At 70.8% G+C, this 55,762-nt stretch carries 53 protein-coding genes (2 of these 53 running past the window's edge); 35 read left to right on the forward strand and 18 right to left on the reverse strand.

Annotation, left to right across the window (positions count from 1 at the left end; all coding sequences use genetic code 11):
* From A4W93_RS30695 to A4W93_RS12085, 5 genes are all read left to right on the forward strand, one after another.
* Positions 1-1,509 carry the 3' portion of a methyl-accepting chemotaxis protein gene (locus A4W93_RS30695; protein ID WP_085750835.1) on the forward strand. It extends 63 nt beyond the left edge of the window, so 1,509 of the gene's 1,572 nt are visible here — the last part of the coding sequence; its start codon lies off the left edge, out of view; it ends in the stop codon at positions 1,507-1,509.
* 48 nt (positions 1,510-1,557) lie between these two features.
* Positions 1,558-2,127: a tRNA-uridine aminocarboxypropyltransferase gene (locus A4W93_RS12070; RefSeq protein ID WP_085750836.1), complete on the forward strand. Its 570-nt coding sequence runs from the start codon at positions 1,558-1,560 to the stop codon at positions 2,125-2,127.
* 148 nt (positions 2,128-2,275) lie between these two features.
* Positions 2,276-3,409: a TRAP transporter substrate-binding protein gene (locus tag A4W93_RS12075; protein WP_085750837.1), complete on the forward strand. Its 1,134-nt coding sequence runs from the start codon at positions 2,276-2,278 to the stop codon at positions 3,407-3,409.
* A 58-nt stretch (positions 3,410-3,467) separates the two neighbouring features.
* The gene (locus tag A4W93_RS12080) at positions 3,468-4,085 is read left to right on the forward strand and encodes a TRAP transporter small permease subunit (protein ID WP_085750838.1); all 618 of its coding nucleotides are present in this window, start codon (positions 3,468-3,470) and stop codon (positions 4,083-4,085) included.
* Positions 4,085-6,034 (forward strand): TRAP transporter large permease, encoded by a 1,950-nt coding sequence (locus A4W93_RS12085; protein WP_085754142.1) that lies wholly within the window; start codon positions 4,085-4,087, stop codon positions 6,032-6,034. Before A4W93_RS12080 ends, A4W93_RS12085 begins: the two co-directional genes overlap by 1 nt.
* On the opposite strand, the gene A4W93_RS12090 is transcribed toward A4W93_RS12085, so the two are convergent.
* Positions 6,025-7,230 carry an MFS transporter gene (locus A4W93_RS12090; protein WP_085750839.1) on the reverse strand — a complete coding sequence of 402 codons (1,206 nt, stop codon included), beginning with the start codon at positions 7,228-7,230 and terminating at the stop codon, positions 6,025-6,027. The genes A4W93_RS12085 and A4W93_RS12090 overlap by 10 nt on opposite strands.
* Before the next feature lie 92 nt (positions 7,231-7,322).
* Between A4W93_RS12090 and A4W93_RS12095 the strand changes: the two genes are divergently transcribed.
* Genes A4W93_RS12095 through A4W93_RS12110 form a run of 4 tightly spaced genes read left to right on the forward strand, consistent with a single transcriptional unit; the run spans position 7,323 to position 17,073 of the window.
* The gene (locus tag A4W93_RS12095) at positions 7,323-8,234 is read left to right on the forward strand and encodes a LysR family transcriptional regulator (RefSeq protein WP_085750840.1); all 912 of its coding nucleotides are present in this window, start codon (positions 7,323-7,325) and stop codon (positions 8,232-8,234) included.
* 37 nt (positions 8,235-8,271) lie between these two features.
* The gene (locus A4W93_RS12100; protein ID WP_099959897.1) at positions 8,272-9,501 is read left to right on the forward strand and encodes a M48 family metalloprotease; all 1,230 of its coding nucleotides are present in this window, start codon (positions 8,272-8,274) and stop codon (positions 9,499-9,501) included.
* Positions 9,494-14,974, forward strand: a complete 5,481-nt coding sequence (locus tag A4W93_RS12105; RefSeq protein ID WP_085750842.1) for a WGR domain-containing protein — start codon at positions 9,494-9,496, stop codon at positions 14,972-14,974. Before A4W93_RS12100 ends, A4W93_RS12105 begins: the two co-directional genes overlap by 8 nt.
* Positions 14,975-14,982: 8 nt before the next feature.
* On the forward strand, positions 14,983-17,073 hold the full coding sequence (locus A4W93_RS12110; protein ID WP_085750843.1) for an FUSC family protein: 2,091 nt from the start codon (positions 14,983-14,985) through the stop codon (positions 17,071-17,073).
* Here the strand turns inward: A4W93_RS12110 and A4W93_RS12115 are convergent.
* The gene (locus A4W93_RS12115; protein WP_085750844.1) at positions 17,070-17,645 is read right to left on the reverse strand and encodes a TetR/AcrR family transcriptional regulator; all 576 of its coding nucleotides are present in this window, start codon (positions 17,643-17,645) and stop codon (positions 17,070-17,072) included. The genes A4W93_RS12110 and A4W93_RS12115 overlap by 4 nt on opposite strands.
* Before the next feature lie 83 nt (positions 17,646-17,728).
* Between A4W93_RS12115 and A4W93_RS12120 the strand changes: the two genes are divergently transcribed.
* Both A4W93_RS12120 and A4W93_RS12125 read left to right on the forward strand, forming a co-directional pair.
* On the forward strand, positions 17,729-18,940 hold the full coding sequence (locus A4W93_RS12120) for an MFS transporter (protein WP_085750845.1): 1,212 nt from the start codon (positions 17,729-17,731) through the stop codon (positions 18,938-18,940).
* Between the two features lie 18 nt (positions 18,941-18,958).
* Positions 18,959-19,177: a SlyX family protein gene (locus tag A4W93_RS12125; protein ID WP_085750846.1), complete on the forward strand. Its 219-nt coding sequence runs from the start codon at positions 18,959-18,961 to the stop codon at positions 19,175-19,177.
* On the opposite strand, the gene A4W93_RS12130 is transcribed toward A4W93_RS12125, so the two are convergent.
* Positions 19,171-20,043 (reverse strand): pyridoxamine 5'-phosphate oxidase family protein, encoded by an 873-nt coding sequence (locus tag A4W93_RS12130; protein WP_085750847.1) that lies wholly within the window; start codon positions 20,041-20,043, stop codon positions 19,171-19,173. The two genes, A4W93_RS12125 and A4W93_RS12130, sit on opposite strands and share 7 nt — an antisense overlap.
* Positions 20,044-20,045: 2 nt before the next feature.
* Complete coding sequence (locus A4W93_RS12135) at positions 20,046-20,669, reverse strand: glutathione S-transferase family protein (protein ID WP_085750848.1); 624 nt, start codon at positions 20,667-20,669, stop codon at positions 20,046-20,048.
* A 109-nt stretch (positions 20,670-20,778) separates the two neighbouring features.
* On the opposite strand from A4W93_RS12135, the gene A4W93_RS12140 reads away from it, so the two are divergent.
* The 4 genes from A4W93_RS12140 to A4W93_RS12155 all read left to right on the forward strand — a co-directional run bounded on the left by A4W93_RS12140 (position 20,779) and on the right by A4W93_RS12155 (position 24,354).
* Positions 20,779-21,675, forward strand: a complete 897-nt coding sequence (locus A4W93_RS12140) for a LysR family transcriptional regulator (RefSeq protein ID WP_085750849.1) — start codon at positions 20,779-20,781, stop codon at positions 21,673-21,675.
* Between the two features lie 56 nt (positions 21,676-21,731).
* The gene (locus A4W93_RS12145) at positions 21,732-22,670 is read left to right on the forward strand and encodes a GGDEF domain-containing protein (protein WP_085750850.1); all 939 of its coding nucleotides are present in this window, start codon (positions 21,732-21,734) and stop codon (positions 22,668-22,670) included.
* A gap of 78 nt (positions 22,671-22,748) precedes the next feature.
* The gene (locus A4W93_RS12150) at positions 22,749-23,003 is read left to right on the forward strand and encodes a helix-turn-helix domain-containing protein (RefSeq protein WP_085750851.1); all 255 of its coding nucleotides are present in this window, start codon (positions 22,749-22,751) and stop codon (positions 23,001-23,003) included.
* A gap of 10 nt (positions 23,004-23,013) precedes the next feature.
* Positions 23,014-24,354, forward strand: a complete 1,341-nt coding sequence (locus tag A4W93_RS12155; protein WP_085750852.1) for a type II toxin-antitoxin system HipA family toxin — start codon at positions 23,014-23,016, stop codon at positions 24,352-24,354.
* 6 nt (positions 24,355-24,360) lie between these two features.
* Here A4W93_RS12155 and A4W93_RS12160 read toward each other — a convergent pair whose 3' ends face one another.
* Entirely contained in the window at positions 24,361-25,827 is a 1,467-nt protein-coding gene (locus A4W93_RS12160) for an NAD-dependent succinate-semialdehyde dehydrogenase (RefSeq protein WP_085750853.1), read from the reverse strand.
* 131 nt (positions 25,828-25,958) lie between these two features.
* Here A4W93_RS12160 and alaS point away from each other — a divergent pair, with 131 nt between their 5' ends.
* The 8 genes from alaS to A4W93_RS12200 all read left to right on the forward strand — a co-directional run bounded on the left by alaS (position 25,959) and on the right by A4W93_RS12200 (position 33,635).
* Positions 25,959-28,586 carry an alanine--tRNA ligase gene (gene alaS, locus A4W93_RS12165; RefSeq protein ID WP_085750854.1) on the forward strand — a complete coding sequence of 876 codons (2,628 nt, stop codon included), beginning with the start codon at positions 25,959-25,961 and terminating at the stop codon, positions 28,584-28,586.
* Positions 28,587-28,596: 10 nt separating this feature from the next.
* Complete coding sequence (locus A4W93_RS12170) at positions 28,597-29,193, forward strand: hypothetical protein (RefSeq protein ID WP_157131642.1); 597 nt, start codon at positions 28,597-28,599, stop codon at positions 29,191-29,193.
* Between the two features lie 25 nt (positions 29,194-29,218).
* On the forward strand, positions 29,219-29,929 hold the full coding sequence (locus A4W93_RS12175) for a hypothetical protein (RefSeq protein WP_085750856.1): 711 nt from the start codon (positions 29,219-29,221) through the stop codon (positions 29,927-29,929).
* Positions 29,907-30,569: an NMCC_0638 family (lipo)protein gene (locus tag A4W93_RS12180; RefSeq protein WP_085750857.1), complete on the forward strand. Its 663-nt coding sequence runs from the start codon at positions 29,907-29,909 to the stop codon at positions 30,567-30,569. Before A4W93_RS12175 ends, A4W93_RS12180 begins: the two co-directional genes overlap by 23 nt.
* 69 nt (positions 30,570-30,638) lie before the next feature.
* A complete protein-coding gene (gene lepB, locus A4W93_RS12185) occupies positions 30,639-31,436 on the forward strand; it encodes a signal peptidase I (protein WP_085750858.1) in 798 nt (265 codons plus the stop codon).
* Positions 31,437-31,438: 2 nt separating this feature from the next.
* Entirely contained in the window at positions 31,439-32,650 is a 1,212-nt protein-coding gene (gene coaBC / locus A4W93_RS12190; protein WP_085750859.1) for a bifunctional phosphopantothenoylcysteine decarboxylase/phosphopantothenate--cysteine ligase CoaBC, read from the forward strand.
* A 9-nt stretch (positions 32,651-32,659) separates the two neighbouring features.
* Positions 32,660-33,109: a dUTP diphosphatase gene (dut, locus tag A4W93_RS12195; RefSeq protein ID WP_085750860.1), complete on the forward strand. Its 450-nt coding sequence runs from the start codon at positions 32,660-32,662 to the stop codon at positions 33,107-33,109.
* A gap of 61 nt (positions 33,110-33,170) precedes the next feature.
* Complete coding sequence (locus A4W93_RS12200) at positions 33,171-33,635, forward strand: hypothetical protein (protein ID WP_085750861.1); 465 nt, start codon at positions 33,171-33,173, stop codon at positions 33,633-33,635.
* Positions 33,636-33,651: 16 nt separating this feature from the next.
* Here the strand turns inward: A4W93_RS12200 and A4W93_RS12205 are convergent, their stop codons facing one another.
* Positions 33,652-34,173 (reverse strand): FKBP-type peptidyl-prolyl cis-trans isomerase, encoded by a 522-nt coding sequence (locus A4W93_RS12205; protein ID WP_085750862.1) that lies wholly within the window; start codon positions 34,171-34,173, stop codon positions 33,652-33,654.
* Between the two features lie 35 nt (positions 34,174-34,208).
* Here A4W93_RS12205 and A4W93_RS12210 point away from each other — a divergent pair, with 35 nt between their 5' ends.
* From A4W93_RS12210 to A4W93_RS12225, 4 genes are all read left to right on the forward strand, one after another.
* Positions 34,209-35,330 carry a JmjC domain-containing protein gene (locus A4W93_RS12210; RefSeq protein ID WP_085750863.1) on the forward strand — a complete coding sequence of 374 codons (1,122 nt, stop codon included), beginning with the start codon at positions 34,209-34,211 and terminating at the stop codon, positions 35,328-35,330.
* A gap of 44 nt (positions 35,331-35,374) precedes the next feature.
* Complete coding sequence (locus A4W93_RS12215) at positions 35,375-35,866, forward strand: DUF7931 domain-containing protein (protein WP_085750864.1); 492 nt, start codon at positions 35,375-35,377, stop codon at positions 35,864-35,866.
* Between the two features lie 162 nt (positions 35,867-36,028).
* Positions 36,029-36,277 carry a hypothetical protein gene (locus A4W93_RS12220; protein WP_085750865.1) on the forward strand — a complete coding sequence of 83 codons (249 nt, stop codon included), beginning with the start codon at positions 36,029-36,031 and terminating at the stop codon, positions 36,275-36,277.
* 180 nt (positions 36,278-36,457) lie between these two features.
* Entirely contained in the window at positions 36,458-36,832 is a 375-nt protein-coding gene (locus tag A4W93_RS12225) for a hypothetical protein (RefSeq protein ID WP_085750866.1), read from the forward strand.
* Between the two features lie 50 nt (positions 36,833-36,882).
* Here the strand turns inward: A4W93_RS12225 and A4W93_RS12230 are convergent, their stop codons facing one another.
* The 7 genes from A4W93_RS12230 to A4W93_RS12255 form a co-directional block, all read right to left on the reverse strand.
* A complete protein-coding gene (locus A4W93_RS12230; RefSeq protein WP_099959898.1) occupies positions 36,883-37,659 on the reverse strand; it encodes an MBL fold metallo-hydrolase in 777 nt (258 codons plus the stop codon).
* A 34-nt stretch (positions 37,660-37,693) separates the two neighbouring features.
* Positions 37,694-38,878, reverse strand: coding sequence for an NlpB/DapX family lipoprotein (gene bamC, locus A4W93_RS12235; protein WP_237357768.1), 1,185 nt, complete (start codon positions 38,876-38,878; stop codon positions 37,694-37,696).
* A gap of 105 nt (positions 38,879-38,983) precedes the next feature.
* Positions 38,984-39,865 (reverse strand): 4-hydroxy-tetrahydrodipicolinate synthase, encoded by an 882-nt coding sequence (gene dapA / locus A4W93_RS12240; protein WP_085750869.1) that lies wholly within the window; start codon positions 39,863-39,865, stop codon positions 38,984-38,986.
* Between the two features lie 27 nt (positions 39,866-39,892).
* Entirely contained in the window at positions 39,893-40,462 is a 570-nt protein-coding gene (locus tag A4W93_RS12245; RefSeq protein WP_085750870.1) for a class I SAM-dependent methyltransferase, read from the reverse strand.
* Between the two features lie 5 nt (positions 40,463-40,467).
* Complete coding sequence (locus A4W93_RS30610; RefSeq protein WP_257790074.1) at positions 40,468-40,599, reverse strand: hypothetical protein; 132 nt, start codon at positions 40,597-40,599, stop codon at positions 40,468-40,470.
* Positions 40,596-41,816, reverse strand: a complete 1,221-nt coding sequence (locus A4W93_RS12250) for an MFS transporter (RefSeq protein WP_085750871.1) — start codon at positions 41,814-41,816, stop codon at positions 40,596-40,598. The genes A4W93_RS30610 and A4W93_RS12250 overlap by 4 nt, the downstream gene beginning before the upstream one ends.
* Before the next feature lie 57 nt (positions 41,817-41,873).
* Positions 41,874-42,602 (reverse strand): hypothetical protein, encoded by a 729-nt coding sequence (locus tag A4W93_RS12255; protein ID WP_085750872.1) that lies wholly within the window; start codon positions 42,600-42,602, stop codon positions 41,874-41,876.
* A gap of 83 nt (positions 42,603-42,685) precedes the next feature.
* Here A4W93_RS12255 and A4W93_RS12260 point away from each other — a divergent pair, with 83 nt between their 5' ends.
* The 7 genes from A4W93_RS12260 to A4W93_RS12290 all read left to right on the forward strand — a co-directional run bounded on the left by A4W93_RS12260 (position 42,686) and on the right by A4W93_RS12290 (position 52,618).
* Positions 42,686-44,662, forward strand: coding sequence for a DNA topoisomerase IV subunit B (locus A4W93_RS12260; protein ID WP_085750873.1), 1,977 nt, complete (start codon positions 42,686-42,688; stop codon positions 44,660-44,662).
* Between the two features lie 7 nt (positions 44,663-44,669).
* A complete protein-coding gene (locus A4W93_RS12265; RefSeq protein WP_085750874.1) occupies positions 44,670-45,314 on the forward strand; it encodes a hypothetical protein in 645 nt (214 codons plus the stop codon).
* On the forward strand, positions 45,299-45,970 hold the full coding sequence (locus A4W93_RS12270) for a lytic transglycosylase domain-containing protein (protein ID WP_237357769.1): 672 nt from the start codon (positions 45,299-45,301) through the stop codon (positions 45,968-45,970). Before A4W93_RS12265 ends, A4W93_RS12270 begins: the two co-directional genes overlap by 16 nt.
* Positions 45,967-48,261: a DNA topoisomerase IV subunit A gene (parC, locus tag A4W93_RS12275; protein ID WP_085750875.1), complete on the forward strand. Its 2,295-nt coding sequence runs from the start codon at positions 45,967-45,969 to the stop codon at positions 48,259-48,261. The genes A4W93_RS12270 and parC overlap by 4 nt, the downstream gene beginning before the upstream one ends.
* 186 nt (positions 48,262-48,447) lie before the next feature.
* Positions 48,448-50,022, forward strand: a complete 1,575-nt coding sequence (locus tag A4W93_RS12280; protein ID WP_085750876.1) for an MFS transporter — start codon at positions 48,448-48,450, stop codon at positions 50,020-50,022.
* An 8-nt stretch (positions 50,023-50,030) separates the two neighbouring features.
* Positions 50,031-51,170, forward strand: coding sequence for an MFS transporter (locus A4W93_RS12285; RefSeq protein ID WP_085754144.1), 1,140 nt, complete (start codon positions 50,031-50,033; stop codon positions 51,168-51,170).
* 146 nt (positions 51,171-51,316) lie between these two features.
* Positions 51,317-52,618 carry a UDP-N-acetylglucosamine 1-carboxyvinyltransferase gene (locus A4W93_RS12290; protein WP_085754145.1) on the forward strand — a complete coding sequence of 434 codons (1,302 nt, stop codon included), beginning with the start codon at positions 51,317-51,319 and terminating at the stop codon, positions 52,616-52,618.
* Positions 52,619-52,636: 18 nt separating this feature from the next.
* On the opposite strand, the gene A4W93_RS12295 is transcribed toward A4W93_RS12290, so the two are convergent.
* Positions 52,637-53,008 carry a hypothetical protein gene (locus tag A4W93_RS12295; RefSeq protein WP_085750877.1) on the reverse strand — a complete coding sequence of 124 codons (372 nt, stop codon included), beginning with the start codon at positions 53,006-53,008 and terminating at the stop codon, positions 52,637-52,639.
* A 395-nt stretch (positions 53,009-53,403) separates the two neighbouring features.
* Positions 53,404-54,309 (reverse strand): YihY/virulence factor BrkB family protein, encoded by a 906-nt coding sequence (locus tag A4W93_RS12300; protein ID WP_237357771.1) that lies wholly within the window; start codon positions 54,307-54,309, stop codon positions 53,404-53,406.
* 161 nt (positions 54,310-54,470) lie between these two features.
* On the opposite strand from A4W93_RS12300, the gene A4W93_RS12305 reads away from it, so the two are divergent.
* Positions 54,471-54,734 (forward strand): hypothetical protein, encoded by a 264-nt coding sequence (locus A4W93_RS12305; RefSeq protein WP_085750879.1) that lies wholly within the window; start codon positions 54,471-54,473, stop codon positions 54,732-54,734.
* A gap of 23 nt (positions 54,735-54,757) precedes the next feature.
* Here the strand turns inward: A4W93_RS12305 and A4W93_RS12310 are convergent, their stop codons facing one another.
* The 3 genes from A4W93_RS12310 to A4W93_RS12320 form a co-directional block, all read right to left on the reverse strand.
* Positions 54,758-55,108, reverse strand: a complete 351-nt coding sequence (locus tag A4W93_RS12310) for a hypothetical protein (RefSeq protein ID WP_085750880.1) — start codon at positions 55,106-55,108, stop codon at positions 54,758-54,760.
* Positions 55,109-55,197: 89 nt separating this feature from the next.
* A complete protein-coding gene (locus A4W93_RS12315) occupies positions 55,198-55,692 on the reverse strand; it encodes a disulfide bond formation protein B (RefSeq protein WP_085750881.1) in 495 nt (164 codons plus the stop codon).
* A 2-nt stretch (positions 55,693-55,694) separates the two neighbouring features.
* On the reverse strand, positions 55,695-55,762 hold the 3' portion of the coding sequence (locus A4W93_RS12320; protein WP_085750882.1) for a RidA family protein. The gene runs 388 nt beyond the window's last position; only the last 68 of its 456 coding nucleotides appear in the window; the start codon falls outside the window, past its right edge; its stop codon occupies positions 55,695-55,697.

The raw sequence follows: 55,762 nt of genomic DNA on the forward strand, positions 1-55,762 counted from the left end.
ACGCTGCTCGCGGTGCTGAGTGTCGTGACGATCCTGCTGCTGACGCTGTCGGGCGGGCAGGGCATGCGTGTCGCGACCCGGCAGCTGTCCGACGTCTACCAGAACCACGCCGTGCCGATGGGCACGTTCGGCACCGCGCTGGACCAGCTGCACCGCAGCCGCATGAGCCTCGTGCTCGCGATGGAGACGTCGTACGCCCGCCAGGCGCAGGAGCACATCGACCGGGGTGCCGCCATCGAGAAGGCCGCTCTCGAATCGCTCGAACCGGTGTTCGCGGCGTTGACCCGCGAGGACGACCGGGGCCACGCCGAGAAGTTCAAGGGCGCGTGGGCCGAGTACCGCAAGGTGCGCGACCGCGTCGCGCAGCTGATGAACGAGGGCGACCGTGCCACCGCGATCTCCGAGTTCCGCGCGAACCTCGCGCCCCCGTTCGACCTGGCGAGCGCCGAGCTCGGTGCACTGCTGGCCTCGCAGGTCAAGGGTGCGGCCGACACGTACCACGAGGCCGAGGTGGCGAGCCGCCAGCTCACGATGGTGATCGCGGCGGCGGGCGCCTTCGGCCTCGTCACCGCTATCGGCCTGTGCGGCTGGCTGGCCCGCTCGATCCTGCGGCCGCTGCGCGAGGTGTCGGCCCAGGCCGGCACGATCGCCCGCGGCGACCTCACCGAGGCGCTGTCGGTCACCGAAAGCGGCGAGGCCGGCGAGCTGCAGCAGTCGCTCGTGCACATGCAGCAGTCGCTGCAGACCATGGTGGCGCAGGTGCGCGCCGCCACCGAAAACATCACCACCGCGTCGGGCGAGATCGCCACCGGCAACCTCGACATGTCGCACCGCACCGAGCAGGCGGCCTCGAACCTGCAGCAGACCGCGGCCTCGATGGAACAGCTGACGGGCACGGTGCGGCAGTCGGCCGAGTCGGCGCGTTTGGCCAACCAGCTCGCCTCGTCGGCGACCGGTGTCGCGGCCAAGGGCGGCGAAGTGGTGGCGCGTGTGGTGAGCACGATGGACGACATCAACGCCAGCTCGCGCAAGATCTCCGACATCATCGGTGTCATCGACGGCATCGCCTTCCAGACCAACATCCTCGCCCTCAACGCCGCGGTGGAAGCGGCGCGCGCGGGCGAGCAGGGCCGCGGCTTTGCGGTGGTGGCGAGCGAGGTGCGCAGCCTCGCGCAGCGCAGCGCGCAGGCGGCCAAGGAGATCAAGTCGCTGATCGGCGCCTCGGTCGAGAAGGTGGAGTCGGGCGCACGCCTCGTGAAGGACGCGGGGTCGACGATGGGCGAGATCGTCATGTCGGTGCAACGCGTGAGCGACATCATCCAGGAGATCACCGTCGCCACCGGCGAACAGAGCACGGGACTTGGCCAGATCAACACGGCCGTCACCGAACTCGACCACATGACGCAGCAGAATGCGGCGCTCGTCGAGCAGTCCGCGGCCGCGGCCGAAAGCCTGAAGGACCAGGCCGGCCGCCTCGCCATGGCCGTCGGGGCATTCAAGATCTCGTGAGGAGGAGCAGCGGCGGAGACCGGCACACGGGGCGGACAATGGCAGGGCATGCAAGAAGAACAACGCCCCGCCGTCCGCCCCCGTTGCGAGGCCTGCCGACGCCCGCTGGCCACGTGCCTCTGCGCGCGCGTGGTCCCGGTCGAGCACACCACGCCGGTGCTGATCCTGCAACACCCGCTGGAGGCCGATCACGCGAAGGGCACCGCCCGCCTGCTGCACCAGAGCCTGCGTGACAGCCGGCTCGAAGTGGGTGAGGCGTTCGACGACGGTGCACTGCAGCAGTGGCTGGGCGATGACGCGGTGCTGCTGTACCCGGGTGAGTCCGACGCGACGGCGCCGCCACGCCCCGGACGCCTCGTGGTGCTCGACGCCACGTGGCGCAAGAGCCGCCGGATGCTCCATGCGAACCCGCGGCTGCGGGCCTTGCCGCGCGTCGCGTTGATCGCACCACCCGCTTCACGCTACGCCTCGCGGCGTGCCCACGCGCCCGAACAGCGCTCGACGCTCGAGGCGACGTTGCTCATGCTGGCGCTGCTCGACGGTGGCCATCCTTCGCACGAGCAACTGCTCGAGCGCCTCGACGCGGAACAGCGTGCCTGGGCCGCCAGAAGTTCCTAGAGTCGAACCCTGTACGTGTTATTGCGGACGGGTTGGACCTAGTTGAAAGTTCGGGGTAGGGAGGAGGACATTCGATGTCCGGACCGCTCACATTCGCCGTCGCGGGGATGTGCAGGTGGCCAGATCCGATTCCTCCAAGGAGTTCACGATGACCGAGAAAACTTCCGCCCCTCGTCGCCGGTTCCTGAAGAAGACGGCCGCGGCCGCCGGCACGGCCGGTGCCCTCGCGGCCCCGATGATCGCCACGGCGCAGACGACGACCACCCTCAAGTTCCAGAGCACCTGGCCCGCGAAGGACATCTTCCACGAGTACGCCCTCGACTTCGCGAAGAAGGTGAACGACATGGCCAGCGGCCGCCTCAAGATCGAGGTGCTGCCGGCGGGTTCCGTGGTGCCGGCGTTCCAACTGCTCGACGCCGTCAGCAAGGGCACCCTCGATGGCGGCCACGGCGTGATCGCCTACTGGTACGGCAAGAACTCCGCGCTCGCGCTGTGGGGCTCGGGCCCCGGCTTCGGCATGGACGCGAACATGGTGCTCGCGTGGCACAACTACGGGGGCGGCAAGGCGCTCGTCGAGGAGGTCTACAAGAGCCTGAACCTCGACGTGGTGTCGTACCTCTACGGCCCGATGCCCACGCAGCCGCTCGGCTGGTTCAAGAAGCCGGTGGCCAAGCCCGAGGACATGAAGGGCCTGAAGTTCCGCACCGTGGGCCTCGCGGTGGACGTGTTCACCGAGATGGGCGCGGCCGTGAACCCGCTGCCCGGCGGCGAGATCGTGCCCGCGCTCGACCGCGGGCTGATCGACGCGGCCGAGTTCAACAACGCCTCGAGCGACCGCGTGCTGGGCTTCCCCGACGTCGCGAAGAACTGCATGCTGCAGAGCTTCCACCAGTCGGGCGAGCAGTTCGAGATCCTCTTCAACCGCACGAAGCTGCAGGCGCTGCCGGCCGAGCTGAAGTCCATCATCGACTACGCCGTGCAGGCGGCGTCGGCCGACATGAGCTGGAAGGCCATCGAGCGCAACTCGCAGGACTACCAGGCGCTGCAGCAGCAGGGCATCAAGTTCTACAAGACGCCCGACGCCGTGCTGCGCGCCCAACTGGCCGCGTGGGACAAGACCATCGCGAAGAAGGCCGAGGAGAACCCGCTCTTCAAGAAGGTGCTCGAGTCGCAGCGCGCCTTCGCGGCGCGTGCGGTGAAGTGGCAGAACGACTACTCCGTCGACTTCAAGATGGCCTACAACCACTACTTCGGCCGCCAGGCCCCTGCGAAGAAGGCGTGATCGTCCCCGGGGGCGCGGCGGCTGCGCCCCCCATCGTTCCGGAACAAGGAGCCGCTGCATGCAGAAATGGCTGTGGGGCGTGGACCGCCTGTCGACCTGGATCGGCAAGGCGTTCGCGTGGCTGGTGGTGGCACTCACCGTGCTCATCACCTGGGAAGTGTTCTCGCGCTACGCACTCAACCGGCCCCACGCCTGGGTGCTCGATGCGCAGATCATGCTGTACGGCACGCTGTTCATGACCGCGGGCGCGTACACGCTGAGCAAGAACGGCCATGTGCGCGGCGACGTGCTCTACGGCTTCTTCCAGCCGCGCACGCAGGCCACGATCGATCTCGTGCTCTACATCCTCTTCTTCCTGCCCGGCATCGTGGCCCTCACGTGGGCGGGCTGGACGTACGCGAACGAGTCGCTCGCCATCCGCGAGCAGACCTTCTCGGCGGAGGCGCTGCCGCTGTATCCGTTCAAGTTCATGATTCCGCTCGCCGGCGCGGTGCTGCTGCTGCAGGGGCTCGTGGAGATCGCGCGGTGCGTGATCTGCCTGCGCGAGGGCGCGTGGCCCAAGCGTGAGGACGACGTCGAGGAGGTCGACGTCGACAAGCTCAAGGAGATGGTCAACGTGCGCGACGAGGACATCGAGGCCCTGGACAAGTACGTCACGCCGAAGGGCCGTCCATGATCAAGGTGCGCAAGGAACTGTGGTTCGGCTTCGTGCTGATGGCGATCCTGATCGCCGGCGCGATCTTCATGCTGTGGCGGGCACCCGTCATCACCCACGGCCACATCGGGCTGCTGATGCTGTGCCTCGTCGTGGTGGCCATCATGCTCGGCTTTCCCACGGCGTTCACGCTGATGGGCATGGGCATGCTGTTCACCTGGCTGGCCTACGAGCGCGACAGCACGAAGACGCTCGACCTGATGGTGCAGGCCGCCTACAAGGTGATGGCCAACGACGTGCTCATCTCGATCCCGCTGTTCGTGTTCATGGGCTACCTTGTCGAACGCGCGAACCTGATCGAGAAGCTGTTCCGCAGCCTGCACCTCGCGCTGGCGCGGGTGCCCGGGTCTCTCGCGGTGGCCACGCTCGTCACGTGCGCGGTCTTCGCCACCGCCACCGGCATCGTCGGCGCCGTGGTCACGCTGATGGGCTTGCTGGCGTTGCCGCCCATGCTGCGCGCGGGCTACAGCGTGCAGATGTCGGCCGGCGCCATCACGGCCGGCGGCTGCCTGGGCATCCTGATCCCTCCGTCGGTGCTGCTGATCGTGTACGGCGCAACGGCGGGTGTGTCGGTGGTGCAGCTGTACGCGGGCGCCTTTTTCCCCGGCCTGATGCTGGCCGGGCTCTACATCCTCTACGTGGTCATCGTCGCGAAGCTCAAGCCCAGCGTGGCGCCGCCGCTCAGCGCGGAGGAGCGGTACGTGCCGCTGCCGGCGCCACTCGTGAAGGCGTCGGTCGACGGGGACGCCCGCGCGGTGCCCGGCCTGATCGCGTTGTGGCGCCGGGGCGGCGCCGGTGTGCCGAAAGGCTGGGTGGCCGGGCAACTGGGGGTGGCGCTGCTGCCACTGTTCCTGGCTGTCGGCGTGGCGCTGCTGTCATACGAGATCAGCACCGCGGTGAAGGCGGTCGACACCGAACCGGGACCCGCCGCGTTCGGTGAGGTGGAGCCTTCGGGCCCGTCCGACGAGGCTCCCGCGGACGGCCTCGCGGAACCGCCGTCGGAGGGCCTGGCCGAACCGCCCGCCGAGGACGGCGCGCTGGCCGAACCTCCCGGGGCGAGCGAACCGGTGGCCGAACCCGCGGCCGCCGCCGCGTCGGCGGAGTCCGCGCCGCCGCCATCACCCGCATCGGCGGGTGTGGCGGGCGTGGCGGGCAACTCGCCGTCGGGCGCCTGGTGGCTTTCGCTGGCCGTCGCCGCCATCGCGCTGTTCGCCTATTTCATGGTGCTGAACTTCAAGCGGCTCGAAGTCTTCAAGATGCTGCTGACCTCGTTCTTCCCGCTGCTGATCCTGATCCTCGCGGTGCTCGGGTCCATCGTGTACGGCCTGGCCACCCCCACGGAGGCGGCCGCGGTGGGGGCGATGGGGGGCTTCCTGCTCGCCATCGCCTACCGGCAGCTCACGTTCCAGCGGCTGCAGGAGTCGGTGTTCCTCACCGCGAAGACGTCGGCCATGGTGTGCTGGCTGTTCGTCGGCTCGTCCATCTTCTCGGCGGCCTTCGCGCTGCTGGGCGGTCAGGAGCTGGTGGAGCAGTGGGTGCTGGGCATGAACCTCACGAAGACCGAGTTCCTCGTGCTCTCGCAGATCATCATCTTCGTGCTCGGCTGGCCGCTCGAATGGACCGAGATCATCGTGATCTTCATGCCCATCTTCGTGCCGCTGCTCGACAACTTCGGCGTGGACCCGCTGTTCTTCGGCCTGCTGGTGGCGCTGAACCTGCAGACCGCGTTCCTGTCGCCGCCGGTGGCGATGGCCGCCTTCTACCTGAAGGGCGTGGCCCCGCCGCACGTGACGCTGAACCAGATCTTCGCGGGCATGCTGCCGTTCATGGCGATCCAGGTGCTGGCCATCGTCCTGCTGTACCAGTTCCCGTCGATCGGGCTCTGGCTGCCGTCGGTGCTCTACAAGTAGGCCGGGCGGCGCGCGGGGACCGCGCGCCGTTCCAGCCGCACGCTCGCGGCCACCACGGCCAGGCTCAGCACGGTCATCGCGGCTCCGGCCCACGTGACCGCGCCGAGGCCCGGGCCGTGGTCGATCACCGCGCCGCCGAGCCACGCCCCCACCGCGTTGCCGAGGTTGAACGCCGCGATGTTCAGGCTCGACGCGAGGTTCTTCCCCTGGCCCTCGGCCTTCTCGAGCACGCGCATCTGCAGTGGTGACACGGTCGCGAATGCGGCGAAGCCCATCAGTCCGGTGAACAGCACGGCACCCACCGGGCTCTCCAGCACGAAGGTCATCGCGCCCAACACCAGGGCCAGGGCCACCAGCGTGCCGAACGTGGCCGGCAGCAGGCGGCGGTCGGCGAGGCGGCCGCCCACGAGGTTGCCGAGGATCATGCCGGCGCCGAACACGAGCAGGATGGGCGACACGGCCGCGTCGGAGAAGCCGGTGATGCGCGTGAGGATCGGCTGGATGAACGTGTAGACCGTGAACACGCCGCCGAAGCCGAACACCGTGGCCAGCAAGGCCAGCAGCACCTGGGGCTTCTTCAGCACGCCCAGTTCGCCGCGGAACGAGGCGGGCGCCTCGTCGTGGCCGGCGTCCTTCGGCACCCAGCGCCACACCACCACGGTGGCGACCACGCCGATCGCGGCCACGGCCCAGAAGGTCGCGCGCCAGCCGAAGTGCAGGCCCAGCCACGCGCCGGCCGGCACGCCGAGCAGCGTGGCGACGGTCAGGCCCGTGAACATCAGCGAGATCGCCGAGGCCTTGCGGTCGGCCGGCACGAGGTTCGTCGCGACGACCGAGCCGATGCCGAAGAAGGTGCCGTGGGCGAGCGACGTGAGCACGCGGGCGGCCATCAGCCAGCCGTAGCCGGGGGCGAGGGCACAGGCGAGGTTGCCGGCGGTGAACACGAGCATCAGCATCAGCAGCGCCGTCTTGCGTGGCAGGCGGCCCGTGGCAGCGGTGAGCAGCGGCGCGCCGGCGAACACGCCCAGCGCGTAGCCGGAGATCAGCAGGCCCGCCGACGCGATGGTCACGTGCAGGTCGGCGGCGACCTGCAGCAGCAGGCCCATGATGACGAACTCGGTGGTGCCGATGCCGAAGGCGCCGGCGGTCAGCGCGTAGAGGGCCTTGGGCAGGCGGGGTGTGGCGGGGGTGGACATGGGGACTCCTGTGGAATGGTCGCCAGCGTAGCGATGGCAACTGTTTTGAAAAACCACCACAATCGAGATTCAGTTTCAGCAGAATCTTGAAAATGGCCGACAGCACCGCCGACATCGCCCTGTTCCTGCGCGTGCTCGACCACGGCTCCATCAGCGCCGCCGCGCGCAGCCTCGACCTGTCCGTGGCGGTGGCCAGCCAGCGCCTCAAGCGGCTGGAAACCCATCTGGGCGTGCGCCTGTTCCAGCGCACCACGCGGCAGTTGCACGTCACGCCCGAAGGCACGCGCCTCGCGGAGCAGGGGCGTCCGCTGGTGGAGGAACTCGACGCGCTCACGAACGACCTGCGCGCGGCCGGCAGCGGCGTGGCCGGCACGCTGCGGGTCACCACCTCGTCGACCTTCGGCCGCATGTACCTGTCGCCGCTGCTGCCCGAGTTCCTCGAACAGCACCCGCGGGTGCGGCTGCAGGTGGATTTCGACGACCGCAACGTCGACCTGGTGGCGAGGGGCTTCGACCTCGCGATCCGCATCGGTGCGCTCGACGATTCCTCACTCGTGGCCCGCCGCCTCGCGTCGAACCGCCGCGTGGTGGTGGCCTCTCCCGAGTACCTCGCCCGCCACGGCACGCCGAAGACGCCGGCGGAGCTGGCGAAACACGAGTGCATCGTGATGGTGGGCGACACCGGCCGCCGCGACGTGTGGCACTTCCGCGGCCGCCGCGGCGAGGCGATCGCGGTGCGGGTCGGCGGGCGGCTGGAAAGCACGCAGGGCGAGACCCAGCGCGACGCGGCGGTGCAGGGCCTCGGCTTCGCGATGCACTCCACGTGGCACGTCTGGCCCGACCTGCGCGCCGGCCGCCTCGTGACGGTGCTGGACAAGTACGAGGCCCCGCCCACGGCCATCCAGGCGGTGATGCCGCAGCGGCGCCACGTGCCGCCGCGGGTGAGGGCGTTCGTCGACTTCGTGGCCGAGCGCCTCGGCGACCCACCCCCGTGGGAGCGATGACCGGCACGGAGCCTGCGGGTAGGATGCCCGGCATCCCATGTCGCCGCCGCCCCCGATGTCCGACGAAACTTCCTCCGGTTTGCCCGAGCTGATGCCCTTGCCGTACCACGACCAGGTGGTGCGGTACCTGCGGACCGAGGAGCCCGACGTGTGGCGGTGGGCCTGTTCGGCCCAGGCGCGCGAGGAACACGCCGCCGAGGTGCGGGCGTCGCTGTTGAAGGAAACCTACCGGCTCGACGCCGAGGCCCACCAGGAACTCCATGCGCTGTGCGCGGCGGCCGCCGGGGCGCTGGGGCTCGACGTGCCGGTCACGCTCTACCAGGCCGGCGACGGGCGCATGAACGCCGCGCTGTACTACCTGCCCGGCGAGGCGCACGTGGTGCTCCAGGGGCCGGTGCTCGAACGGCTGAAGGGCCCGGAACTGCAGGCGCTGCTGGGCCACGAACTGGCGCACCACCTGCTCTGGTCGCGCGACGGCGGGATCTACCACGCGGCCGACCGCATCCTGACGGCCACGGTCAACGACCCGCGCGCCGGCGACAGCCACCGCCAGACCGCCCGGCGGTTCGCGCTCTACACCGAGCTGTTCGCGGACCGGGGCGGGGCCGTCGCGTGCGGCGACCTGTCGGCGGCCGTGGCGGCGCTGGTGAAGGTGCAGACGGGGCTGTCGGGCGTGAGCGCGGCGAGTTACCTGCGCCAGGCGGACGAGGTGTGCGGCCCGGCCGCCACGGTGTCGGGGGCGACCACGCACCCGGAGGAGTTCGTGCGGGCGAGGGCGTTGCGCCTGTGGTGCGAGCGCGACCCGGACGCCGACGCCTGGACGGCCAGCGTGCTGCAGGGCCCGCTCGCGACGGCCACGCTGGACCTGGTGGGTCAGCAGCGCCTGACGAACCTCACCGAACGGGTGGTCGGGCAGCTGCTGAAGCCGCGCTGCCTGCGCTCGGACGGACTGCTGGCGCACGCGCGACAGTTCTTCCCCGGGTTCGTGCCGGCGGACGCCGACGACGCCCCGCTCGCCGCCGACGTGGCGGCCGCGCCCGGCGTGCATGCGTACGTGAGCGCCGTGCTGATGGACTTCTCGGTGGCCGACCGCGGGCTCGACGACGTGCCGCTCGCAGCCGCGTTCGACCTCGCCCGGCGGCTCGGCGTGGCCGAGACGTTCGAACGGGACGTCTCGAAGGACCTGCGGGTACCGAAGCGCCGCCTGGCGAAGCTTCGCCAGGACGCGGCCCGGTTGCTGGCCGAGGCGGAGGCCGCCCATGGCTGAGCTCGCACCGCTGCTGCAACTCATCGACCGCGCGGACCGCCACGGCGGCTTGCAGAACGACGACGTGCTCGCCGTCGTGCTGCCGCTGCTGCGCGAGGTGGCCGCGCTGCACGAGCAGGGCCTCGTCGCCTCGCTCGGGGGCGCGTCGGCCTGCCGGGTGACCGAGGACGGCGCCCTCGCGCTGGCCGTGCCCGGCGGCCAGGCCCCGGTCTCGGACGCGGTGGCCATCGCGCGGCTGCAGGCACCCCCCGGCTCCGTGCTGCGGGTGGTCGGCGAAACGCAGGTGACCCACGACGGCGACGCGGGCCTGGACGTCCAGCGGCTCGACGTCGACATGGGCGACGGTCCGCTCGCGCGGGCGGCCTACGTGCCGGACTACCGCGCGTGGGAGCAGCGCGTGGGCCACCACGACGCCACGAGCGACATCCTGTGCCTGGGCCAGGTGATGGCGAGCCTGGCGCTGGGGCTCGACTTCACCACCGAGGAGGACCTGCGGATGTTCGCCGCCCACCGCGGCAACCTGTTCCGCCTGAACGCGCGCCTGCACCCCGTGGTGGCCGGCGTGATCACCGAGGCCACCGAACTCGACCGCCACCGGCGCGCCCAGGACCTGCCGTCGCTGATCCGCCGCCTCGACTCGTACCGCGACCAGCCGCAGGACCTGGCCCTCGACCTCGTGGCCGCCGACACCGCGCAGCCGGGCGACCGCCGCCGCCGGGCGATGCAGGTGCACCTGCGGGACCGGCTGTTCGACCTGTCCCGGCGCAACCGCCTGCTGCACTTCCGTCCGACGCAGTCCACCGTGAACCTGACGGTCGCGAGCGTGCCGCTCGTGATCGACGTCAAGAGCATCCGGCGCGAACAGCTGTGCGTGTGGGGCGGCGGGTTCGCCGACGACGTGCTGTCGAACGAGCGCGTGCCGCTCTCGCGCTGGCTGCGCTTCGAGGACCAGCCCTACCTTGCCGGTGCGCTCGACCGCATCCTGCAGGAAGCCCGGCGCGACCGTGCCGAGTACGGCTTCTCGCAGCTGTCGCTGGTGATCGCCTTCCTGCGCTGGCACAACCTGAAGGAGCACAAGGAGGAGCGGGTCACCTCGCCGTTGCTGCTGCTGCCGGTCGACCTCGTGCGCCGCAAGGGCGTGCGCGACCAGTACACCCTCGAGGCCGAGTCCACCGTCGCCGAGGTCAACCCGGTGCTGCGGCAGCAGCTGCGCCACCTCTACGGCATCGAGATGCCGGAGTCGATCGACCTGAAGGTGACGACCGTGGCGGCGTTCCACGCGGACCTGCAGGCGCGCATCGCCGCCACCGAGCCGGGCGTGACGCTGCGGCTGCTGGCCGACCCCGAGATCGAACTCGTGCACCAGCGGGCGAAGCAGCGCCTCGAACAGTTCCGCCGCCGCGAACGCGCGCGGGGCGCGCCGGTGAAGGCGGTGGTCGAGACCGACTACAGCTACGCCGCGGACGACTTCCGCCCGCTCGGGCTGAAACTCTTCCACGAGCGCGTGCGGGTGTCGCCGCTGCCGCTGCGCGACGCGGTGGGGGCGCCGGCGGCCGTGCGGCATCCGCAGATGGCGTCGGGGGCGGTGGCCGAGGCCACCACCTTCGCGCTGCACGAGGCCGAGGGCCATCCGTACCTGTGGGACGTGGACCTCACGTCGGTCACGCTCGGCAACCTCAACTACCGCAAGATGTCGCTCGTGCGCGACTACAACGCGCTGATCGACGCCGACCTCGAGAACCCGGCGTTCGACCGCGTGTTCTCGCTGCAGCCGCGGGCGCTCGACACCGAAGCCCCGCCGGCGCTGCCGCTGGCCGAACAGTGGGCCGTGGTGCCGGCCGACGCCACGCAGACGGCGGCGGTGGCGCTCGCGCGCACCGGCACGAGCTACATCATCCAGGGGCCGCCGGGCACCGGCAAGTCGCAGACCATCACGAACCTGATCGCCGACCACGTCGGGCGCGGCCGGCGGGTGCTGTTCGTGTGCGAGAAGCGGGCCGCCATCGACGTGGTGTTCCACCGCCTGCGCCAGCAGGGCCTCGACGAGCTCTGCTGCATGATCCACGACTCGCAGGCCGACAAGAAGGCCTTCGTGATGAACCTGAAGCAGACCTACGAGGGCTGGATGTCCGCCGAGGACGGCCTCGACGAGGCGCAGCGCACGCGCCAGGCGCTGCTGGACGGCATGAACCAGGACCTCGCGGCGCTGCAGCGCTTCGACGCGGCGATGCAGGGGCAGCCCGAGCACGCGGGCACGCCGGTGCAGCAGCTCGTGCGCCGCCTCGTCGTGCTGCGCGACCACGCCGTGCCGCTTTCCACCGCGCAGCGCGAGGCCCTGCCCACGCATGCGGCATGGCAACGCCACGCCGCGCTCGTCGAGCGGCTGCAGCGGGTGATGGGCGAGGTGTTCGGAGCCTCGTCGTTCGCGTCGCATCCGTTCTCGCACCTGGGCGACGCGGTGGTCCGCGACGAACGCCCGGTGGCGCGCCTGACCGCGCTGACGGATGCGGCCGAGGCGGCACTGGACCGCTGCGACGAGGCGCTGGCGAGCCTGTGGCCCGACGCCGGGCCGCTGGCCTTCGGCGACCTCGTGGACCTCGTGGCCCAGGCCCGCCTCCTCGCCGAGGCGGCGATCCGCGGGCAGCTCGGGCTGCTCGACGCGGCCAGCGACATCAGCCGGCAGCTGGACGCGGACCGCGCCGCCCTCGTGGAACTCGCTCGCCTGCGGGACGCGGCCTCGGAGCCCACGGCACCGTGGTCGGACAAGCTCTCGCCCGCGGACACCCGCGCCGCGCTCGACCGGGCCCGCGCGCAGGAGCCGTCGTTCCTGCGCTGGCTGTCCCCGGCCTGGTGGCGCCTGTCGAAGGAGGTCCGGCGACGCTTCGACTTCACCCGGCAGGCGGTGCGGCCCACGCTCGTGCGCGTGCTGACCGACCTGCAGGCCGAACACGACGCCCGTGCCGCGCTCGACGACGCAGTGCGGCGTTTCGCCTCCACCTATGGCGCCACCGATCCGGACGCGCTCGCCGCGACGTTGTCGACGCTGCGCGAGGCCGCCGTGCGGCAACCGTTCGTGGCCGCCTTCCACCGCCGGCTGCTGGCCGGCGAGTCGGGCCGGCAGGCCGTGCAGGGGCTCTGCGCGCTGGGGACGGAGGTCGACACCCTCGCCACCACGCTCGCCGTGTTGCTGAACGACGCCGCGGGCCAGCCGCTGGCCGGGCTCGGCGAGTGCGTGCGCGACCTGCGCGAGCACGCGGACGCCTTGCCCGACGTGCTGCCGCTGCTGCAGGAACTCTCCGGGGCCGACCCGGCCGTCGTGACGCTCGTGCGCACGCTCGCCGGGTCCGCCGCCGTGCTGGAGCACGCGGTCACGCGCGAGGCGCTGGAGCGCCTGTACCGCGCCGAGCGCTGGCTGCCCCGCTTCGACGGCACGCAACTCGCCGCGCACGTGGACCGGCTGCTGGGCGCGGAGCGGCACCTCTTCGACGTCAACGCGCAGGCGGCCCGTGCCGCAGTGCGCCGCCGATTCCGTGACAACGTCCGGCGCTCCAGCCTCGCGGCCTCCCAGCTGGATGCCGACGGCAAGGCCTTCAAGAAGGTCTACAGCGCGGGACGGCGCGACCTCGAACACGAGTTCGGCAAGTCCATGCGCTACAAGGCGATCCGCGAGCTGGCGAGCGCCGACAGCGGTCGCGTGGTGCGGGACATGAAACCCATCTGGCTGATGAGCCCGCTGTCGGTGTCGGAAACGCTGCCGCTCGACCCGGACCTCTTCGACGTGGTCATCTTCGACGAGGCGAGCCAGATCCCCGTCGAGGACGCCGTGCCCGCGCTGTACCGTGCGCCGCAGGTGATCGTGGTGGGCGACGAGATGCAGCTGCCGCCGACGAGCTTCTTCTCGTCCGCGGGGGACGGGGAGGGCGACACCCTCGTGGTGGAGGACGAGGGCGAACGGGTGGCCGTGGCCCTCGACGCCGACAGCCTGCTGAACCAGGGCGCGCGCAACCTGCCGGCGACGCTGCTCGCGTGGCACTACCGCAGCCGCTACGAGTCCCTGATCGGGTTCTCGAACGCCGCCTTCTACGCGGGCAACCTCTACACCGTGCCGGACCGCGGCGTGCCGGGCGGCGACCGCGACGGCATCCCGGTGCAGGTGGCCGCGCTGGCGGAGCAGGGCGTGGCCGCGCAGGCCGACGCATTGCTCGAACGTCCCATCAGCTTCCATGCCGTGTCGGGGGCGGTGTACGCGGCGCGCAGCAACGACGGCGAGGCACGCTACATCGCCCACCTCGTGCGGGACCTGCTGAACCGCGAGACCGGGCTCAGCATCGGGGTGGTGGCGTTCTCGGAGGCGCAGCAGGGCACCATCGAGGCGGCCCTGGAGGCGCTCGGCAAGGAGGATCCCGCGTTCGGCGCGCGGCTCGAGGCCGAGTTCGTGCGCGAGGAGGACGACCAGTTCTGCGGCCTCTTCGTGAAGAACCTCGAGAACGTGCAGGGCGACGAGCGCGACATCATCATCCTGAGCATCTGCTACGCCCCGGGACCCGATGGTCGCATGCTGATGAACTTCGGTCCCATCAACCAGCGCGGCGGCGAGAAGCGCCTGAACGTGATCTTCAGCCGCGCCCGCCACCACATGGCGGTCGTGTCGACGATCCGGTCGGATGCCATCACCAACGACCACAACGACGGCGCCTCGGCGCTCAAGCAGTTCCTGCGGTACGCCGAGAGCGCGTCGCGCGGCGACGTGGCCACGGCCCAGCGGGTGCTCGAGGGGCTGAACCCGCTCGCCCGCCAGGCGCTGGCACGCGCGGGCGGGGCCGACCCCGTGGCCGCCGCGCTCGCAGCCGCCCTGCGGGCGCGCGGGCACGCGGTGGACGAACACATCGGGCAGTCGCGCTTCCGCTGCGACCTCGGCATCCGCGATCCGGAAGGCGGGCCGCACTACACGCTCGCGATCCAGGTGGACACCGCGGCGCAGTACGCGAACCCGGACGTCTTCGAGCGGTACGTGTCGCGGCCCCGCATCCTGCGGGCGTTCGGCTGGCGCACGGTGCAGGTGCTGGCGCGCGACTGGTTCCACGAGCCGAACGCGGTCGTCGACGCCGTGGAGCGGGCCTTGCGGGAGGTGCCCCGCCCGCTGCCGGAGCCCGAGCTGCCGCCGCCCGGGCCCGTCGTGGCCGAGGTGCCGGTGCCGACCGTGCCACCCGTGGCCGAACCGTCCGCGCCGGGCGAGCCGGTGCCCGACGGCACGCGGCGGCTCGAGTTCACCGAGGGCACGTCGCGCAAGTTCTGGCAGGTCTCGCGGCAGGGGACCGACGTCACGGTGACCTTCGGCCGCATCGGCACGCAGGGCCAGACCCAGGTGAAGGCGTTCGGCACGGAGGAGCGGGCGCAGGCCGAAGTCGACAAGCTGGTCGCTGAAAAACTGCGGAAAGGCTATGTGGAGGCGGACGGGGCCGCCACTCCATAATCCCCCGCATGCGGCTCCTCCACCGTCTTCCCGCCTACGCGCTCAACGGCATCAGCGTCGCGCTGGGCATCGGCCTGATCCAGTTCCTGATCACCGCGCTGGCGGGCCACCACGCGGCGCAGCTCGCGTTGAGCGGTGCGGTGTGCGCGAGCCTCGCCGACGTGCCCAACACGCCGGCCCGCACCCGCAGCCGGGTGCCGGTGGCCGCGGCGCTGAGCCTCGCGGCGGCGCTGACCGTCGCGCTGCTCGACCCGTTCCCCATCGCCCTCGGCTTCGGCATCGGGGCCATTGCCTTCGTCGCGATGATGACGATGGCGTGGGGGCCGCGCGCCGGCGCCGTGTCGTTCGCGCCCATCCTGTCACTGGTGTTCACGATGGCCGTGCCGGAGTCGTCGGTGTCGGCGTGGGAGCTGGCGGCCTGGAACGCGGTGGGCGGCGCCGCGTACTGCGTGTGGTCGCTGGTCGGCAGCGCCGTGCTGCAGCGGCGCCAGTGCACGCTGTCGCTCGTGATGGCCATGCGCTCCATCGCCGACCTGTTCCACCTGCGGGCGGCGGTGCTGTCGCCCGACCCCGAGGCCGCGGCGGAGAACATGAAGCGCTGGCTTGCCGGGGAGGCGGCCGCGGCCGACCGGCTGCAGACCGCCCGCGACTTCGTGTTCGCCGCATCCGACTCACCCGCGGCCCGGCGCAACACCAGCATCCTGCTGCGGCTCATCGACCTGCGCGACGTGCTGCTCGCGAGCCGCCTCGACCTCGACCTGCTGGGCGACGACGACGCCGGCCATGCGGTGCTGAACCAGGTGGCCGCGGCGCTCGCCCGCATCGGCGATGCGCTGGGCGAGGCGGCCGACGCGGTGCGCGACGGAACCGTGCTCGTGGTCACGGCCCGCCCCGTGGAGCGCCTGTTCGTCGACACGCCGATGGCCGCCGACGACCCGCGCATCCGGCTGCTGCCGGCCGTCGCGGGGCGGCTCACGAACCTGAACGACGACGTGCAACGCATCCAGTCGCTGCTCGACGCCGACCCCGAAACACCGGTGCTGTCCCGCACCGAACTGCAGAGCTTCGTGGCGCCCGAAGGGTGGCCGCTGGGCGCGCTCGCCGACCAGTTCTCGGGCACGTCCCCCGTCTTCCGCCACGCGGTGCGGTCGGCGCTGGCGCTCGGCTGCGCGTACTTCATCGCACTGGCCTCGCCCTGGGCCTCGCATCCGCACTGGCTCGTGCTGGGCGTGGCGGTGGTGCTGCGCGGCAACCTCGAGCAGACGCTGTCGCGGCGCAACGCGCGGGTGCTCGGCACGCTCGCGGGGTGCGTGGTGGTGTTGACGCTGGCATCGCTGCATTCACCGGTGCTGCTGGGCGCCGTGTTCCTGTTCGCCGTGGGCACGGCCCACGCCTTCGTGCTGCAGCGCTACTGGCTCACCGCCTCGGCGGCCACGGTGATGGCGCTGCTGCAGGCCCATGCGGTGCACCCGGCCGGTGGCTTCGCGATCACGGAGCGGGTGGCCGACACCGTGCTCGGCGCGGCGCTCGCGTGGGCCTTCAGCTACGTGCTGCCGTCGTGGGAACGGCGCAACCTGCCGGCCGCGCTCGCGCGCACGCTGAAGGAGCTGTCGGGATACGCTGCGCTCACGCTGTCGGAGGACGCGGCCGACGGCATCCAGCCGCGCCTGGCGCGGCGGCGCGCGTACGACGCGCTCAACGCGCTGTCGGGGGTGGTGCAGCGCACCGGCGCCGAACCCGAGGCCGTGCGGGTGCCGGTGGCGGACGTGGCGCGGGTGCTCGACCACGGGCAGCGGTTGATGGCCCACCTGTCGGTGGTGCGCATGATCCTGTCGCGCCGCGGCGGTGAACTCGACGTGGCCGAGACGGCGCGGGCGCTGGGCGAGGCGAGGGCGGCGCTGTCGGCGAGCCTCGCGCTGCGCGAGGGGCCGGCCGAACCGCCGCCGTCGTACCCGGGCGGCCTGTCGATGCTCCCCATCGAGGCCCCGGCCGACGACGTGATGCCGTGGCTGCTGCGGCGGCTGCAGGTGCTGGCGCACGACGCGCGGTGCGTGCAGGCCGCGGCGAACGAGGCCGTCGCGAAGGCGCGGCGGCGCTAACGCGTCGTCGCGCTCGCCATGACCCGGTCGACGAAGCGGCGCACGTCGTCCCGCGTGGGCGGCACGGCGGCGAACAGCGCGCGGTAGACGATCGGGGCGACCACGCCGTCCATCACGGCGTCGACCTCGGGCACGGCTTCGCCGCGTGCGATGCCGCGGTCCACCATCACCGCGATCTGGGCGGCGTTGAAGGCCGAGCACTGGCAGGTGCGTGGTGTCACGCCCGGCGTGGCGGACAGCACGTCGCGCAGCATGCCCAGGCCCACCTCGGAGGTCATCTCCTCGAAGTACTGCTCGGCCCACGTGAAGAGGTCGCTCGCGAAGCCGCCCGTGTCCGCGGGATCGGTCTCGGGGCGCATGTGTTCCACGGCCACGTCGGCCAGCAGGTCGGCGAGGTCGCCCCAGCGGCGGTAGATGGTGGACGGGGTGACGCCGGCGCGGGCCGCGATCAGCGGCACGGTGAGGGCGGCGCGGCCGTGCTGTTCGGTGAGGTCGTGCACCGCCAGGTGGACGGCCGCCTGCACGCGCGCACTGCGCCCGCCCGGGCGGAGACCGGCAACTCGTGTGTTCATGATTGCCATGTTAATGCAAAGGAATTGCGTTAGTCCGTGAAGGGGCGTAGCATTCGCAAACGCAAAAGTTTTGCATTAAGGCCATGAACACCGCGACCCCCATCTCCGTGCCCGATGCCTTGCCCGCCACGTCCGGGCGCTTGTCGAACGGCGCCGCCCTCTGGCTGGTGTCGTCGATGGTCATCACGTTCCTGGCCGCGTCGAGCGCGCCGTCGCCGCTCTACGGGCTGTACCGCGAAGCCTGGGGCTTCTCGGCGCTGACGCTCACGCTCGTGTTCTCGAGCTATGCGTTCGCGCTGCTCGGGTCGCTGCTGGTGTTGGGCCGCCTGTCGGACCACCGCGGGCGGCGCGAGGTGATCCTCGGCGCCCTGGTGATCGAGTTCGTGTCGGTGGTGCTGTTCTGGCAGGCCCGGTCGGTCGAGTGGCTCTTCGCGGCGCGCATCGTTCAGGGTGTGGCCACCGGCATCGCCACCAGTGTGCTGAGCGCGATGCTGCTCGACCTGGACCGCGTGCGCGGCGCCTTCATCAACAGCGTGACGCCGATGTTCGGCATGGCGCTCGGCGCACTCGGCACCAGCCTGCTCGTGCAGTTCGCCCCGGCGCCCACGGTGCTCGTCTTCGAAGGGTTGCTGGGGGTGTTCGCGGTGCAGATCGCGCTCGCGTGGCGCCTGCCTGAAACCGTGTCGCGCCTGCAGGGCGCATGGCGCTCGCTGGTGCCGCAGGTGGCGGTGCCGCCGGCGGCACGGTCCACCCTGCTGCGCGTGCTGCCGTCCAACACGGCGCAGTGGGCGCTGGGCGGCTTCTACCTGTCGCTCGGGCCCACCCTGGCCCGGCAGGTGACCGACACCACGGCCCCCGTCGTGGGCGGCGCGCTGATCGCCACGCTCGTGCTGAGCGGGGCCGTCGCGATCGCGCTGGTGCGCAACCGCCCGCCGCGTGACGTGCTGGAGCTGGGCGCGCTCGGGCTCGCGGTGGGCCTGGCCATCACGCTGGGTGGGGTGGTGTCGCACTCGGCGTGGCTGCTGTTCTCCGGCACGCTGATCGCGGGGCTCGGGTTCGGCTCCGGGTTCAACGGCTCGGTGCGCAGCCTCGCGCCGCTGGCGGAGCCGCACGAGCGCGGCGCGCTGATGTCGAGCTTCTTCGCGGCGAGTTACCTGGCCTTCGCCGTGCCGGCCATCGCGGCGGGGTTGTTCGTCGGGTACTTCGGGCTGAAGACCACGGCCATCGGCTACGCGGCGGTGCTGGTGGCGCTCGCGGGCGGGGCGCTCGTCGAGATGCGCCGCAGCCGCCGGTGACCTGCCGATAATGGCGGGATGGATCACCCGAACGACACCGACCAGCGCCTGACCGACCTCGAGATCAAGGCGAGCTTCACCGAGGACCTGGTCGACTCGCTCAACGAGATCGTCGCGCGGCAGCAGCAACAGATCGAGCAGCTCACCCGCGAACTCGTGAACCTGCGCCAGCAGATGCCGGCGCCCGACGCCGGCCAGTTCCGCAGCCTGCGCGACGAGCTCCCTCCGCACTACTGAGGTTCGTGCCAGGAGAGGGGCAGTGTCCCCTCCGTGCGCACCATCGCGTCCACCTCGAAGCGCACATGGCGCTCCGGCGCCCACACCACCGTGCCGCGCACCGCGAGGTACAGCGCGCCGGCCCGCTCGCGGTCCAGCAGCAGCAGCCCGGCCCGCGGGTTCAGCCCGAGGTTGCCGAGGGTGTTGAAGAAGAAGTTGCCGGGGAAGTCGGGCAGGCGCAGCACGTCGTCGTCGTCGCGGGCGAGGAAGCCCGGTGGGCCGCCGCGGTGGGAGACGTCCACGCCTTCCTCGGGCGTGCGGGCGAGGTCGGCGTCGGGGTGGGCCGTCGCGATGAAGAGCGTGTCGGCTCCGTCGAGGAGCGCGCGCGCGCGGTCGTCGAGGCCGTGGCTGCGCGCGATGCGCGGGGTGCCGGCGGCCGACGGTGTGAACACGGCCTCGCGCGGGGTGATGTACTTCGGGCAGTTGCCGAAGCTCTGCTGCACGGCCACGGTGAAACCGTCCCCGTCGAGCGACTCGACGAGGCCGTTCATGCGGTTGCGCCGCCGCGTGTGCGTCTGGATGCCCAGCAGGCCGACGGGCGCGCCTGCCTTCAGGGTCAGCGGATCGCCGGGGAGGGCGTGGGCCTGCACCGCGAGGTGGGTCGGGTCGGGCGAGTGCGCGAAGCCGGGCGCGTTCACGAGCACGGACGCCCACGGCTGTCCGGTGACGTCGAGGCTGCCCACCACCAGGAACGGCAGCAGCGGGAAGAAATCGCGGTGCTGGTCGGGCATGTGGTCGCGGATGGCGCGCGTCGCCACCTCGGCCATGCGCTCGCGCATGCCGACGCGGTCCTGCGCCGCGGCTTCGCCGGTGTGGTACGCGCCCATGGTCAGGCCGCGTTCAGGCCGACCGGCATCACCGGGAACGGCAGGAAACCGGGCAGGGCCTCGACGCGGGCGTGCCATGCGCGCACGTTCGGGTAGTCGGCGAGCGAGACGTGGCCCTCCGGGGCGCGGGCCGAGTACGCGTAGTTCGCGAGGTCGGCGATCGTCACCTCGTCGCCGGTGAGGAAGGGGCGGTCCGCGAGCTGGCGTTCCATCAGCCCCAGCAGCACGTGGGAGCGTTCGATCAGCGGGGCGAGGTCGAGGGGTTTCTTGAACAGCACGGCCACGCGGGCGAGGCCCGGGCCGAAACGCAGCTCGCCCGCGGCCACGGACAGCCAGCGCTGCACCCGGGCCGCCACGGCGGGATCGGTGACGTGCCAGCGCGGGCCGCCGTAGCGCGACGCGAGGTACACGAGGATCGCGTTCGAATCGGCGAGGGTCAGGTCGCCGTCCTGCAGCACCGGCACCTCGCCAAACGGGTTCAGCGCGAGGAAGTCGGGCTGGCGGTGGGCGCCGTGGAGCAGGTCCACGTCCACCGCGGTGTACGGCAGGCCGAGCAGGTGCAGGAAGGTTTCGACGCGGTGGCTGTGGCCCGACAGCGTGACGCGGTGGAGGGTGATGTTCGGCATGTCCGTGAGGGAAGGGTGGATCGGTCCCCTCATCTTGGTTGCTGCATCGGAAGGATTAAATGCCTTCGATTGCACTGGAGTGCTTCGCTTCGCGGATTAATATGGTCGCATGGACAAGCTCAAGGCCATGGCCACGTTCGTGCAGATCGCCGACGCGGGCAGCCTCACCGCCGCCGCCAAGGCGGGCGGGGGCTCGCTGCCGGCGGTGGTGCGTTCGCTCGCGTCCCTGGAGGCCCACCTCGGCGTGCGGCTCTTCAACCGCACCACGCGCCGCATCTCGCTGACCGCCGAGGGGCGCCAGTACCTCGACCGCTGCCGCACGGTGCTGTCGGCCGTGACGGACGCCGAGAACGAACTGGCGCTCGACGCGGCCGAGCCGTCGGGCCAGCTGGTGGTCACGGCACCCGCGCTGTTCGGGCAGATGTACGTGGCGCCGGCCGTCACGCGCTTCGCCCAGCGGCACCCGAAGGTGCGCGTGCGGCTGCTGCTGTGGGACCGGGTGGTCAACCTGCTGGAGGAGGGCGTGGACGTGGCCGTGCGCATCGGCCCGCTGCACGACTCGTCGCTCGTGGCCCAGACCGTGGGCAGCCTGCGCCGGCCGGTGGTCGCGAGCCCGGGGTTCCTCGCCGGACGCGGCGAGCCGGCCCATCCGGAGGACCTGCGCGGCGCGCCGTGCGTGGGCTTCACGTTCCCGATGCCCGGCGGCTGGACCTTCCACGAGGGCGAGCGGCAGTTCCAGGTGCCGATCCAGTGCAACCTCGAGTTCAACCAGGCTGCGCCCGCGGCCGAGGCGGTGCTCGCGGGTCTCGGCTTCGGCATGTTCATCGAGTACCAGGTGGCGCCGTACCTCGCCGACGGCCGCCTGCGCACGGTGCTGGAGGCGTTCGAGCCCCCGCGCCGGCCCATCAGCATCGTGTACCCGCACGCCCGTGGCCTGCCCGCGCGCACCCGCGTGTTCGTGGCGTGGATGAAGCAGGAACTGGGCGCGCACGCATTCGGTCACTGAACCGGTGTCCGATTCCTCCACAATGGAGGCCTGACGAAGCCGCCTCCCGCCGCCCCATGACCGCTGACGCGCTGAACCTGCTGCTGATCGACACCGATGGGGCCACCGTGCCGGACATCGCCGCCACGTCCGCCTTCGGCCCCTTCGTCACCGTGCGCCTGACGGGCCTGGCGGAGGCCGCCCTGCGGCTCGCCGGGCAGCGGTTCGACGGGGTCGTGGTCGCCGCCACCAACGTCGAGGCGCGCCGGCTGCTCGCCTGGAGCGGGCTGTCCCAGGCCGTGACCGACGGCGCCGTGGTCGTGCTGACCACCGACGACCCCGGCAACGACCTGGCCGTGCGCCTCGTGCACGCGGGCGTGCAGGACGTGCTGCCGCTCGCCACCGACCCGGTCGACGCCTTGCCGCGTGCGGTGCGCCTGGGCATCGAGCGCAAGTCGCAAGACCGCCAGACCCGCAAGGCCTACGCCACCGACCTGATGACGGGCCTGCCCAACCAGTCCCAACTGGTCGAACACGTGAACCAGCTGCTCGCGCTGCGCGAGCGCGAGCCGGCACCCATGGCGCTGATGGCCGTGCGTGTGGAGGGCCTGGCCACCGCCGAGGCGCGGCACGGCGAGGAGACCGCCAACGTGCTGCGCCGCAAGATCGCGGTGCGCCTGCGCATGGGCCTGCGCGCGAGCGACGTCGTGGCCTCCGTGGGCGCCGACACCTTCGTCGTGCTGCTGTCGAAGTTCCAGGAGGCGCAGGACGCCGAGCGCGTGGCCGACAAGCTGCGCGAGGCGCTGCACCCGCCGTTCCCCATCGCGGGCACCGAGGTCGCCGTGGCCGTGGCCATCGGCACCGCCCACCACCCGGCCGACGGTCGCGATGCCGCCACGCTGCTGCGGCGCGCGGTGGGGCTCGCGGCGTCCGGTGCGGCCTCGGGGCGGGACGGCTTCGCGAACCACCTCGAACGCGGTGCGGCGGGGGCCGCCAACGACGAACCCAACGATTGAGGTTCACCTCTTATTGGAATATTTGACATTAATTCCCATTGGGAATAATCTGCAGATATTCCGATCCGGAGTGAACCCATGAACCACCGCCTCGTCACGGCCGCCCAGCTGGGCCAGCTGCTGCAGACGGCCCGCCGCGCCGCGGGCCGTTCGCAGGCGGACCTGGCCGCCACGGTGGGCCTGAGCCAGTCGCGTCTCTCCAAGCTCGAGCTGAACCCGGGCACCCTCACGGTCGACCAGCTGCTCGCGCTCTGCGCGAGCCTCGACCTCGAACTGACGCTGCAGCCGCGGTCCGCCGGACCCGGGGCCGAGTCACCGCCGGACGCCTGGTAGGCCACCGCCGATGGGACGGCGCTCGCACGCGAGAACCCTGTCGCTCTGGTCGAACGGCGTGAGGGTGGGGTCGTGGCACCTGCCCACGCGGGGCGACATGGAGCTGCGCTACGACCCCGCGTGGAAGGCCTCGCCGCTCGGGCGCCCGCTGTCGCTGTCGCTGCCGTTCGGCCTTGACGACGGCCCGCTGCGCGGCCCGCGCGTGGCCGCGTGGTTCGAGAACCTGCTGCCCGACAGCGAGGAGATCCGCAAGCGCCTGGCCACGCGTTTTCGCACCGGGTCCACCTCCGCGTTCGACCTGCTGCAGGCCATCGGCCGCGACTGCGTGGGCGCGGTGCAGCTGCTGCCGGAGGACGAGGTGCCGGCCGGGTTCGACACGGTCGAGGGCGATCCGCTCGACGAGGACGGGGTCGCGCAGTACCTCGACCGGGCCGTGGCGCCGGCGGCCCGCCTGATGGCCGAGGGCGACGACGAGGACTTCCGCATCTCGCTCGCCGGCGCGCAGGAGAAGACGGCGCTGCTGCGCCACGAGGGCCGCTGGCTGCGCCCGCACGGCGCCACGCCCACCAGCCACATCCTCAAGCTGCCGCTCGGGCTCGTCGGCAACAGCCGGGTCGACCTGTCGCGGTCGGTCGAGAACGAATGGCTGTGCCTCGCGCTGCTGCGTGAGTACGGGGTTCCGGCGGCACGGGCCGACATCGAGGTCTTCGGGCCGCGCAAGGTGCTGAGCGTCGAACGCTTCGACCGCCGGCTGCATTCGTCGGGCCGCTGGTGGCTGCGCCTGCCGCAGGAGGACTTCTGCCAGGCGCTGGGTGTGCCGCCCCACCTGAAGTACGAGGCCGACGGCGGGCCGGGCGTGGCCGACCTCGCGCGCCTGCTGGGCCAGTCGGAGACCGCGCGGGCCGACCTCGACACGCTCGTCACCACCCAGGTGCTGTTCTGGCTGCTGGCCGCGCCCGACGGCCACGCGAAGAACTTCAGCCTGCAGCTCGCCGCAGGCGGCCGCTACCGGCTTGCGCCGCTGTACGACGTGATGTCGATCTGGCCGGTGGAGGGGCAGGGGCCCAACCGCTGGTCCTGGCACAAGGCGCGGCTCGCGATGGCGATGGTGGGGAAGAACCGGCACTACCACCTGAAGGACATCCGGCGGCGGCACTTCGATGCGCTGGCCGCGTTGTGTGGCACGGGGAAGGACGCCGGGGCGGTGATCGAGCGGCTGCTCGGGGCCACCGACGGCGTGGTCGAGCGGGTGGGGGCGCAGTTGCCGGAGGGGTTTCCGGCGGAGGTGTTCGAGCGCATCACCGCGGGGTTGAAGTCTTCCGCGGAGAAGCTCGGGCAGACGGCGGACTGACGACCGTCAGATGTCGCCCAGGCAGAGGTACTTGATCTCCACGTAGTCCTCGATCCCGTGGCGAGATCCTTCGCGTCCCAGTCCGGACTGCTTCACCCCCCCGAACGGCACCTCCGCCGTCGAGATCAGCCCCGTGTTCACCCCCACCATCCCGGACTCCAGCCCTTCGCCCACGCGGAACACCCGCCCGATGTCCCGGCTGTAGAAGTACGCGGCGAGGCCGAACTCGGTGTCGTTGGCGAGCCGGAGAACCTCCTCTTCCGTCTGGAACCGGAACACCGGGGCGACCGGCCCGAAGGTCTCCTCGCGGGCGCACAGCATGTCGGCGTTCGCCTCCGTGAGCACCGTGGGTTCGAAGAAGCGGTCGTGCAGGCGCTTGCCGCCGGTGAGCACCTTCGCGCCCTTGGAGACGGCGTCGGCCACGTGGCGCTCGATCTTCGCGATGGCGTTGTCGTCGATCATCGGGCCCTGGGTGACCCCGGCCTCGAACCCGTTGCCCACCTTGATGGCCTGGACCTTCGCGGCGAGCTTCTGCACGAAGGTGTCGTACACGCCGTCCTGCACGTACAGGCGGTTCGCGCAGACGCAGGTCTGGCCGCCGTTGCGGTACTTGCTGGCGAGCGCCCCCTCGACGGCGCTGTCGAGGTCGGCGTCGTCGAAGACGATGAACGGCGCGTTGCCACCCAGTTCCAGCGACAGCTTCTTGATGGTCGGGGCGCACTGGGCGGCGAGGATGCGGCCCACCTCGGTGGACCCGGTGAAGGAGAGGTGGCGCACCACCTCGCTCTCGCACATCACCTTGCCGATCTCGGCGGACTTGGCGGCGGTGACCACGTTCAGCACCCCGTCGGGCAGCCCGGCGCGGCGGCCCAGCTCGGCGATGGCCAGGGCCGACAGCGGCGTCTGCCCCGCGGGCTTGACCACCACCGGGCAGCCGGCGGCCAGTGCCGGGCCCACCTTGCGGGTGATCATCGCGATGGGGAAGTTCCAGGGCGTGATGGCCGCGCACACGCCCATCGCCTGCTTGATGACGAGGTAGCGCTTGCGCGGGTCGGTGGCCGGGATGGTCTCGCCGTAGACACGCTTGCCTTCCTCGGCGAACCACTCGATGAAGCTCGCGCCGTACACCACCTCGCCCTTGGACTCGGCGAGCGGCTTGCCCTGCTCGGCGGTCATGATGCGGGCCAGGTCGTCGGCGTGCTGCACCATCAGCTGGAACCACTTCGTGAGGATGGCGCCGCGGTCCTTGGCCGTGCGGCCGCGCCACGCGGGCAGGGCGGCCTGCGCCGCGGCGATGGCGTCGCGGGTCTCGGCGACGCCCAGGTCGGCCACGTCGACCAGCTTCAGGCCGGTGGCGGGGTCGGTGACGTCGAAGCGGGCCGAGCCCTTGACCCAGCCGGCGCCGATCAGCGCGTCGGTCTTCAGGAGGCTCGGGTCGAGCAGGTTCGCCAGCGGGGAAGTGCGTGTGTCCATGGTCGTCTCCAGTGTCCGGCCATGATACGGACGGGCCGGGCGTCCGCTGTCGCGCAGGGGGCATCACCCTATAATCGAAACCCTCGAAAAATCAAGCCTTTGCGCGTCCCGCATCCGCTGAAAGCCACGGCATGAAAGCCTCCGAAATCCGTTCCCAGTTCCTGAAGTTCTTCGAAGCCAAGGGCCACACCATCGTGCCGTCGAGCCCGGTGGTCCCCGGTGACGACCCGACGCTGCTGTTCACCAACGCCGGCATGAACCAGTTCAAGGACGTGTTCCTCGGCTTCGACAAGCGCCCGTACAGCCGCGCCACCACGTCGCAGAAGTGCATCCGCGCCGGCGGCAAGCACAACGACCTCGACAACGTGGGCTACACCGCGCGCCACCACACGTTCTTCGAGATGCTGGGCAACTTCAGCTTCGGCGACTACTTCAAGCACGACGCCATCCAGTACGCCTGGGAGCTGCTGACCGAGGTCTACAAGCTGCCGAAGGAGAAGCTCTGGGTCACCGTGTACGCCGAGGACGACGAGGCCTACGAGATCTGGAACAAGACGGTGGGCGTGCCCGCCGAGCGCATCGTGCGCATCGGCGACAACAAGGGCGCCCGCTACGCGTCGGACAACTTCTGGATGATGGGCGACACCGGCCCCTGCGGCCCGTGCACCGAGATCTTCTACGACCACGGCCCGGAGATCGCCGGCGGCCCCCCGGGCTCGCCCGACGAAGACGGCGACCGCTACATCGAGATCTGGAACAACGTGTTCATGCAGTTCAACCGCGACGAAGCGGGCGTGATGCACAAGCTCCCGAAGCCGAGCGTGGACACCGGCATGGGCCTCGAGCGCCTGACCGCCGTGCTGCAGCACGTGCACAGCAACTACGAGATCGACACCTTCGTGAACCTGCTGGCCGCCGCCAAGAAGGCGGTGGACGCCGCGGGCGGGGGCGACTGCGACAAGGACTCCCCGTCGCTCAAGGTCATCGCCGACCACATCCGCGCCTGCAGCTTCACGGTGACCGACGGCGTGATCCCGAGCAACGCCGGCCGCGGCTACGTGCTGCGCCGCATCGCCCGCCGCGCGATCCGCCACGGCTACAAGCTCGGCGCCCGCAAGCCGTTCTTCTACACGCTGGTGGCCGCGCTCGCGAAGGAGATGGGCGACGCCTACCCCGAGCTGCGCCAGGCCGAGCAGCGTGTCACCGACGTGCTCAAGCAGGAAGAGGAAGGTTTCTTCCGCACCATCGCCAACGGCATGGAGATCCTGGAAGCCGCCCTGGCCGGTGGCGCCAAGGTCATCGACGGCGAGACCGCGTTCAAGCTGCACGACACCTACGGCTTCCCGGTCGACCTGACGGCCGACGTGTGCCGCGAGCGGGGCGTGACGGTGGACAGCGCCGGCTTCGACGCCGCGATGCAGCGCCAGAAGGACAAGGCCCGCGCGGCCGGCAAGTTCAAGATGGCCGCCGGCCTCGAGTACACCGGCGCCAACACCACCTTCCACGGCTACGAGCACCTGGCGCGTGAAGGCGCCACCGTGGCCGCGCTCTACGTCGACGGTTCGCCCGTGGACGTGGCCCGCGCCGGCGACGACGTGGTGGTCGTGCTCGACGAAACCCCGTTCTACGCCGAAAGCGGCGGCCAGGTGGGTGACACCGGCGAGCTGCGCAACGCCACGTCGCGCTTCGTCGTGGAAGACACCATCAAGGTCCAGGCCGCCGTGTTCGGCCACCAGGGCCAGCTGGTCGAGGGCGAACTGCGCGTGGGCGACAAGGTCAACGCGAAGGTCGACGCCGACCGCCGCGCCCGCACCGTGCGCAACCACTCGGCCACCCACCTGATGCACAAGGCCCTGCGCGAGGTGCTGGGCACGCACGTGCAGCAGAAGGGTTCGCTCGTGACGGCCGACCGCACGCGCTTCGACTTCGCGCACAACCAGCCCGTGACCGACGCCGAGATCGCGAAGATCGAGGCTCTCGTGAACGCCGAGATCCTGGCCAACGCCGCCACGCAGGCGCGTGTGCTGCCCATCGAGGAGGCCCAGAAGACCGGCGCCATGATGCTGTTCGGCGAGAAGTACGGCGACGAGGTGCGGGTGCTCGACATCGGCACCAGCCGCGAGCTGTGCGGCGGCACCCACGTGCAGCGCACGGGTGACATCGGCCTGTTCAAGATCGTGGCCGAGTCCGGCATCCAGGCCGGTGTGCGCCGCGTGGAGGCCGTGACCGGCGAGAACGCGCTCGCGTACCTGCAGTCGCTCGAAGGCACCGTGCGCCAGATCGCCGGTTCGCTGAAGGCCGCGCCGGCCGAGGTGCCGGCCCGCCTGGGCCAGGTGATGGAGCAGGTGCGTTCGCTCGAGAAGGAACTGGCCGCGCTGAAGGGCAAGCTCGCCTCGTCGCAGGGCGACGAGCTGCTGCAGAAGGCCGTCGACGTGAAGGGCCTGAAGGTGCTGGCCGCCGTGCTCGACGGCGCCGACGCCAAGGCCCTGCGCGAGACGATGGACAAGCTCAAGGACAAGCTCAAGACCGCCGCCATCGTGCTGGCCGCAGTCGACGGCGGCAAGGTGCAGCTGGCGGCCGGTGTCACGGCCGACAGCATTGGCAAGGTCAAGGCTGGTGAACTCGTCAACTTCGTCGCCCAGCAGGTGGGTGGCAAGGGCGGCGGCAAGCCGGACATGGCCATGGCCGGCGGCACCGACCCGACCCACCTCGCGAAGGCGCTGGACTCGGTCCAGGGCTGGGTCGGCGAGCGGGTCTGAGTTGCGCGCCGTGCGGTGGGTGCTGGCGGCCGTGACGGTCGCGTCCTCGGGGGCAGTCTGCGCGGCGGGACCGGCCAAGGCCCCGGCCGCGCCGGGCACCGCCGCCCAATCGGCCGCGGCCCGCGTCCACGCCCAGGACATCGCCGACCTGTTCCGCGATGCCTGCCTGGGCACGAAGGCCGACCCGGAGGCCGTGGCCGACTGGGCGCTGGTCAACGGGTTCGTCACCGACTCGCCCGCCAGCCGCGAGGTGGCCGCGGCCATCCGCCAGCGGGGCGAGGCCGGCAACGTCTTCGCGCGTCCCGGCGGGCGCGACACGCTGCTGCTGATTTCCACCACAGCGCCGTCCAACTGCATCGTGATGGGGCTCGGCGCCGTGGACGGGCCGCGCCTGCGCGGCCGCATGGAGGCCCAGTCGGCCGACTGGCCGGGCGTGAAGGTGCAGCCGGAGCCGTCCCGGGGAATGGACTACGATCAGGACGGCCCGCACCGTTCGGTCAGCTACCTCGGGGTGTCGGGCACGGACCGCTACCGCCTGACGGTGGTCTCGCCGCTGGGCACGGCCCGCGGCACGGCCATCATGGGCGTGTCCGTCGAACCACGCTGATCGTTGTTGCAGAGGGAGTGCCTTCATGAGCCGTTTCACCTTGTCCACGGTCCTGCTGTCGTGCCTGCTGGTGCCGGCGGCCGGCCACGCGCAGGTCGTCGACCCGTCCAAGCCGGTCTTCACCGCAACGACCGTCCATCCCGTCGGCACCACCGACCTGGTGCCGGAGCCGCCGGCGGCCGGCCGGCCCGCGCGCCCGATGGACGTGGTGGCACGGGGGCGCACGCCGCGTGCCCACGCGCAGGAACTCGCGGACGTGTTCCGCCTCGCCTGCCTGGAGTCCCGCGGCGACGCGATCGCCGTGGCGGACTGGGCGCTGAACCACGGGTTCACGCCGGTCGCGGTGCCTCCCGACGAGGCGCTGACCAAGGACATGAAGAACGCCACGGCCTACGCCCGTGAACTCGACGCGGCCGATTCGCTGATGCTGGTGGTCGGCGACAGCCCGGCCGTCTGCTCGGCGATCAGCAAGCAGGCGATCGACGGCCCCCGGCTGCGCGACAAGGTGCAGCAGCTGGCCACGGCCTGGGAGGGCGGGCTCAAGGCGCCGCGGCCGGTGATGTCCACCGACATCAACGGCCGCAAGGGCGAGGACGACGACGTCCGCATGGTGTCGTACCGCTTCGCCGGCGCGGGGGGCGAGGACACGATGTTCGTCGTGGCGCCGCGGGCCGTGGGCGGGCGCATGTCGCTGCTCACGCTGAGGATGGCCGATGCGTCGCCGCCGCCGCGCTGACGCGGGCGCCATCGCGCTCGCCGCGTTGCTCGCCCACGGCGGGGCGGCCGCCCAGGTCACCCCCGTGTTCACCGCGCCCCTGGTGCAGCCGGCGGTGGCACCGCCGCCCGAGCCGGCGCGCGAGCCCGTCACGCCCCAGGAGATGGTGCGCTGGTTCGAGTCGGCCTGCGTGGCCACGCAGGGCCAGGCGGGCGCGGCCATCGACTGGGCGCTCTCCAACGGCTTCGAGCCGGTCGACCCGATGCGGGGCTCCACCGACGGCCTGCTCGACGGCAAGCCGGGCACCGTGCTGACCGCGCCGGGCGCCGGCGGCCGGGTGATGCTGGCCGCGGCCGAGGCCGACTGCAGCCTGTGGATCGAAGGCGAGGAGGGGCCGCCGGTGCGGCAGGCCCTGGCCACGGCGGTCGGCGCGCTGGTGGGCAAGGGCGCGAAGGCCCGCGTGGAGGTGGACCGGAACGTGGAACGCGCGGGCGCCTGGCGCGGCCAGGTGCAGTGGCGCTACCGCGCCATCGGCGGCAGCCTGGACTTCGGCGTGGCGGCCGTCACCACGCTCGCCAACGGGCCGGGCACGCAGGTGCTGCGGGTCTCGCCGCTGGCCCGGGCTGCGGAGTTCTCCCCCGACGGCGTCCGGCTGCGCTGACGCCGCCCACGGGAACCCGGACCGCCGCGCGGCGGTCTGTCTTCTCCGCCACCCGCCATAATCGCTCGAATGCAAATCGGTTTTTCGATCAACGAGACGCTGTGCCTGTTCACGCTGCTGACCGGCACGTGCTGGTTCTTCTGGCGCCGCCGCCTGCGCCGGCGTCCGGCCCCGGTGAACCGGCCCTTTTGGGCCTTCGGTGCCGACCTCTTCATGGTCGTGTCGCTGATGTTCGTGTGCCGCGTGGCCGTGGCCGATTGGCCCAAGGTGCCCACGGGGTCCATGGAACCCACGCTGCGGGTCGGTGACTACCTGCTGGTGAACCACCTGGCCTACGGCCCGCGGCTGCCGTTCACCAACACCGCCATCGAGTTCGGCCGGCCGGAGCGCGGCGACGTGGTGGTGTTCCGCTACCCGCTGAAGGTGTCCGAGTTCTACGTGAAGCGCCTCGTGGGCCTGCCGGGCGACGTGGTGCGCTTCGAGAACGGCGCCGTGAGTGTCAACGGCGAGCCGTTCGACACCGCGCCGGACGAGACCGTCACCGCGAAGGTGGAGGACCGCGGCCAGTGGCTGCTGCGCGAGTCGTCGCAGGGCAGCCACCGGGCCATCAAGGTGAACCCGCTGCTGCAGGGGCGCATGCCGCTCGACCTGAACCAGCCCGATCTCGCGAAACACTGCCGCAGCGAACAGCGCGGCCAGTGGGAATGCACCGTGCCGGCCGGCGAGTACCTGATGCTGGGCGACAACCGCGACAACTCGGCCGACTCCCGCGTGTGGGGCTTCCTGCCGCACGGGCAGGTGTACGGCAAGGCCGTGCGCGTGCTCTTCAACTTCTCCGACCTGTCGCGCAGCTGGACTGCGCTGTGACCATGACCCCACCCCTGGATCTGCAAGGCCGGCGCATCGTCCTCGGCCTCACGGGCGGCATCGCCTGCTACAAGGTCGCCGAGTTCACCCGCCTGCTGGTGAAGGCCGGTGCCACGGTCAACGTCGTGATGACCGAAGGCGCCGAGCAGTTCATCACCCCGGTGACGATGCAGGCCCTGTCCACGCACCCGGTCTACACGAGCCAGTGGGACACGCGAGAGGCCAACAACATGGCCCACATCAACCTCACGCGCGGTGCCGACGCGGTGATCGTGGCCCCGGCCAGCGCCGACTTCATCGCCAAGCTGGTGCAGGGCCGCACCGACGACCTGCTGAGCCTGCTGTGCCTCGCCCGGCCCATCGCCACGTGCCCGCTGCTGGTGGCGCCCGCGATGAACCGCGAGATGTGGGACAACCCCGCCACGCGGCGCAACATGGCGCAGCTGCGCGAGGACGGCGCCACGGTGCTGGGCCCCGGCAACGGCGACCAGGCCTGCGGCGAGGTGGGCGACGGGCGCATGCTCGAGCCCGCCGAGCTGCTCGCCGACGTGATCGCGTTCTTCGCGGCCAAGCGCCTGCGCGGCCAGCGCGTGCTCATCACCGCCGGCCCCACGTTCGAACCCATCGACCCGGTGCGCGGCATCACGAACCTCTCCAGCGGCAAGATGGGCTTCGCCATCGCCCGCGCGGCCCAGGAGGCCGGCGCCGAGGTCACTCTGGTGGCCGGGCCCGTGCACCTGCCCACGCCGCGCGGCGTGCGCCGCATCGACGTGCAGACGGCGCAGCAGATGTACGACACCGTGCTGCCCCTCGCGCCGCGCCACAGCGTGTTCGTGGCCACCGCGGCCGTGGCCGACTGGCGGCCGGCCGAGCTGTCGGAACACAAGATCAAGAAGAACGGCAGCAAGGTCGCGCCCACGTTCGCACTCACCGAGAACCAGGACATCCTGGCCGCGGTGGCGCGCCTGCCCGACCGCCCGTTCTGCGTGGGTTTCGCCGCCGAAAGCGAGAACCTGCTGAAACACGCCCGCGAGAAGCTCGAACGCAAGAACCTGCCCCTCATCGTCGGCAACCTCGGCCCGGCCACGTTCGGCCGCGACGACAACACCCTGGTGCTCGTCGACGCCCAGGGCCAGCGCGAACTGCCGCCGGGCGACAAGCTCACGCTCGCGCGCCTGCTCGTCGAAGACATCTCCCGCCGCCTCTCCGCCTGATTCGCTCCAATGACCACCATCGACCTCAAAGTGCTCGACGCCCGCATGGCCGAGCAACTCCCCGCGTACGCGACCCCCGGCAGCGCCGGCCTCGACCTGCGCGCCTGCCTCGACGCACCGCTGGTGCTGGAGCCGGGCCAGACCTCGCTGATCCCCACGGGCCTGGCCATCCACGTGGCCGATCCGGGCCTCGCCGCGATCATCCTTCCGCGCTCGGGCCTCGGCCACAAGCACGGCATCGTGCTCGGCAACCTCGTGGGCCTGATCGACTCGGACTACCAGGGGCAGCTGATGGTGAGCTGCTGGAACCGCAGCGCGGTCACGTTCACCGTGCAGCCGATGGAGCGCATCGCGCAACTCGTGATCGTGCCGGTGGTGCAGGCGACGTTCCGGCAGGTGCAGGAGTTCGGTGAATCGGACCGGGGCGCCTCGGGCTTCGGATCCACCGGCCGCCACTGAGCCGTCCGCCCCGCCCTCTGCTAGAGTCCCCGCCACAACAATGGCAGGCCGGGGAGGTCGCATGGTTCAGATCCACGTTCGAGGCCGGCGGGTGGCGCCGGCGTTCTGCATGGCCCGCGCGGTCGCCCTCGGCTTGGCCGTCGTGTCGACGAACCTCGCGGCACAAGTCGGAGGGCAGGGGCCCCAGTCGCCCTACGAGGTCGTGTGGGCCCTCTATGTCGTGACCGACGGCGGCCAGACGCGGTGCCGGCATGCGCCCGCGGAGGTCGCCTCCGCCCACCAGCGCGCCGTGTCCGGCTTGTCCCGGCGCCATCCGCGCCTGCTGTCGCTGGTTCGCGCGTCGCCGCACTACGAGACGGCGCGCGATCACTTTGCCCGCACGACGGCGTACGACCCCGTGCGGGACACGCCGGAGACCCTGGTCCCCGAGTGCGAGGTGGCCGCCGGGGTGCTGAAGCTGATGACGGATGGCCGGGCGGGGCTTGCCGAGGTGCGCCGCTACGAAGCCACCCTGATGCGGCGTTGAACCGGCGCGTGGCCGGTCAGTGCAGCTTGTCGCTCGGCGGTGCGGTCTGCAGCACCGTGATGCCGCCTGTGCTCACCGAGCCGTTCTCGATCTCGTCTTCGGTGGCCTCGCGCACGTCGAGCACCTTCAGGTCGAGGCGCAGCGCGATGCCGGCCAGCGGGTGGTTGCCGTCGAGCACCACGTGCGACGGGTACACCTCGGTGACCGTGTAGATGGCGTCCTTCGCGAGGCCTTCGGTCTTCGCGCCCGGGGGCGGGCCGTCGAACTGCATGCCGGCTTCCACGGCTTCGGGGAAGATGGCGCGGTCTTCGAAGAACACCAGCTCGGGCTCGTAGTCGCCGAAGGCGTGTTCGGGTTCGAGGTGCAGCTGCGTGGCGAAGCCCGTTTCCTGGCCGACCAGGGCCTCCTCGACCTTGGCGAGCAGGTCGTCGCCGCCGACGAAAAATTCCACCGGGGCCTCGAGTTCGTCGATGACGTGGCCCTGGGTGTCTTCGAGTCGCCAGGTGAGGCTGACGACGCAGGGGGAGGAGATGAGCATCGGGCAATGATCGCACAAGATCGCACAATGGCGGGATGGACACCACCCGACCCACCCCGTTGCTGGGCGACCTCTCGCCCGAAGAATTCATGCGCCGCCACTGGCAGAAGAAGCCGTTGCTCGTGCGCCAGGCCGTGCCCGGCGGCGCCGCGCTGCAGACCCGTGCCGAGCTGTTCGCGCTCGCCGGGCGCGACGGCGTCGAGTCGCGCCTGATCGTCCACGAGGGCGACGGCTGGACGCTGCGCCACGGCCCCATTGCCCGGCGCGCCTTCCCGAAGGTCGACCAGCCGAAGTGGACCGTGCTGGTGCAGGGCGTCGACCTGCACGTGGACGCCGCGCACGAGCTGCTCTCGCGCTTCCGTTTCGTGCCCGACGCGCGCCTCGACGACCTGATGATCTCGTGGGCGAGCGACGGCGGCGGCGTGGGCCCGCACGTCGATTCCTACGACGTGTTCCTGCTGCAGGTGCAGGGCCGGCGCCGCTGGCGCATCGGGCGGCTGCGCGACGCGACGCTCGTGCCGGACGTGCCGCTGCGCATCCTCCAGAACTTCGAGCCCGAGCAGGAGTGGTTGCTGGAGCCGGGCGACATGCTGTACCTGCCGCCGGGCTGGGCCCACGACGGCGTGGCGGAAGGGGAGTGCATGACGGCGTCCATCGGCTTCCGTGCGCCGCCAAAGGAGATCCTCGGCCGCGAGGTGCTCCAGCGCGTGCTGGACGCCGCCGAGGAGCCCGAGCGCGACGTGCTGTACCAGGACAAGGCCCAGCCCGCGACGCTGTCGCCCGGGCGCATCCCCGCCGGGCTGCAGGACTTCGCGGCCGAGTCGGTGGCCCGCCTGCTCAAGGACCCGAAGGCGCTCGAGTGTGCGCTGGGTGAACTCCTGACGGAGCCCAAGCCGAACGTCTGGTTCGACCCCTCGGACGTGCTGCCGGTGGGCTCGGGCGTGCGCCTCGACCGCCGCACGCGGATGATGTATGACGATCATCATGTCTTCATCAACGGCGAATCGTTCAAGGCCGGCGGGCGCGACGCGAAGCTGATGCGGCACCTCGCCGATGCGCGCGAACTCGGTGCCGCGCAGGTGCGCCAGTTGAGCGATGATGCGCTCGACCTGCTCGACGAGTGGGTCGAGTCCGGCTGGGCGCACGCGCTCGCCTGACACACCGACGCCACATTCCATCGCCACGATACGAAGGGACCGCCGTGACCGCCGAACCCACCCACCGCATGCTGTCGTCGCGCAGCGAATTCCACGAGGCCCTGCGGGCCGCGTTCGATCGTGTCGCGACCGCGGGCTGCAGGGAGATCTGGCTCTGCGACACGGACTTCGCCGACTGGCCGCTGGGCGAGATCGCCGTGGTCGACAGCCTCACGCGATGGGCCATGGCCCATCGCAAGCTGGTGGTGCTCGCGCAGCACTACGACGACATCGTGCGCAGGCATCCGCGCTGGGTGAACTTCCGCAGGCAGTGGTCGCATGTGGTGGAGTGCCGTGCGCTCGAAGAGGTCGAGCCCGGTGCGATGCCATCGATGTTCCTCGCGCCGGGTGTGGTCACGGTGCGCCTGTTCGACCCGGAGCACTACCGCGCGAGCGTGTCCACGGAGGCTGCGGATGCGGTGCGTGCGAAGGAAGCGCTTGACGTCGTTTTGCAACGATCGAACGAGGCGTTTCCGGCGACAACGCTGGGTCTGTAGGGAATGTCCCTAACATGCATATAATGTTGGGCTAGGCAATGCGAAGGCCCGAGTGATTTTTCGGGCCGGAGAAGTTGGGGATCTGACTAGAGACGGGTTCCCACCATGACCGGTAATGTTCGACCCCCCGTTTCCCCTTCTGACCTTATTGAGGATTAAAAAATGAACAAGTCGCTTCTGATCGCCACCCTGGTTGCCGCCGCTGCCCTCGCCGCCTGCGGCAAGAAGGAAGAAGCTGCTCCTGCCGCCCCGGCGCCGGTCGCTGAAGTCGCTTCGGCTCCCGCTGCTGAAGCCGCCGCTTCGGCCGCTGACGCTTCCGCTTCGGCTGCTGACGCTTCGGCCTCCGCTGCTGCTGGCGCCGCTGACGCTGCCGCTTCGGCCGCCACGGACGCCGCTTCGGCCGCCAAGTAAGCAGGGCTTGTCCCGCGAGAAAGCCGTCCTCGGGCGGCTTTTTTTTGGTCCCTGCTTCACATCGGGGATCACGCGGGAATCAGGTCTCGGTGCTTGATTTGACACCGTCGAGCCTCGAGACCTGATCCAGGTGTTCTTGACCCTTCTTCTTTGCACTTTTCTACTTGACGAGGAAACGAGATGAACAAGTCGCTCCTGATGGCCACCCTGGTCGCTGCCGTTGCCCTTGCCGCCTGCGGCAAGAAGCCCGAAGAGGCCGCTGCGGCCGCTGTTGACGCCGCTTCCGCGGCGGCCGCTCCGGCGGTCGCTGCCGCCGCCTCGGCCGCCACCGACGCTGCCGCTGCAGCCACCGATGCCGCGTCGGCCGCCACCGGCGCCGCTTCTGCTGCCGTGGACGCTGCTGCTGCCGGCGCCTCCGCCGCCGTGGGCGCGGCCACCGACGCGGCCGCGAACGCCGCCAACAAGGCCGCCGATGCCGCGAAGGACGCTGCCGACAAGGCCGCCGACGCCGCGAAGGATGCGGCCAACAAGGCTGCCGACGCCGCCAAGAAGTAAAACCCGGCAGTCGGTCCGACGAAAGCCGCCTTCGGGCGGCTTTTTCTTTGTCAGCGCAGGTCCAGCCAGCCGAAGCCCATCGCGGCACTGGCCACGATGAAGTCGTCCGCGTCGCCGCCCGTGGTCGCGGCGAGCACGCCGCGCACGAGCTCCGGCGTGTTGTTCTGTTCGCTGAGGTGGGCGGCCGCCACGTGGCGCAGGCCGTCGTGCAGCACCGCGGCGAGGATCTCGGCCGCGGTGTCGTTGGCCAGGTGGCCCAGCTGGCCGCCGATGCGTGCCTTCAGTGGCCAGGGGTAGCTGGACCGCGCGAGCATGTCGCGGTCGTGGTTGAACTCGAGGAGCAGCGCGTCGCAGCGTTGCAGGTGGCCGAGCAGGTGAGGGGTGGCGATGCCGGCGTCGGTGAGCACACCGAGCTTCGAGGCACCGTCGGAGAAGCACAGCTGCAGCGGTTCGTGCGCGTCGTGGGGCACGGTGAACGGCGTCAGCTGCAGGTCGCCCACGGCGATGGGCTCGCCATCGCGCGCGAAGTTCGGCAACACGGGGATCTCGGGCTCGCCGATGGCGCGCCAGGTGCCGCGGCTGGTCCACAGCGGCACGCCGTGGCGGCGCACCAGCGTGGCCGCGCAGCCCACGTGGTCGCCGTGTTCGTGTGTGACGAACACGGCGTCGAGGTCGGAGGGGGTGAGGCCGATGCGCGCGAGGCGCGTGGCCAGCTCGCGGAGCGAGAAGCCACAGTCGACCAGCACGCGGGTCGTGGTGGTGCCACTCGTGGCCTCCACGAGCGTGGCATTGCCCGAACTGCCGCTGCCCAGGCTGCAGAAGCGCATCATGGGTCGATGCGCCTCCCCGCGCCCGCCGTGTTTACTTGAGCTCGTCGACCAGGAAGCGGACGATGCGCTGGCCCGCTTCGCCGTTCTCCGGAGCACCCGAGGCGTTGAGCACGGACACCTCGGTGGTGTCGCCCTCGCTCTTGACCAGCACGCGGTAGCGCACCAGGGCGTTGTCCGCCTGCTTCTTGCCGCTGCCGAACCAGCGCGACAGGAAGCCCGGTTCCTCGCGGCCCGCGCTCGCCGGGTCGACGTAGCGCACGAAGTAGAGGCCCTGCGTGCGGTCGCGGTCTTCGACCGTGAAGCCGCTGCGGTCGAGCGCGAGGCCCACGCGGCGCCAGGCGCGGTCGAAGGTGTCGTCGACCTGCGCGGTGGCGGCCGGACGGCCCTCGAGGGCGCGGGCGCGCGCCGGCACGGCCGGGGCGGGTGCGGCGACGGCGGCCTGGGCCTGCTCGGCCTTCACGCCGAACTTGATCATCATCAGCGAGTAGATCTCGCCTTCGAGCTGGAAGTCGCGTGCACGCGGCTCCCACACGGACTGGTCCTTCTGCGGGCCCCCGAAGAACTCTTCCATGCCGCGCTGCGTCAGGTAGATTTCCGAGCCGGTGCCCGTGGGCGAACGTTCGACGCGCACGCGGAACTTGTCGAGCGTGTTGGTGGAGTACAGCACGTCGAGCACCTTGCCCACGTACTTGCGCAGCAGGTCGGCCGGCAGCTTGGCGCGGTTCTCGGCCCACTCGGTTTCCATCACGCCGATCTCGGGGCGGTCGACCACGAGGGCGAGCGAACGTTCCTGCCAGAAGGCCTGGAGCTGCGGCCACAGCTGCTCGGGCGTCATCGGCACGACCAGGTAGCGCTGGTTGCCGAGGCGCTCGAGGCGCACTTCACCGACGGACGACGGCGCGACGGTGTTGGCGCCGGACGTCACGCCGGGGGCCGCCGGGGTGGCGGCGGCCGCCTGGAACTCGGAGGCGCTGACGGCGCCACGCGCCGCGGACGGCTGGTAGCGGTTGTCGGTGGACAGCTGGGTCAGGTCGGGCGGGACCTCGAGCGTCTTGCCCTTGGCCGCATTGCCGCGGTAGTCGACCTTGTCGCCGCCCATGAAATCGGCGAGGGACGAACAACCGGACAGGCCCACGGCGAGTGCCACGGCGAGCGAGACGGAGCGCAGGGGCAGGCGCGTGGGCTGGTTCGCGGTCGGGCGGGAGGAAAGGGTCACGTTGTTCATCTCCGGGGAGCACATGCGGGTTCGGCGGGGCCTGGAAGGCCCGCCAGGGACCGAGGAAAAGGGGTGGATGGCGCGGCGCGAAGCACCGCGCCGGGGTCAGATGAGACCCGAGTCGCGCAGCGCTTGTTCCACCGTCTTGCGGCCTGCTTCCGTGAGCGGCACGATCGGCAGGCGCAGCGTCTCGCCGCACAGGCCCAGCTTCGCCATGGCGAACTTGGTGGGGGCGGGGCTCGATTCGACGAACAGGTGCTTGTGCAGCGGCAGCAGCTTCAGGTGCAGCTCGGCGGCTTCGCGGGCCTTGCCGGCCAGCGCGAGCTTGCACAGCTCGTGCATCTGTCGGGGCGCCACGTTGGCGGTGACGCTCACGTTGCCGTGGCCGCCCAGCAGCATCAGGGCGACGGCGGTGGAGTCGTCGCCGGAATAGATCGAGAAGCCCTTCGGGGCCTGCTTGATCAGCCAGCCGGCGCGTTCGATGCTGCCCGTGGCCTCCTTGATGCCGATGATGCCGGGCACTTCGGCCAGGCGCAGGGCGGTCTCGACCTGCATGTCCGCGACGGTGCGGCCGGGCACGTTGTAGAGCACCATCGGGATGTCCGCGGCTTCGGCGATGGCCTTGAAGTGCGCGTAGATGCCGTCCTGCGAGGGCTTGTTGTAGTAGGGGACGACCGACAGCGTGCAGTCGGCGCCCGCCTTCTTCGCGAAACGCGAGAGCTCGATGGCCTCGTGCGTGGAGTTCGCGCCGGTGCCGGCCATGATGGGCACGCGTCCCTTGGCCTGCTCCACCGACACGCGGATGATCTCGCAGTGCTCCTCGACGGACACGACGGGCGACTCGCCCGTGGTGCCCACGACGGCGATGCAATCGGTGCCTTCGGCGATGTGCCAGTCGATCAGGCGGCGCAGCGCCGGGTAATCGACGCTGCCGTCTTCCTGCATCGGCGTGACGAGTGCGACGATGCTGCCAACAATGGGTTTCATTCGGATGTTCCTCGGAATCCGCCGATTTTACTCACCCTCGGAGGAGGCGGGGGAATCCGGAGTCTCCAGCAGTTCACGGCGCAGCGGATCCGGTCCGTTCGCGTGGGTCCGGCGGGCCGCCAGACGCTGAACGAGCCGGGGCGGCTCCGGGAGGAAACCGTGCTCGTACGCCACGGCGCGCAGGCCCTTCGCCGCGGCCAGCAGTTCGCCTTCGTGCAGCAGGAATTCGGGGTTCCTCGGCCGGCCGAAGCCCCCGTTTCCGATTGCAAAGGTTTCGTAAAGAAGGAGGCCGCCCTCGGCCACGCTGTCCATGATGACCGGCAGCAGCGGGCGCCAGAGGTAGTTCGTGACGACGACGGTGTCGAAGCGGCGGCCCGCGAGCGGCCACGGGCCCGCCTCGATGTCGGCCAGCACCACCTCCGCCACGTCGGCCAGGCCCGCGGTGGCCTCGGCGTCGCGGTCGAGGGCGGTCACGGCATGGCCGCGCGCGGCGAACCAGCGCACATGGCGGCCGGAGCCGCAGGCCACGTCGAGCACGGTGCCACCGGCGGGGGCGAGGTGCGACCAGCGGCGCACCCAGTCGGAGGGTTCGGCCATGTCCGTCAGAAGCAGTTCCAGAGCTGGTTGGCGAGCGTGAAGGCGAGGTCGGGGCGCAGGTAGGCCGCGAACACCGCGGCCAGCACGGCCCCCGCACCCAGCCAGATCGCACCGCGCCGCACCGCCGGGCTCCTCATGCGGGCTGGGCCGACGGCCGCGCGATGGCGGTCTCGCGCACCGGCAGGTTCACGAGGGCCGCGAACACGCCCAGGCCCACGGCGATCCACCAGACCACGTCGTAGCTGCCCGTCGCGTCGTACAGGCGGCCCCCGAGCCACACGCCCAGGAACGAGCCGATCTGGTGGCTGAAGAACACGAAACCGCCGAGCATCGACAGGTGGCGCACGCCGAAGATCTGCGCCACCACCGCGTTGGTGGGCGGCACGGTCGACAGCCACAGCACCCCCATCGTCGCGGCGAAGACGTAGACGCTCATGGGCGACAGCGGCACGTTCAGGAAGATCACGATCACGATGGACCGCAGCAGGTAGATGGTCGACAGGATGTAGCGTTTCGGGAAGACCTGTCCGAGCGAGCCCGCGGCGTAGGTGCCGATCACGTTGAAGAGGCCGATGAGGGCCAGCGCCGTGGTGGCGACGTTGGCGGTCAGGCCGTGGTCCTTCAGGTAGCTGGGCATGTGCACGCCGATGAACACCACCTGGAAGCCGCACACGAAGTAGCCGGCCATCAGCAGCACGAAGCTCGGGTACGCGAAGGCCTCGCGGATGGCGCCGCCGATGCTCTGGTCGTGCGCCGTGGGCTTGGCGAAGGGCGCCTCCTTCAGGCCGAAGGCGAGCGGCACGATGGCCAGCGCGCCGACGCCCAGGATGAAGAGGGCGTGCTGCCATCCGAAGCTGCCGATCAGCAGGTTCTCCACCGGCACCATGAGGAACTGCCCGAAGGACCCGGCCGCCGCCGCGACACCCATGGCCCAGCTGCGCCGTTCGGCGGGCACGTTGCGGCCGATCACGCCGTAGACCACGGCGTAGGTGGTGCCGGCCTGCGCCAGGCCCAGCACCACCCCGGCGCTGGCGGTGAACGCGAGGCCGGTGGTGGCCAGCGCCATCGTCACGAGGCCCAGGGCATAGAGGGCGCTGCAGGTGAGCAGCACCTTGAACGCCCCGAACCGGTCGGCCAGCATGCCCGCGAACGGCGTGGCCACACCCCAGGCGAGGTTCTGGATGGCGAGCGCGAACGCGAAGGTCTCGCGGGACCAGCCCCGTTCCATCGTGATGGGCTGCAGCCACAGGCCGAAGCCGTGGCGGATGCCCATCGACAGGGTCACGATCAGGCCGGCACAGGCCAGGACCTGGCCGATCGGCAACGACGGCGGGGGAGAGGCGGAGGACTTCATCCCGCGACTGTAGTGACTTTGCCGCGGGTGTGCTGGCCGGTCATGACATTCGCGGCATCAGAAGCGAACGCCGCCTTTCAGGCCGTAGCTGGTGGCATCTCCGGTGCGGTCGGCCTCGACGGCGAGGTTGATCAGCCCGAGGTTGACGTTCAGTCCGGCGTACACCTTGCCCTGGTTGAAGCTCTCCTTGGCGAGGCCCGTGCTGCCGTCCGGCTTGCTCTTGACGTACACGGTGCCGATGCCCGCGTACGGCGTGAACATCGCGAAGCCCTTGGAGATGGAGACGTCCAGCCCGTAGGTCTGCATGTCGATCTGGTCGACCCCGCTGAGCGACGTGGCGCTGGCGCGCACGGCGACGGCCGGCACCAGGGTGCTGCCGGGCAGCACGGCCCAGCGCACCTCGCCGCCGAAGGCGCTGGCGTTCGTGGTGGTGTTCGCCCAGGTGGCGCCCACGTCGACGTTCCAGGGCAGGCCCTTGTGGACACGCACGGTGGCCGTCGGCATCACCGACTCCGGCTCGGACCCGTTGGACGCCTTGGCCCAGGCGCCGCGGTGGGCCAGTTCGGTGCCGGTGACCGACAGGCCCACGTCGAACCCCGTGGTGCCCATGCTTTCCGAGGGGATCATCGCCTTGAAGCCGAGGGTCGAGCTCAGGTCCTCGGACAGGTCGCGGAACTCGGCCTGGGTGAGGTTCTGCACGGTGTTGATGTCGGCGGCGTAGGCGGTGGACGCCGAGACGAGGGCGGCGGCGAGCAGGGCGGAGCGGGAAAGCGACGGGTGGGGCATGGACGGGATCTGTACAGGGTGTGACAAACCTCGCAAGGTTACCGCACCGATCCGGCCGGTCGAGCACCCTAGAATTCCGCCCCATGGCAAGCAAACCGAGCAATTCTTCCTACGGCGAAGCGTCGATCCGGGTCCTCAAGGGCCTGGAGCCCGTCAAGCAGCGTCCGGGCATGTACACCCGGACCGACAACCCCCTGCACATCATCCAGGAGGTGATCGACAACGCGGCTGACGAGGCCCTGGCCAACCACGGCAAACGCATCGACGTGACCCTGCACACCGACGGATCGGTCAGTGTCCAGGACGACGGCCGGGGCATTCCCTTCGGGATGCACCCGGAGGAAAAGGTCCCCGTCGTCGAGATCGTCTTCACCCGCCTGCATGCCGGCGGCAAGTTCGACAAGGGCTCCGGCGGGGCGTACAGCTTCTCCGGCGGCCTGCACGGCGTGGGCGTGAGCGTCACCAATGCGCTGTCCAACCGCCTCGAGGTGAACGTGTGGCGCGAGGGCCAGGTGGCCCGCCTCGTGTTCGCCGGTGGCGACGTACTGGAACCCCTCGAGGTGCGCAAGGCCGGCAGCGGCGACCGCCGCAGCGGCACCACGGTGCGCGCCTGGCCCGACGCCAAGTACTTCGAGACCGTCGACTTCCCCCGCAACGAACTGACGCACCTGTTGCGCAGCAAGGCGGTGCTGATGCCGGGCGTGAGCGTGTCGCTCACCATCGAGAAGACCGGCGACGTCACCACGTGGATGTACAAGGGCGGCCTGCGCGACTACCTGTCCCAGACCCTCCCGGCCGACCCGGTGATCCCGCTGTTCGAAGGCGAACACTACGCCGACAAGGGCGAGACCGAGAACTTCGCCGAAGGCGAGGGCGCTGCCTGGTGCGTGGCCTTCACGGAAGACGGCGCGCCCATGCGCGAGAGCTACGTGAACCTGATCCCCACGGTGAACGGCGGCACGCACGAGTCGGGCCTGAAGGACGGCCTCTTCGGCGCGGTCAAGGGCTTCATCGACCTGCACAGCTTGCTGCCCAAGGGGGTCAAGCTGATGCCGGAAGACGTGTTCTCCCGCGCGAGCTTCGTGCTGAGCGCGAAGGTGCTCGACCCGCAGTTCCAGGGCCAGATCAAGGAACGCCTGAACAGCCGCGACGCGCTCCGCCTCGTCTCCACGTACGTGAAGCCGGCGATGGAGCTGTGGCTGAACCAGCACGTCGACCTCGGCAAGAAGCTCGCCGAACTGGTGATCCGCCAGGCGCAGACCCGCCAGCGCGCCAGCCAGAAGGTGGAGAAGCGCAAGGGCTCCGGCGTGGCCGTGCTGCCCGGCAAGCTCACCGACTGCGAGAGCCGCGACCTGAACCTCAACGAACTGTTCCTCGTCGAGGGCGACTCGGCCGGCGGCAGCGCGAAGATGGGCCGCAACAAGGAAACCCAGGCCATCCTGCCGCTGCGCGGCAAGGTGCTCAACGCGTGGGAGGTCGAGCGCGACCGCCTGTTCGCGAACAACGAGATCCACGACATCTCGGTGGCCATCGGCGTCGATCCGCACGGCCCGAACGACTCGCCCGACCTGTCGGGCCTGCGCTACGGCAAGGTCTGCATCCTGAGCGACGCCGACGTCGACGGCTCGCACATCCAGGTGTTGCTGCTGACGCTGTTCTTCCGCCACTTCCCCAAGCTGGTCGAGACCGGGCACCTCTACATCGCCAAGCCGCCGCTGTTCCGCGTGGACGCGCCGGCCCGCGGCAAGAAGCCGGCCGCCAAGATCTACGCGTTGGACGAGGGCGAACTCACGGCCACGCTCGACAAGCTCCGCAAGGAAGGCGCCCGCGAGAACGCCTGGTCCATCGGCCGCTTCAAGGGCCTGGGCGAGATGAACGCCGAGCAGCTGTGGGACACCACGCTGAACCCCGACACGCGCCGCCTGCTCCAGGTCAACTTCGGCGAACTCGATTTCGGCGCCACCACCGACTCGCTGACGAAGCTGATGGGCAAGGGCGAGGCGCAGGCGCGCCGCGACCTGATGGAACTCCGCGGCAACGACGTCGAGATCGACGTCTGACACTCCCATGACCATGAACGCCACGTCCATCGCACAACCGCTGATCCGCTCCGGGGCCCGCTACACCGTCGAAGTGGCGCGCTGCGTCGTCTTCGGCGTGGTGCTGAGTGCCCTGTGCGCGGCACTGTTCTTCGGGCTGTCCCAGGGCGGGAGCGTGACGCACCGCGGGCTCGTCGTGGTGCTGTCGGTCTGCGTGTTCCCGGTGCTCTACGCCCTGGTGGGCCACCAGCGCGGGCTCGGGCGTGCGCTCGCGTCCCTCACGCGCTCGCACGGCGGCCTGCTGTACGACCACACGCTCGGGCGGTTCATCGAAACGCTCGAGGCGCGGCGGCCGGGGGCGTTCGCGTCGGCGGTGACGTCGCCGCAGCGGCTCGTGCAGGCCTTCCGCACCTACCTGCACGAGAGCCCCGCCATGCCGCGGCTGATCCGTCGCGTGGCCGTGCGGTACGTGACCGGCCTCGGCGAGCAGCTCGATGCGTCGGTGCTGGCCCGCGAGAACATGCTGGTCGACGGCCGGGTCAACCCCGCCGCGCTCAAGCACTGGGCGGTCGAGCGCATGCACGGTCAGTTCATGCCCTCCTGGAACGGGTTCGGCATCGTGTTCGGCCTGCAGGCGCTGGCCATCGGGGCGTTGACGTGGGCCTCTCGCTGAAGACGCTGGTCCTGCTGCTTGCCGCCGCGCCCCTGCTGGCGCGGGCGGAGCTGTGGGGCTACGTCGACGGCGCGGGCGTGGCCCACGTGGCGCCGGTGCAGGTCGACGCGCGGTACCGGCTGCTGCTGGGCGAGTCCGCGGCGCAGAAGGTGCCGGGCAAGAACGACTCGGCCGCGGGCCTCGTCACCTGGCTCGGTTTCGCGCCCGAGGTCAAGGTGCTGATGCCCGCGCTGCGCGAGGCGGCCGCGGCCCACCAGATCGACATCGAGCTGCTCAAGGCCATCATTGCCGTGGAATCGGCCTTCAACGCGAAGGCCGTGTCGCCGCGCGGCGCGGTGGGCCTGATGCAGATCCTGCCAGCGTCGGCCGACCTGAGCACCGAACAGCTGCTCGACCCGCGCACCAACATCCTCGCCGGCGCGCGGCTGATGGCCGACCTGATCCGCCGGCACGCCGGCATCGACGTGGCGCTGGCCGCGTGGAACGCCGGTGAAGGCACCGTGCGCAAGCACGGCGGCCAGATGCCTCCCATTCCCGAGACCCGTGCCCACGTGCACCAGGTGCTCGAACTCTACTGGGCGCTGCTGCAGGCGCGCCCGCCCGCGCCCGAGACCCGGCTGCGCATCCAACCGAATCTTTCCGAAGCCTCACGATGAACGACCTTTTCTCCGAGCCCACCGAACAGGTCACGCTCGCCCACTACGCCGAGCGGGCCTACCTCGAATACGCGCTGAGCGTGGTCAAGGGCCGCGCGCTGCCCGACGTCTGCGACGGCCAGAAGCCGGTGCAGCGCCGCATCCTCTACTCGATGGAACGCATGGGGCTCGCGTTCACCACCGCGAGCGGCCCGAAGGCGGTCAAGAGCGCGCGGGTCGTGGGCGACGTGCTCGGCAAGTACCACCCGCACGGGGACCAGTCGGCCTATGACGCGATGGTGCGCATGGCCCAGGACTTCTCCATGCGCTACCCGCTCGTGGACGGGCAGGGCAACTTCGGCTCGCGCGACGGCGACGGCGCGGCGGCCATGCGGTACACGGAAGCGCGGCTGGCGCCCATCGCGCGCCTGCTGCTCGACGAGATCGACGAGGGCACGGTCGACTTCGCCCCGAACTACGACGGCGAGTTCCAGGAGCCGCGCCAGCTGCCGGCCCGCCTGCCGTTCGTGCTGCTCAACGGCGCGAGCGGCATCGCCGTGGGTCTCGCCACCGAGATCCCGTCGCACAACCTGCGCGAGGTGGCTGCGGCCGCCGTGGCGCTGATCCGCAACGACCGGCTGCCCGACGAGGAGTTCGCCACGTTCATCCAGGGCCCCGACTACGCGGGCGGCGGCCAGATCATCAGCAGCCCGGAGGAGATCCGCGCCGCGTACGCCACCGGCCGGGGCAACCTGAAGGTGCGCGCGCGCTGGAAGATCGAGGAGCTGGCGCGCGGCCAGTGGCAGCTGGTCGTCACCGAGCTGCCGCCGGGCACCAGCGCCGCCAAGATCGGCGAGGAGATCGAGGAGCTCACGAACCCGAAGGTCAAGGCCGGCAAGAAGACGCTGACGGCCGAGCAGACGCAGCTCAAGGCCACGGTGCTGTCGGTGCTGGACGCCGTGCGCGACGAGTCGAGCAAGGAATCGGCCGTGCGCCTCGTGTTCGAGCCGAAGACGAGCCGCATCGAGCAGGCCGAGCTCATCACCACGCTGCTGGCGCACACGAGCCTCGAGAGTTCGTCGCCCATCAACCTGACGATGATCGGCGCCGACGGCATCCCGACGCAGAAGAACCTGCGCCAGGTGCTCACCGAGTGGGTGGCGTTCCGCGCCGAGACCGTGCAGCGCCGCACCCAGTTCCGCCTGGACAAGGTGCTCAAGCGCATCCACATCCTCGAAGGCCGGCAGCTCGTGCTGCTGAACATCGACGAGGTGATCCGCATCATCCGCCACTCGGACGAGCCGAAGGCCGCGCTGATCGAGCGATTCAAGCTGAGCGAGATCCAGGCCGACGACATCCTCGAGATCCGGCTGCGCCAGCTCGCACGGCTCGAAGCCATCAAGATCGAGCAGGACCTGGCCGAGCTGCGCGCCGACCAGGTGAAGCTGGAAGACATCCTGACGAACCCGTCGTCGCTCAAGCGCACGGTGATCAAGGAGATCGAGGCCGACGCGAAGCTGCACGGCGACGACCGCCGCACGCTGATCCAGGCGGAGAAGCGCGCCGTGGCCGAGGTGAAGGTCGTCGACGAACCCGTCACCGTGGTGGTGAGCCTGAAGGGTTGGGTGAGGGCGCTCAAGGGCCACGAGGTCGAGGTCGGTGGCCTGGGCTTCAAGGCGGGCGACGCACTGTACGGCGTGTTCCCGTGCCGCTCGGTCGACACGCTGCTCGTGTTCGGCAGCAACGGGCGCGTCTACTCCACGGCCGTGTCCGGCCTGCCGGGCGGGCGCGGCGACGGCCAGCCCATCACCACGCTCGTGGACCTGGAATCGGGCACGCAGCCGCTGCACTACTTCGCGGCCAGCGCCGACACCACGCTGCTGCTGGCCAACACCGGCGGCTTCGGCCTGCTGGCCACGGCGGGCGACCTGACCAGCCGCCAGAAGGGCGGCAAGGGCTTCCTCGCCCTCGAGGCCGACGAGAAGGTGCTGCCGCCGGTGCCGCTGGCCGCGGGCCACGCCCAGGTGGCGTGCCTGAGCCTGACCGGGCGCCTGCTGGTGTTCGCGCTGTCCGAACTGAAGCTGCAGCCGAAGGGCGGCCGCGGCCTCACGCTGATGGACGTCGACGCGAAGGACCCGCTGGTGTCGGTGGCCACCTGCGCCAACACGCTGAAGGTGCTGGGCACCGGACGTGGCGGCAAGCCGAAGGAGGAGTCGCTCGGCGCCACGGCGCTGTCGGGCCACGTCGGCAAGCGGGCGCGCAAGGGGAAGGTGGTGGACGGGATCAAGGCGACGCGGGTGATCGCGGGGTGAGGCCCAGGGTCCCGGCCTGCGCCGGGATGACGGAGTTTTTTGCAACCATGCTGTCATCCCGGCGCAGGCCGGGACCTTGGACCGCGCCGTTGGCGCTGTCACTGAATCATCGTTAACATCGACGGCTCTCCCCCGGAGCCGATCATCCAAACCCAGCCCGCCGAACCGACCCCGCCCGCCGCGCTGGTGTCCCCCTGGGCGCCGCTCTCGCAGCCGGTGTTCCGCATGTTGTGGAGCGTCTGGCTGACCGCCAACATCTGCATGTGGATGAACGACGTGGCGGCGGCGTGGATGATGACGTCGCTCACCACGTCGCCGGTGATGGTGGCGCTCGTGCAGTCGGCGTCCACGCTGCCGGTGTTCCTGCTGGGCCTGCCCAGCGGGGCGCTGGCCGACATCCTCGACCGGCGGCTCTATTTCATCGTCACGCAGTTCTGGGTGGCGGCCGTGGGCACGCTGCTGTACTTCGTGACCCTGGGCGGCGGCATCAGCGCGCCGCTGCTGCTCGCGCTGACGTTCGCCAACGGCATCGGCCTCGCGATGCGCTGGCCCGTGTTCGCGGCCATCATTCCCGAACTGATCCCGCGCAACCAGCTGCCGGCCGCGCTCGCGCTGAACGGCCTCGCGATGAACGCATCGCGCATCGTGGGCCCCATCTTCGCCGGCGCTCTGATCGCCACCGCGGGCAGCGCCTACGTGTTCGCGCTGAACGCCGTGCTGTCGGTGGCGGCAGGTTTCGTCATCATGCGCTGGAAGACCGAGCCCAAGGTCAGCGCACTGCCGGGCGAACGCTTCTGGGGCGCCATCCGCGTGGGCGTGCAGCACGTGCGGCAGTCGTCGCAGATGCACGGGCTGCTGCTGCGCATTTCCGTGTTCTTCGTGCAGGCCGTGGGCCTCACCTCGCTGATGCCGCTCGTGGCGCGCAACCTGCCGGGCGGGGACGCCGGCACGTTCACGCTGCTGCTCGCGTCGATGGGCTGCGGGGCCGTGGTGGCCGCCGCGAACATGCCGCGCATCCGCCGCCACATGGACGGCGACCGCCTGGTGCGCAACGGCGTGCTGGTGCAGGCGGTGGCGGCCGTGACCGTGGCCTTCGCGCCGAACGTGTGGGTCGCGGCGCCGGCCATGGTCGTCGCGGGCATGGCCGTGATCTCGGTGGCCAACACGCTCGTGGTGTCGGCCCAGCTCGCGCTGCCGAACTGGGTGCGGGCGCGGGGCATGTCGATCTACCAGATGTCGCTGATGGGCGGCAGCGCGTTCGGCGCGGCGCTGTGGGGGCAGCTGGCCTCGTTCACGTCGCTCGCCGCGAGCCTCTGCGCATCGGCGGTGGTGGGCGTGTGCGCGATGACCTTCGTGCGGCGCTGGAAGCCGGTGGCCGACGACGCGCTCGAGGACATGACCGTGCTGCAGGTCTGGAAGGCCCCGGTGATGCCGGTGGAACCCAGCGCCGGCCCCGTGATGACCACCATCGAGTACCTGATCGACCCGGCGCGGGCCGAGGAATTCCGCGAGGTGATGCTCGCCACGCGCAAGGCGCGGCTGCGCCAGGGCGCGCTGTCGTGCGAGCTGTTCCGCGACCCGTCGGTGCCCGGGCGCTACCTCGAGTACATGCTCGACGAGTCGTGGGTGGAACACCTGCGGCGCTTCGACCGCGTCACCGCGCACGATGTCTCGCTGCGCGAGCGGCGCCTCGACCTGCACATCGGAGACGGCCCGCCGGTGGTGTCGCGCTGCCTGGCCGAGCCCCTGAATCCGCATTGATCCGCTTCATGAATCCTGTCCTGTACGCCTGGGGCGTCCGCGCCCTGTTCTTCGCCGCCGGCCTGCTGTTCGCCACGTGGGGCGTGCACGTGCCCACGGTCAAGGGGCACTACGGCCTCGGCGAGCAGGCCCTCGCGGTGGCGATGCTCGCCGGCGGGGTGGGTGCCGTCGGCGGGCTCACGCAGGCGGGCCGGTTGATCGGGCGCTTCGGGCCGCGCAAGGTGGCGCTGGTGTCGGGCTGCCTCTGTGCAGCGAGCATCGGGCTGCTGCTGGCCTTCCACACGATGGCGGTGCTGCTGCTCGTGATGGTGGCCTTCGGCCTGGCCAACAGCCTGTTCGACGTCTCGGTCAACGTGGCCGCGAGCGATCTCGAGGCTCGCGCCGGGCGCCCGCTGATGAGCGGCTTCCACGGCATGTTCAGCCTGGGTGGCATGGCCGGCGCGGCGGGTGGCGCGGCGCTGCTGTCGGCCGGTGTCGAGCCGTGGCACCACCTCGCCGCGGCGACCGCCGTGGGTGTGACCCTCGTGGCCTTCGGTTGCTGGACGATGCCGCGGGCGAAGAAGCCGGAGGAGGGCGCGGGCGGGCATGCGTTCCTGCTGCCGCGGGGGACGCTGCTGCTGATCGGCATCCTCGCGGCGCTCGGCCTGATCGCCGAAGGGGCGATGTACGACTGGAGCGTGCTGTACGTGAAGCAGGAGCTGCTGGCCGATGCCGGCACCGCCGCACTGGGCTACGCCGCCTTCAGCGGCGCGATGGCCGCGGCCCGCTTCGGCGGCGACTGGGTGCGGGCGCGGCTGTCGTCGGCCCTGCTCGTGCGCCTGAGCGGGCTGCTGGCCGCGGCGGGCATGACGCTGTCGCTCGTGACGTCGTCCCCGGTGGTGGCGCTGCTGGGCTTCGCGCTGGTGGGCCTCGGCTTCGCCAACATCGTGCCGGTGCTGTTCAGCGCCGCGGCCACGGTGCCCGGCGTGAAGCCGGCCGACGGCATCGCCGCGGTGGCCTCGCTCGGCTACTTCGGGATGATGGTGGGCCCACCGCTGATCGGGTTCGTCGCCGAACACCAGTCGCTGACCGTCGGCCTCGCGACGGTGGTGCTGGCGGCGGTGATGCTGTCGGCTGCAGCCCGGTCGGCGCTCGCACGTCCCGCCTGACTTCACACAGGCTTCACAAAAAGCCCGTTCCGCTTCCAACGGGCTTCCCACGACACGGCGATGCTTCGTTCCGTCCCCGCCATCCCGGCGGGTCCACGAACCGGAGAAGAAAGCCCGCCATGTCCGCCGACACCGCCACGAACCCGCTGTCCGACCTGATCGTCCATGGGGGCACGCCCCTGCGGGGACGCATCGTGCCGTCCGCGAACAAGAACGCGGTGCTGCCGATCCTCTGCGCCACGCTGCTGACGAAGGAACCCGTGCGCCTGCGCGGCGTGCCCGACATCACCGACGTGCGCCGCATCCTCGACATCTTCCGCACGCTCGGCAGCCGCGTGGAGATGGACTTCGACACGGGCATCCTCGATGTCCACCACCTCGACACCCGCTTCGACGAGGACACCGACCGCCTGCCCGAGGCCATGCGCTCGTCGATCATGCTGGTGCCGCCGCTGCTGACCCGCTTCGGCGTCGCCCGCATCGAGAACGACGTGAAGGGCTGCACCCTGGGCGTGCGCGAGATCGACCCGCACGTGGAGGTGTTCGAGCGTTTCGGCGCCGCCGTGGAGCGGGTGGAGGACGCGCTGCTGATCCGTTCGCTGCGCCCGCTGATCGCCACCCAGCACTGGCTCGACTACGCCTCGGTCACCACCACCGAGAACTTCGTGCTGTGCGCGGCGCTGGCCCGCGGCACGTCGACGCTCACCAACGCGGCATCGGAGCCGCACGTGCAGGAGTTCTGCGCGTTCATGAGCGCGATGGGCGCGCGCATCCAGGGGCAGGGCACGTCGCTGCTGATGATCGACGGTGTCGAGGAACTGGGCGGTGCCGACTTCACGTTCACGGAAGACTTCCACGAGATCGTCACGTTCCTCGCGCTCGGCGCCATCACCGGCGGCCAGGTGGAGGTGCGCAATGGTTCGCCCGACCAGTTCCCGCTGATCGACCGCACCTTCGCGAAGTTCGGAGTGCACGTGCGGCACGAGGGCGGCTGGTCGCGTGCGGAGACGGCCGGGCGCCTGAAGGTGCGCGAGCCGTTCACGCAGAACATCCTGCAGAAGGTGGAGGCCGCGCCGTGGCCCTACCTGCCGGTGGACCTGCTGCCGATCTTCGTGGCGCTGGGCGTGCAGGCCGAGGGCAGCATGATGTTCTGGAACAAGGTGTACGACGGGGCGATGGGGTGGACGTCGGAGCTCTCGCGCTTCGGGGCCCATGCCTTCCAGTCGGACCCGCACCGCGTGGTCACGTTCGGTGGCAAGCGCCTCGTGCCGGCGACGGTGGAGAGCCCGTACATCATCCGCGTGGCCATCGCGATGCTGATGCTCGCGGCCAGCATCGAGGGCCGCTCGGTGATCCGCAAGGCCGCGCCCATCCGGCGTGCGCACCCGCGGTTCGCGGAGAACCTGCGGGCGCTGGGCGCGAAGATCGACTGGGTGCCCGGGGCGTGAGCAGGGCGATGCGGTGGATCAGCCGCCGAAGCGGTCGAGCACCTTCGCCGCCCATTCGTTGCCGGCTTCGGCCTGCACGCTGCGCACCAGTTCCTGGATCACCTCGTCGGGCACGAGCCCTTCGAAGCGGTCCGGGATCACCTTGTCCGCGAGGAACGGGCCGCCGTCCAGGAACAGGTAGTTGCCGGCGTCGTCGTGGGGCGTGACGGTCTCCGGGTCCTCGTAGTGGGTGGAGAACCAGCGCCACATGGCGGCCTTCTGCAGGGTGGGCTCGGCGGCCTCGAGCCAGTCGGGGTCGGGCTGGAAGCGTGGCTTGTCGACGTCCCCGGCCTCGGGCGGCAGGTAGACCAGTTTGCCGTCGGTGATGGTGTCGCTTGCAGTCATGCTCATGGTGAGGCTCCGGGCAGGGGTTGGGTTGGAGTCTGGGCGGCAGAGAGAAGGGCTCGCGTTGGGCCTGGTCGGTGCCGCCGGATAGGCGCAAAGCGGAACCGGGGTCATCCCCGGTGAGCATTTGCAACGACGCCGGCGGCACCGACCAGGCCCAACCCTTCGGGCCGGGGCGATTCGCGGCGCCATCCTTCGTTGCCGACTCGTTGTGTGGCTGGCCACACGGCCTCGTCGACGCCTCGTCTGGCGCCGCGACTCGCCCCGGCGCGAGCCCTTCTCTCTGCCGCCCAGACTCCAAGGGGCGGCGGCGTTGCGGCTCCTGCTCCATTGCACCGTTTCGGCGCGGCGAGCGGTGTAGGACGATTCCTCCCCGTGGCGTGCACCGTCTCTGTCAGTGTTTACCCGAGGTTCATTTCGCCCGGTTCGGACTCCGGCGCGCCGCGGTCCAGGCGCTCGAACTCCGAGATCACCTGCGCGCCGAGCAGCAGCAGCGCGGCGGCGAACTCGAGGCTCAGCAGCACGGCGATGGCCGTGGTGAGCGAGCCGTACACCACGGTGACCTGGGACAGCGTCGCGAAGTACCACAGCAACACCCGGCGGGTGAGTTCCCACAGCACCGCGGCGGTGACCCCGCCCACCAGCGCGTGCCGCAGGCGCAGCCGGCCCACGGGCATCACGAGGTAGATGGACGTGAGCACGGCCACCTCGCCGGCGAAGCCGAGCAGGTACAGCAGCACGCCGGAGATCCCGTGGAGCGACCAGTCGGCGCCGAGGAATCGCACCTGTTCGTCGCCCAGCACCTCGAGCATGCCGGCCACCGTCGTGATCAGCAGCAGGCCCACGCCGAGGCACACGATGTAGCAGTAGGGCAGCACCGCCGAGACGAGGAAGTGGCGCCGCCGGATCGCCACGCGGTGCAGGAAGATCACGGACATCGCGTTCTCGAGCACCGTGAATGCGAGCGAGCTGAAGAAGAGCATCGTCACGAGCAGCACCCAGCCCATGAGGTCACGGTGGCCGAGGAAGTTCGACAGCTCGTTCACGATGGCGCGCGACTGGCCGGGCACGAGCCATTCGAGGTAACGCGCGATGGTGTCGAGCAGTTCGGCCTGGTCCACCACGTGGGACAGAGCGATCACCGCGAGGATCAGCATCGGCACCAGGGACAGCAGGGCGTAGTACGCGACCGCGCCCGCGAGCAGCAGCCCCTGGTTCGCCCGGAAGGCCTTGAGCACCCGCCACGAGAAGCCGACGGGGTTGCGCGCCACCAGGCGCAGGTGCCGGAACAGGAGTCGGGGGTGCATCGGGCGGCTCATCGTGCGCCGAGGGTCGCGGTGACCCCCCCATCCGCGTGCCGGATTGCCCGAGGCGACAAGGGTCGGCGCGAACACCGCTGGACGCCGGCGAACCGCTGTGTAAGATCAAGGCGTCTCCCGGGAGCCCGGGCGACATCGAGGAGCGAGCCGTGATCGAAAAGGTGTTGGCGGGGGCCGGGTTGGCCGTGTGTGTGGTGATGCTGCTGAGGCTGTGCCTCGGCGTGCGAGCCCGGATGCGGTTCGACCACGCGGTGCGTTCCGTCGCGCGCCTGCCCATGCTGGCGGTGCACCGGGTGCGAGCTGCCCGCGGTGCGGCCGAAGCCATCCGCCGCGCCAAGTCCTCCGACGGCGACTGGCAGGGGAACGTCTACACCCCGAAGTCGTTCAACAAGCGGCCGCGCAAGCCGCACTGACGTCCCGCCCTTCAGCGCCTTGTTCAGCGCTTGCGGGCCTGCAGCCCGGAACGCGATTCCGCATGAGGTGCCCGCTTGGCCGCCGGTGCGGACGCGCGCGACCGCGGTGAGCGGCGTTCGGACGCGTGAGGGGCCGGTGGCGCGTCGGCCTCCGCGGGCGGGGCCACCTGGCCGATGGGCGATTGGCCCGGCGGGGTCAGCGTCGCGAGCCAGAAGCTCCACCACGCACGGGTGGAACTGACGACGGTGTCCCAGGCGCGGGCCTGCAGCACGAACGCCTGCTCCGGCGTCCACGGCGAACGGTACAACTTCGGATCGTCCACCGCCGGCGGGTCTCCGGGGCCCGGGGCCCACAGCGAGTTCCAGTGCCACATGATCGGCTCCCTTGGCTGCCCTGAGACAACGAACTTAGCGCAGCCGCTGTCCCGGGTCAACGCCTGGCCGTCAATGACCCTCGTGGGGTTCAGGCACGGCGGCTGCGTCCCACCACCGCGGCCGCCACGGCGGCCAGCAGCACGAACATCGCGAGACTCCAGTAGGCGAACGGCACGCCCAGCACCGACACCGACGCCTCGGCGCAGCTGGCCGTCGCGCTGAACACCGACGGCAGGGCCGAGTCGAGGCCGAGGCCGCTCACCACCTTGTCGGCGAAGGTCAGGTTGCACGAGAAGCTCGCGGCGGCCACGTTGTGCTGGTACAGCGCCGCGGCCACGCCGGACACCGAGAGCAGCAGCGCGAGGCTCGCGAGCGGCACGCGCACGACCCGCGCGCGCACCAGCGCGGCGGCGGCGCACACGATCGCGATCACGACGTAGATCACCCGCTGCAGCACGCACCACGGGCAGGGCTCCATGTGGCCCACGTACTGCGCGACCAGGGCCAGGGCCAGCGCCGCGACGCAGGCCGCGGCCATGCCCCACAGCAGCCGCGCCGTGAGGTCGGGGGTGGAGGTGGCCATGGTCAGGCGACCTCGGCGATCAGTTCGATCTCGACGCAGGCACCCAGCGGGATCTGCGCGACCCCGAAGG

The sequence above is a fragment of the Piscinibacter gummiphilus genome, assembly GCF_002116905.1.
Taxonomy (GTDB): Bacteria; Pseudomonadota; Gammaproteobacteria; order Burkholderiales; family Burkholderiaceae_C; genus Rhizobacter; species Rhizobacter gummiphilus.

Coding starts and splice junctions, on each gene's coding strand:
- A4W93_RS12070 (WP_085750836.1), top strand. CDS start 1,558: ATGCAAGAAGAACAACGCCCCGCCGTCCGCCCCCGTTGCGAGGCCTGC.
- A4W93_RS12075 (WP_085750837.1), top strand. CDS start 2,276: ATGACCGAGAAAACTTCCGCCCCTCGTCGCCGGTTCCTGAAGAAGACG.
- A4W93_RS12080 (WP_085750838.1), top strand. CDS start 3,468: ATGCAGAAATGGCTGTGGGGCGTGGACCGCCTGTCGACCTGGATCGGC.
- A4W93_RS12090 (WP_085750839.1), bottom strand. CDS start 7,230: ATGTCCACCCCCGCCACACCCCGCCTGCCCAAGGCCCTCTACGCGCTG.
- A4W93_RS12095 (WP_085750840.1), top strand. CDS start 7,323: ATGGCCGACAGCACCGCCGACATCGCCCTGTTCCTGCGCGTGCTCGAC.
- A4W93_RS12100 (WP_099959897.1), top strand. CDS start 8,272: ATGTCGCCGCCGCCCCCGATGTCCGACGAAACTTCCTCCGGTTTGCCC.
- A4W93_RS12105 (WP_085750842.1), top strand. CDS start 9,494: ATGGCTGAGCTCGCACCGCTGCTGCAACTCATCGACCGCGCGGACCGC.
- A4W93_RS12110 (WP_085750843.1), top strand. CDS start 14,983: ATGCGGCTCCTCCACCGTCTTCCCGCCTACGCGCTCAACGGCATCAGC.
- A4W93_RS12115 (WP_085750844.1), bottom strand. CDS start 17,645: ATGAACACACGAGTTGCCGGTCTCCGCCCGGGCGGGCGCAGTGCGCGC.
- A4W93_RS12120 (WP_085750845.1), top strand. CDS start 17,729: ATGAACACCGCGACCCCCATCTCCGTGCCCGATGCCTTGCCCGCCACG.
- A4W93_RS12125 (WP_085750846.1), top strand. CDS start 18,959: ATGGATCACCCGAACGACACCGACCAGCGCCTGACCGACCTCGAGATC.
- A4W93_RS12130 (WP_085750847.1), bottom strand. CDS start 20,043: ATGGGCGCGTACCACACCGGCGAAGCCGCGGCGCAGGACCGCGTCGGC.
- A4W93_RS12135 (WP_085750848.1), bottom strand. CDS start 20,669: ATGCCGAACATCACCCTCCACCGCGTCACGCTGTCGGGCCACAGCCAC.
- A4W93_RS12140 (WP_085750849.1), top strand. CDS start 20,779: ATGGACAAGCTCAAGGCCATGGCCACGTTCGTGCAGATCGCCGACGCG.
- A4W93_RS12145 (WP_085750850.1), top strand. CDS start 21,732: ATGACCGCTGACGCGCTGAACCTGCTGCTGATCGACACCGATGGGGCC.
- A4W93_RS12150 (WP_085750851.1), top strand. CDS start 22,749: ATGAACCACCGCCTCGTCACGGCCGCCCAGCTGGGCCAGCTGCTGCAG.
- A4W93_RS12155 (WP_085750852.1), top strand. CDS start 23,014: ATGGGACGGCGCTCGCACGCGAGAACCCTGTCGCTCTGGTCGAACGGC.
- A4W93_RS12160 (WP_085750853.1), bottom strand. CDS start 25,827: ATGGACACACGCACTTCCCCGCTGGCGAACCTGCTCGACCCGAGCCTC.
- alaS (WP_085750854.1), top strand. CDS start 25,959: ATGAAAGCCTCCGAAATCCGTTCCCAGTTCCTGAAGTTCTTCGAAGCC.
- A4W93_RS12175 (WP_085750856.1), top strand. CDS start 29,219: ATGAGCCGTTTCACCTTGTCCACGGTCCTGCTGTCGTGCCTGCTGGTG.
- A4W93_RS12180 (WP_085750857.1), top strand. CDS start 29,907: ATGCGTCGCCGCCGCCGCGCTGACGCGGGCGCCATCGCGCTCGCCGCG.
- lepB (WP_085750858.1), top strand. CDS start 30,639: ATGCAAATCGGTTTTTCGATCAACGAGACGCTGTGCCTGTTCACGCTG.
- coaBC (WP_085750859.1), top strand. CDS start 31,439: ATGACCCCACCCCTGGATCTGCAAGGCCGGCGCATCGTCCTCGGCCTC.
- dut (WP_085750860.1), top strand. CDS start 32,660: ATGACCACCATCGACCTCAAAGTGCTCGACGCCCGCATGGCCGAGCAA.
- A4W93_RS12200 (WP_085750861.1), top strand. CDS start 33,171: ATGGTTCAGATCCACGTTCGAGGCCGGCGGGTGGCGCCGGCGTTCTGC.
- A4W93_RS12205 (WP_085750862.1), bottom strand. CDS start 34,173: ATGCTCATCTCCTCCCCCTGCGTCGTCAGCCTCACCTGGCGACTCGAA.
- A4W93_RS12210 (WP_085750863.1), top strand. CDS start 34,209: ATGGACACCACCCGACCCACCCCGTTGCTGGGCGACCTCTCGCCCGAA.
- A4W93_RS12220 (WP_085750865.1), top strand. CDS start 36,029: ATGAACAAGTCGCTTCTGATCGCCACCCTGGTTGCCGCCGCTGCCCTC.
- A4W93_RS12225 (WP_085750866.1), top strand. CDS start 36,458: ATGAACAAGTCGCTCCTGATGGCCACCCTGGTCGCTGCCGTTGCCCTT.
- A4W93_RS12230 (WP_099959898.1), bottom strand. CDS start 37,659: ATGCGCTTCTGCAGCCTGGGCAGCGGCAGTTCGGGCAATGCCACGCTC.
- dapA (WP_085750869.1), bottom strand. CDS start 39,865: ATGAAACCCATTGTTGGCAGCATCGTCGCACTCGTCACGCCGATGCAG.
- A4W93_RS12245 (WP_085750870.1), bottom strand. CDS start 40,462: ATGGCCGAACCCTCCGACTGGGTGCGCCGCTGGTCGCACCTCGCCCCC.
- A4W93_RS30610 (WP_257790074.1), bottom strand. CDS start 40,599: ATGAGGAGCCCGGCGGTGCGGCGCGGTGCGATCTGGCTGGGTGCGGGG.
- A4W93_RS12250 (WP_085750871.1), bottom strand. CDS start 41,816: ATGAAGTCCTCCGCCTCTCCCCCGCCGTCGTTGCCGATCGGCCAGGTC.
- A4W93_RS12255 (WP_085750872.1), bottom strand. CDS start 42,602: ATGCCCCACCCGTCGCTTTCCCGCTCCGCCCTGCTCGCCGCCGCCCTC.
- A4W93_RS12260 (WP_085750873.1), top strand. CDS start 42,686: ATGGCAAGCAAACCGAGCAATTCTTCCTACGGCGAAGCGTCGATCCGG.
- A4W93_RS12265 (WP_085750874.1), top strand. CDS start 44,670: ATGACCATGAACGCCACGTCCATCGCACAACCGCTGATCCGCTCCGGG.
- parC (WP_085750875.1), top strand. CDS start 45,967: ATGAACGACCTTTTCTCCGAGCCCACCGAACAGGTCACGCTCGCCCAC.
- A4W93_RS12285 (WP_085754144.1), top strand. CDS start 50,031: ATGAATCCTGTCCTGTACGCCTGGGGCGTCCGCGCCCTGTTCTTCGCC.
- A4W93_RS12295 (WP_085750877.1), bottom strand. CDS start 53,008: ATGAGCATGACTGCAAGCGACACCATCACCGACGGCAAACTGGTCTAC.
- A4W93_RS12300 (WP_237357771.1), bottom strand. CDS start 54,309: ATGCACCCCCGACTCCTGTTCCGGCACCTGCGCCTGGTGGCGCGCAAC.
- A4W93_RS12310 (WP_085750880.1), bottom strand. CDS start 55,108: ATGTGGCACTGGAACTCGCTGTGGGCCCCGGGCCCCGGAGACCCGCCG.
- A4W93_RS12315 (WP_085750881.1), bottom strand. CDS start 55,692: ATGGCCACCTCCACCCCCGACCTCACGGCGCGGCTGCTGTGGGGCATG.